Annotated in this window: 52 protein-coding genes and 1 pseudogene (1 of these 53 cut by a window edge); 32 read left to right on the top strand and 21 right to left on the bottom strand. The window is 69.0% G+C overall.

Annotated features, from left to right (window positions below):
- Positions 1–1,114, bottom strand: the 5' portion of a protein-coding gene (locus ACFQ9K_RS04290) for an esterase/lipase family protein (protein WP_378720841.1). The gene continues 20 nt to the left of window position 1, outside the view; the window shows 1,114 of its 1,134 coding nt (coding positions 1–1,114); its start codon is at positions 1,112–1,114; the stop codon falls past the left edge of the window.
- Between the two features lie 267 nt (positions 1,115–1,381).
- Here ACFQ9K_RS04290 and ACFQ9K_RS04285 point away from each other — a divergent pair, with 267 nt between their 5' ends.
- The 10 genes from ACFQ9K_RS04285 (at position 1,382) to ACFQ9K_RS04240 (ending at position 10,128) form a co-directional block, all read left to right on the top strand.
- Entirely contained in the window at positions 1,382–2,647 is a 1,266-nt protein-coding gene (locus ACFQ9K_RS04285; protein ID WP_378720840.1) for a PucR family transcriptional regulator, read from the top strand.
- 468 nt (positions 2,648–3,115) lie between these two features.
- Positions 3,116–3,514, top strand: a complete 399-nt coding sequence (locus ACFQ9K_RS04280; RefSeq protein WP_364719834.1) for a TOBE domain-containing protein — start codon at positions 3,116–3,118, stop codon at positions 3,512–3,514.
- An 11-nt stretch (positions 3,515–3,525) separates the two neighbouring features.
- Positions 3,526–4,305, top strand: coding sequence for a molybdate ABC transporter substrate-binding protein (gene modA, locus ACFQ9K_RS04275; protein ID WP_378720837.1), 780 nt, complete (start codon positions 3,526–3,528; stop codon positions 4,303–4,305).
- Entirely contained in the window at positions 4,302–5,114 is an 813-nt protein-coding gene (modB, locus tag ACFQ9K_RS04270) for a molybdate ABC transporter permease subunit (RefSeq protein WP_378720836.1), read from the top strand. Before modA ends, modB begins: the two co-directional genes overlap by 4 nt.
- On the top strand, positions 5,111–6,160 hold the full coding sequence (locus ACFQ9K_RS04265; RefSeq protein ID WP_378720835.1) for an ABC transporter ATP-binding protein: 1,050 nt from the start codon (positions 5,111–5,113) through the stop codon (positions 6,158–6,160). The genes modB and ACFQ9K_RS04265 overlap by 4 nt, the downstream gene beginning before the upstream one ends.
- Before the next feature lie 113 nt (positions 6,161–6,273).
- Positions 6,274–7,443: a thiolase family protein gene (locus ACFQ9K_RS04260; RefSeq protein WP_378720834.1), complete on the top strand. Its 1,170-nt coding sequence runs from the start codon at positions 6,274–6,276 to the stop codon at positions 7,441–7,443.
- Positions 7,440–8,459 carry a phosphotransferase family protein gene (locus tag ACFQ9K_RS04255; protein WP_378720832.1) on the top strand — a complete coding sequence of 340 codons (1,020 nt, stop codon included), beginning with the start codon at positions 7,440–7,442 and terminating at the stop codon, positions 8,457–8,459. The genes ACFQ9K_RS04260 and ACFQ9K_RS04255 overlap by 4 nt, the downstream gene beginning before the upstream one ends.
- Positions 8,456–9,196 (top strand): SDR family NAD(P)-dependent oxidoreductase, encoded by a 741-nt coding sequence (locus tag ACFQ9K_RS04250; protein ID WP_378720830.1) that lies wholly within the window; start codon positions 8,456–8,458, stop codon positions 9,194–9,196. The genes ACFQ9K_RS04255 and ACFQ9K_RS04250 overlap by 4 nt, the downstream gene beginning before the upstream one ends.
- A gap of 89 nt (positions 9,197–9,285) precedes the next feature.
- A complete protein-coding gene (locus tag ACFQ9K_RS04245) occupies positions 9,286–9,864 on the top strand; it encodes a pyridoxamine 5'-phosphate oxidase family protein (protein WP_378720829.1) in 579 nt (192 codons plus the stop codon).
- 54 nt (positions 9,865–9,918) lie between these two features.
- Positions 9,919–10,128 (top strand): molybdopterin-binding protein, encoded by a 210-nt coding sequence (locus ACFQ9K_RS04240; protein WP_378720828.1) that lies wholly within the window; start codon positions 9,919–9,921, stop codon positions 10,126–10,128.
- An 8-nt stretch (positions 10,129–10,136) separates the two neighbouring features.
- On the opposite strand, the gene ACFQ9K_RS04235 is transcribed toward ACFQ9K_RS04240, so the two are convergent.
- From ACFQ9K_RS04235 to ACFQ9K_RS04225, 3 genes and pseudogenes are all read right to left on the bottom strand, one after another.
- Entirely contained in the window at positions 10,137–12,083 is a 1,947-nt protein-coding gene (locus ACFQ9K_RS04235) for an MFS transporter (protein ID WP_378720826.1), read from the bottom strand.
- A gap of 317 nt (positions 12,084–12,400) precedes the next feature.
- Positions 12,401–12,727 (bottom strand): annotated as a pseudogene (locus ACFQ9K_RS04230) (transglycosylase family protein); the annotation flags it as partial.
- Positions 12,728–13,150: 423 nt separating this feature from the next.
- Positions 13,151–13,618, bottom strand: coding sequence for a YiiD C-terminal domain-containing protein (locus ACFQ9K_RS04225; protein ID WP_378720825.1), 468 nt, complete (start codon positions 13,616–13,618; stop codon positions 13,151–13,153).
- 230 nt (positions 13,619–13,848) lie between these two features.
- Here ACFQ9K_RS04225 and ACFQ9K_RS04220 point away from each other — a divergent pair, with 230 nt between their 5' ends.
- The 3 genes from ACFQ9K_RS04220 to ACFQ9K_RS04210 all read left to right on the top strand — a co-directional run bounded on the left by ACFQ9K_RS04220 (position 13,849) and on the right by ACFQ9K_RS04210 (position 18,597).
- Positions 13,849–14,796, top strand: coding sequence for an SMP-30/gluconolactonase/LRE family protein (locus tag ACFQ9K_RS04220; protein WP_378720823.1), 948 nt, complete (start codon positions 13,849–13,851; stop codon positions 14,794–14,796).
- Between the two features lie 153 nt (positions 14,797–14,949).
- Positions 14,950–17,640: a discoidin domain-containing protein gene (locus ACFQ9K_RS04215; RefSeq protein WP_378720822.1), complete on the top strand. Its 2,691-nt coding sequence runs from the start codon at positions 14,950–14,952 to the stop codon at positions 17,638–17,640.
- 72 nt (positions 17,641–17,712) lie between these two features.
- A complete protein-coding gene (locus ACFQ9K_RS04210; protein WP_378720821.1) occupies positions 17,713–18,597 on the top strand; it encodes a hypothetical protein in 885 nt (294 codons plus the stop codon).
- On the opposite strand, the gene ACFQ9K_RS04205 is transcribed toward ACFQ9K_RS04210, so the two are convergent.
- From ACFQ9K_RS04205 to ACFQ9K_RS04195, 3 genes are all read right to left on the bottom strand, one after another.
- Entirely contained in the window at positions 18,579–20,345 is a 1,767-nt protein-coding gene (locus ACFQ9K_RS04205) for a gamma-glutamyltransferase family protein (protein ID WP_378720820.1), read from the bottom strand. The two genes, ACFQ9K_RS04210 and ACFQ9K_RS04205, sit on opposite strands and share 19 nt — an antisense overlap.
- Before the next feature lie 377 nt (positions 20,346–20,722).
- Positions 20,723–21,358: a response regulator gene (locus ACFQ9K_RS04200; RefSeq protein WP_378720818.1), complete on the bottom strand. Its 636-nt coding sequence runs from the start codon at positions 21,356–21,358 to the stop codon at positions 20,723–20,725.
- Entirely contained in the window at positions 21,355–22,533 is a 1,179-nt protein-coding gene (locus ACFQ9K_RS04195) for a sensor histidine kinase (RefSeq protein ID WP_378720850.1), read from the bottom strand. Before ACFQ9K_RS04195 ends, ACFQ9K_RS04200 begins: the two co-directional genes overlap by 4 nt.
- A gap of 196 nt (positions 22,534–22,729) precedes the next feature.
- Between ACFQ9K_RS04195 and ACFQ9K_RS04190 the strand changes: the two genes are divergently transcribed.
- On the top strand, positions 22,730–24,259 hold the full coding sequence (locus ACFQ9K_RS04190; protein ID WP_378720817.1) for a multicopper oxidase family protein: 1,530 nt from the start codon (positions 22,730–22,732) through the stop codon (positions 24,257–24,259).
- 6 nt (positions 24,260–24,265) lie between these two features.
- Here ACFQ9K_RS04190 and ACFQ9K_RS04185 read toward each other — a convergent pair whose 3' ends face one another.
- The 5 genes from ACFQ9K_RS04185 to ACFQ9K_RS04165 all read right to left on the bottom strand — a co-directional run bounded on the left by ACFQ9K_RS04185 (position 24,266) and on the right by ACFQ9K_RS04165 (position 29,057).
- Positions 24,266–25,021 (bottom strand): NYN domain-containing protein, encoded by a 756-nt coding sequence (locus ACFQ9K_RS04185; RefSeq protein ID WP_378720816.1) that lies wholly within the window; start codon positions 25,019–25,021, stop codon positions 24,266–24,268.
- A 12-nt stretch (positions 25,022–25,033) separates the two neighbouring features.
- Complete coding sequence (locus ACFQ9K_RS04180; RefSeq protein WP_378720814.1) at positions 25,034–25,849, bottom strand: RNA polymerase sigma factor SigF; 816 nt, start codon at positions 25,847–25,849, stop codon at positions 25,034–25,036.
- On the bottom strand, positions 25,839–26,270 hold the full coding sequence (locus tag ACFQ9K_RS04175; protein ID WP_378720813.1) for an anti-sigma factor: 432 nt from the start codon (positions 26,268–26,270) through the stop codon (positions 25,839–25,841). The genes ACFQ9K_RS04180 and ACFQ9K_RS04175 overlap by 11 nt, the downstream gene beginning before the upstream one ends.
- 127 nt (positions 26,271–26,397) lie before the next feature.
- A complete protein-coding gene (locus ACFQ9K_RS04170; protein ID WP_378726807.1) occupies positions 26,398–28,005 on the bottom strand; it encodes an ABC transporter substrate-binding protein in 1,608 nt (535 codons plus the stop codon).
- Positions 28,006–28,121: 116 nt separating this feature from the next.
- Entirely contained in the window at positions 28,122–29,057 is a 936-nt protein-coding gene (locus tag ACFQ9K_RS04165) for a LysR family transcriptional regulator (protein WP_378726809.1), read from the bottom strand.
- 116 nt (positions 29,058–29,173) lie between these two features.
- On the opposite strand from ACFQ9K_RS04165, the gene ACFQ9K_RS04160 reads away from it, so the two are divergent.
- The 10 genes from ACFQ9K_RS04160 (at position 29,174) to ACFQ9K_RS04115 (ending at position 39,273) form a co-directional block, all read left to right on the top strand.
- Entirely contained in the window at positions 29,174–29,992 is an 819-nt protein-coding gene (locus ACFQ9K_RS04160) for an inositol monophosphatase family protein (RefSeq protein WP_378726811.1), read from the top strand.
- A gap of 40 nt (positions 29,993–30,032) precedes the next feature.
- Positions 30,033–30,638 carry an NADPH-dependent F420 reductase gene (locus tag ACFQ9K_RS04155; RefSeq protein ID WP_378726813.1) on the top strand — a complete coding sequence of 202 codons (606 nt, stop codon included), beginning with the start codon at positions 30,033–30,035 and terminating at the stop codon, positions 30,636–30,638.
- Positions 30,639–30,809: 171 nt separating this feature from the next.
- A complete protein-coding gene (locus tag ACFQ9K_RS04150; protein ID WP_378726815.1) occupies positions 30,810–31,364 on the top strand; it encodes a hypothetical protein in 555 nt (184 codons plus the stop codon).
- 162 nt (positions 31,365–31,526) lie between these two features.
- Entirely contained in the window at positions 31,527–32,453 is a 927-nt protein-coding gene (locus tag ACFQ9K_RS04145; protein ID WP_378721225.1) for a BadF/BadG/BcrA/BcrD ATPase family protein, read from the top strand.
- 73 nt (positions 32,454–32,526) lie between these two features.
- The gene (locus ACFQ9K_RS04140) at positions 32,527–34,056 is read left to right on the top strand and encodes a sodium:solute symporter (RefSeq protein ID WP_378721227.1); all 1,530 of its coding nucleotides are present in this window, start codon (positions 32,527–32,529) and stop codon (positions 34,054–34,056) included.
- A gap of 5 nt (positions 34,057–34,061) precedes the next feature.
- Positions 34,062–35,228, top strand: coding sequence for an anhydro-N-acetylmuramic acid kinase (locus ACFQ9K_RS04135; RefSeq protein WP_378721228.1), 1,167 nt, complete (start codon positions 34,062–34,064; stop codon positions 35,226–35,228).
- Positions 35,215–36,090 (top strand): MurR/RpiR family transcriptional regulator, encoded by an 876-nt coding sequence (locus ACFQ9K_RS04130; RefSeq protein WP_378721230.1) that lies wholly within the window; start codon positions 35,215–35,217, stop codon positions 36,088–36,090. Before ACFQ9K_RS04135 ends, ACFQ9K_RS04130 begins: the two co-directional genes overlap by 14 nt.
- A gap of 130 nt (positions 36,091–36,220) precedes the next feature.
- Positions 36,221–37,123, top strand: coding sequence for an N-acetylmuramic acid 6-phosphate etherase (gene murQ / locus ACFQ9K_RS04125; protein WP_378721231.1), 903 nt, complete (start codon positions 36,221–36,223; stop codon positions 37,121–37,123).
- Between the two features lie 65 nt (positions 37,124–37,188).
- Positions 37,189–37,752 (top strand): phospholipase D-like domain-containing protein, encoded by a 564-nt coding sequence (locus ACFQ9K_RS04120; RefSeq protein ID WP_378721232.1) that lies wholly within the window; start codon positions 37,189–37,191, stop codon positions 37,750–37,752.
- A 33-nt stretch (positions 37,753–37,785) separates the two neighbouring features.
- Positions 37,786–39,273, top strand: coding sequence for an alpha/beta hydrolase (locus tag ACFQ9K_RS04115; protein ID WP_378721233.1), 1,488 nt, complete (start codon positions 37,786–37,788; stop codon positions 39,271–39,273).
- Here ACFQ9K_RS04115 and ACFQ9K_RS04110 read toward each other — a convergent pair.
- The 5 genes from ACFQ9K_RS04110 to ACFQ9K_RS04090 form a co-directional block, all read right to left on the bottom strand.
- Positions 39,270–40,145, bottom strand: a complete 876-nt coding sequence (locus tag ACFQ9K_RS04110) for an alpha/beta fold hydrolase (protein ID WP_378721234.1) — start codon at positions 40,143–40,145, stop codon at positions 39,270–39,272. The two genes, ACFQ9K_RS04115 and ACFQ9K_RS04110, sit on opposite strands and share 4 nt — an antisense overlap.
- Before the next feature lie 159 nt (positions 40,146–40,304).
- The gene (locus ACFQ9K_RS04105; RefSeq protein WP_378721236.1) at positions 40,305–40,787 is read right to left on the bottom strand and encodes a hypothetical protein; all 483 of its coding nucleotides are present in this window, start codon (positions 40,785–40,787) and stop codon (positions 40,305–40,307) included.
- Positions 40,788–40,892: 105 nt separating this feature from the next.
- Complete coding sequence (locus ACFQ9K_RS04100) at positions 40,893–41,861, bottom strand: DNA polymerase domain-containing protein (RefSeq protein WP_378721237.1); 969 nt, start codon at positions 41,859–41,861, stop codon at positions 40,893–40,895.
- Positions 41,862–41,892: 31 nt separating this feature from the next.
- A complete protein-coding gene (locus ACFQ9K_RS04095; RefSeq protein WP_378721238.1) occupies positions 41,893–42,498 on the bottom strand; it encodes a M23 family metallopeptidase in 606 nt (201 codons plus the stop codon).
- A 63-nt stretch (positions 42,499–42,561) separates the two neighbouring features.
- A complete protein-coding gene (locus ACFQ9K_RS04090) occupies positions 42,562–43,743 on the bottom strand; it encodes a cytochrome P450 (RefSeq protein ID WP_378721240.1) in 1,182 nt (393 codons plus the stop codon).
- 127 nt (positions 43,744–43,870) lie between these two features.
- On the opposite strand from ACFQ9K_RS04090, the gene ACFQ9K_RS04085 reads away from it, so the two are divergent.
- Entirely contained in the window at positions 43,871–44,647 is a 777-nt protein-coding gene (locus ACFQ9K_RS04085) for an SAM-dependent methyltransferase (RefSeq protein WP_378721241.1), read from the top strand.
- On the opposite strand, the gene ACFQ9K_RS04080 is transcribed toward ACFQ9K_RS04085, so the two are convergent.
- Positions 44,622–45,881: a fatty acid desaturase family protein gene (locus ACFQ9K_RS04080; RefSeq protein ID WP_378721242.1), complete on the bottom strand. Its 1,260-nt coding sequence runs from the start codon at positions 45,879–45,881 to the stop codon at positions 44,622–44,624. The genes ACFQ9K_RS04085 and ACFQ9K_RS04080 overlap by 26 nt on opposite strands.
- Before the next feature lie 94 nt (positions 45,882–45,975).
- Between ACFQ9K_RS04080 and ACFQ9K_RS04075 the strand changes: the two genes are divergently transcribed.
- Positions 45,976–46,758, top strand: a complete 783-nt coding sequence (locus ACFQ9K_RS04075) for a TetR/AcrR family transcriptional regulator C-terminal domain-containing protein (protein ID WP_378721243.1) — start codon at positions 45,976–45,978, stop codon at positions 46,756–46,758.
- Here the strand turns inward: ACFQ9K_RS04075 and ACFQ9K_RS04070 are convergent.
- Positions 46,755–47,480 (bottom strand): TetR/AcrR family transcriptional regulator C-terminal domain-containing protein, encoded by a 726-nt coding sequence (locus tag ACFQ9K_RS04070; RefSeq protein WP_378721244.1) that lies wholly within the window; start codon positions 47,478–47,480, stop codon positions 46,755–46,757. The two genes, ACFQ9K_RS04075 and ACFQ9K_RS04070, sit on opposite strands and share 4 nt — an antisense overlap.
- A 197-nt stretch (positions 47,481–47,677) precedes the next feature.
- Here ACFQ9K_RS04070 and ACFQ9K_RS04065 point away from each other — a divergent pair, with 197 nt between their 5' ends.
- The 6 genes from ACFQ9K_RS04065 (at position 47,678) to ACFQ9K_RS04040 (ending at position 54,962) form a co-directional block, all read left to right on the top strand.
- A complete protein-coding gene (locus ACFQ9K_RS04065) occupies positions 47,678–48,604 on the top strand; it encodes an aldose 1-epimerase family protein (protein WP_378721245.1) in 927 nt (308 codons plus the stop codon).
- Positions 48,601–49,743, top strand: a complete 1,143-nt coding sequence (locus tag ACFQ9K_RS04060) for a metallophosphoesterase (RefSeq protein WP_378721246.1) — start codon at positions 48,601–48,603, stop codon at positions 49,741–49,743. The genes ACFQ9K_RS04065 and ACFQ9K_RS04060 overlap by 4 nt, the downstream gene beginning before the upstream one ends.
- A 133-nt stretch (positions 49,744–49,876) precedes the next feature.
- The gene (locus ACFQ9K_RS04055; protein WP_378721247.1) at positions 49,877–50,971 is read left to right on the top strand and encodes a BMP family protein; all 1,095 of its coding nucleotides are present in this window, start codon (positions 49,877–49,879) and stop codon (positions 50,969–50,971) included.
- 25 nt (positions 50,972–50,996) lie between these two features.
- On the top strand, positions 50,997–52,511 hold the full coding sequence (locus ACFQ9K_RS04050; protein WP_378721248.1) for an ABC transporter ATP-binding protein: 1,515 nt from the start codon (positions 50,997–50,999) through the stop codon (positions 52,509–52,511).
- Positions 52,504–53,685: an ABC transporter permease gene (locus tag ACFQ9K_RS04045; RefSeq protein WP_378721250.1), complete on the top strand. Its 1,182-nt coding sequence runs from the start codon at positions 52,504–52,506 to the stop codon at positions 53,683–53,685. The genes ACFQ9K_RS04050 and ACFQ9K_RS04045 overlap by 8 nt, the downstream gene beginning before the upstream one ends.
- Entirely contained in the window at positions 53,685–54,962 is a 1,278-nt protein-coding gene (locus tag ACFQ9K_RS04040; protein ID WP_378721251.1) for an ABC transporter permease, read from the top strand. The genes ACFQ9K_RS04045 and ACFQ9K_RS04040 overlap by 1 nt, the downstream gene beginning before the upstream one ends.
- Here the strand turns inward: ACFQ9K_RS04040 and ACFQ9K_RS04035 are convergent, their stop codons facing one another.
- Positions 54,963–56,300 (bottom strand): hypothetical protein, encoded by a 1,338-nt coding sequence (locus ACFQ9K_RS04035; RefSeq protein WP_378721252.1) that lies wholly within the window; start codon positions 56,298–56,300, stop codon positions 54,963–54,965.
- Positions 56,297–56,695 carry a hypothetical protein gene (locus tag ACFQ9K_RS04030; RefSeq protein WP_378721253.1) on the bottom strand — a complete coding sequence of 133 codons (399 nt, stop codon included), beginning with the start codon at positions 56,693–56,695 and terminating at the stop codon, positions 56,297–56,299. Before ACFQ9K_RS04030 ends, ACFQ9K_RS04035 begins: the two co-directional genes overlap by 4 nt.
- Positions 56,696–56,761: the final 66 nt, after the last annotated feature.

Below are 56,761 nucleotides of genomic sequence, written 5' to 3'. Positions count from 1 at the left end.
CGATCAGCCACGGGTTGAACGCGCACTCCAGGTCCGGATACGCGGCCGGGTCGAGCGCATGCAGCGCGATGGACGCCGCGCGCGGCGAATACATGATCGTCAGATGATCGGACAGATCCTGCTCGCAACCCGCCTGCAGGGTGATGTTGTCCACCGTGGCATCTGGCCCGGCCCGCAGGAACGACCAGTCGTACGGATTCATCACCTGGTCGAGCCGCGATCCGACGGACGTGTAGTCGATCCCGGAGACGGTGTCCCCCTTGGCATTCAACGTCGCGTAGAACGACGAGCCGACGGCCTGCTGGATATTGGCGATCCCGACGATCGGCTGATAGAAGCCGAGTATGTCGACGCCGAGGTTGTTGATCATGCGGCCCAGCGTCGCGATGCCCATCAGCGAGGTGCCGTGATAGGTGGCGCCGAAGGAGATCAGCTTGCGCACCTTGTCCGCGCCGCCGTCGAACTTCAGGTACTGGTCGGCCACGGTCCCGCCCTGCGAATGCGCGACGATGTCCACCGCCTCGGCGCCGGTCGCCGCGCGCACGCGGTCGACGAACTCGCTCAGCTGCCGAGCGGAGTCCTCGATCCGCCCGACGCCGTAGCGGCCGGGCAGGATCGGGCCGAGACCGCCGCCGTCGAGCAGCCCCGAGCGGCCGAAATTGAAGGCGAACACACAGAATCCGGCACGCGCCAGGCGCGGGGAGAGGTAGGCGAAGCTGTCGTAGGCGTTCAGCCAGGTGCCGTGCAGCAGCACCACCGGGCGCGGATGTTCCGCCGTCGGGGCGCAATTCCAGCGGTTGGCGCCGGGCGGCGCCGCGTCCGGGTGGGTGAGACCGTAGGCGAAGGCGGCCAGATACGCCGACATCTCCGGCCCTTCGCCGAGCGCATCGGAGGCGTGGCTCAGGCCGGAGCCGCTGCCGGAATCCGCCACCGCCCTTGGTTGTCTCCCGTCGGCGGCCGGCGTCAATCCGGCGCTGATGACCTCGGCGAGCGACTGCTCCGTCGGATCGACGCGCGGATCGCCGCTCGCCACACCGGAACCGAGGACCGCCGCCACGGTCAGCCCGGCGATCATCGCGGCACCGCAGACGGCGCGCTTGGCGGATTGCGTCATTGCAAGCATTCAGTTCACTTCCCATTCGAGCGATTTGCGCGTCCGGGACCCGAATTGCCGACCGCCGCACTGTGTTTCCCGTGTCACATCACGCCATGAATGTGATGCGCCCCATATCGGAATGCTTCGAATCTATGGCCGCCTCGATGCGCTTGTCACTGCACGCCGGCGAGAAGAATGCGCGTGGAAAGTTGTTGCCCGAGCCAAAGTTCCGGCCGATGCGCCGGTTACCTTGCCGCGAAACCTGTCGTTGGAAACAATCGGCTCATGTCCCTCGCCCTGTCCCCGCCGGCCGGCCACGCACCACTGGTCACCCGGCTGCTCACCCGCTGGCCGCAGATCTCCGAGCGCATGCTGGCCGCGGGGCTCGGCGCCACCCCACCCGCCGCGGATCTGCCGAAGGGACACTTCACCGCCGAGGTGCTGCCCGCGATCTACACGTGCGGGCGGGCGGTCCTGCAGGCCATCGGCGAGCAGCGCGAGTTCACCAGGGCGGAGGTCGCGGCCTTCGTCGTCCCGGTGGCGCAACGGCATGCGGAGGACCGGATTCCGTTGCCGCTGCTGATCGAGGCGATCCACGGCTCCGCGCAATCGGTGCTACAGGAGGCGGTGGCGCTGGCCACGACGGCGGAGATGCACGACCTGACCGTCATCGGCGGCCGGCTGCTCGATCTGCTGATGCACATCAACATCACCGTGGTGGAGACCTACACCGAGGTCGAGCAGTCGATCTACCACGCCGAACGCGAGGCCAGGCGCGCGCTGTGCGCCGCGCTGCTCGGCGGGTTACCCGCCGAAGAGCTGGCCGCGCGGGCCGATACGGCGCTGGCCGAGCGATACACCGTGCTGGCCATCCACATTCGCCACGATGAGCAGCCGAGTACCGTGGCAACCCTGATCAGCAGGCGGCGGATCCGAATCCTGCAACGCGCACTGGACGGCCTCACCGGGACCACCGCGCTGGCCACCTTCGACGGCTCGACCGGAATCGCGTTGCTACCCAACGTCGCCGACGCGGACGCGGACGGGCGGCGCTACGAGCAGCTGGCCGCGGAACTCGCCGAACAGTTCGGGGTCGCGGTGTTCGTGGCCGAATATGGTTCGGTCACTAGGGAATCCGTGCCACAGACCGCACGCGACGCGACCGATCTGGCCGAACTGGCCCGCCTGCTCGGCAAACCGCCGGGCGTCTATCGACTCGACGATCTCCTGCTCGAACATCAGCTCACCAGGCCGGGCCCCGCGCGCGAGCGGCTGGTCGAGCGGATCGCGCCGATCCTGCCGAGCCCCCATCTGATCGAAGCGCTCGACGCGCACCTGCGCCACGGTTCCGACCGCAAGGCGGCGGCCGCCGAGATCCACGTCCACCCGAATACGTTCAGCTATCGCCTGCGCCGCATCGCGGAGCTCACCGGCATCGATCCCACCGAGCCGCACGATTCCCGGCTGCTCGCGGCGGCGTTGACCATCCATCGCCTGTGCCCGGCGGCCGACGCGAAGTCCGCGCCGCCGCCGGGACACGGGGTCGATTAGATGACGTGCCAGGCCTGCAACAGGTAGGTGATGTTGGCGGCAATGGACGTCACGACGTTCGCGAGATTCAACGCTGACGAACCCAGATCGATAATCGGCACCGAAATTCCTCCATCAGATGGGACTGCGAAATCCCTTCCAATGTAATGATCACCGAGGGTGTTCACCTGTTCGAGCGGTGATATGCGGCACGCCCCGATTCGCCGAGCAGGTGCGAAACATTATGCCCAGCAAGTGTTTATCTGCTTCCTGATGGAACTTTGCGCACAGTTCCGCGCGAACTGATTGTGAGAGAGTTCACCGGAAATTCCGCCACAGCAATCACAGCAGGCACATACCGGAGGAATCGGTCGCGCCATCCGCCGCGCGCCGCGTCCGAGGCCGATCGCCCGGGCGATCGGCGGCCCCGGCGCACCCGCCCGACGATTGCCCCTTGCGTTCCGCAGATACGGCAATAAACTGCCAATCGTGTCGGATTTGCGGATCAGTGAGGTGGCGGTGCTGGCGGGAGTCAGCGACGACACCGTGCGGCGATGGATCGATCAGGGCAAGCTCACCGCGATCCAGCTCGGCAACGGGCGCAAGGGTGTGCGCGGCCGGGAACTGGCCGAATTCCTGCAGGCCACCGCGGAGACCCCGGAGCCGGGCGTCACCGTGGCCGCGTCCGCCCGCAACCGGATGCGCGGCATCGTCACGCGGGTACTCAAGGACACCGTGATGGCGCAGGTCGAGATGCAGGCCGGGCCGTTCCGGCTGGTCTCGCTGCTCAGCCGGGAGTCGGTCGACGAGCTCGGGCTCGAGGTCGGCAGCGTCGCGGTGGCGTCGGTCAAGTCGACACATGTCGTGGTGGAGATCCCGGAAAGTTGATGAGGTCGACAATGATTCGTTCGCTGAGTGCCGCCGCCATAGCCGGCGTGACCGCGCTGACCCTGGTCGGCTGCGGATCCGACAACCCGGCGGCGCCCGCGGGCGCGGACAAGATCGGCGGCACGGTCACGGTGTTCGCCGCGGCCTCGCTGACCGAGACCTTCACCGAGCTGGGCAAGCAGTTCGAGGCCGCGCACCCCGGCGTCAAGGTGGTCTACAGCTTCGGCGCCAGCTCGGCGCTGGCCGAGCAGATCAACCAGGGCGCCCCGGCCGACGTGTTCGCCTCGGCCGCGCCGAAGAACATGCGGCAGGTGCAGGACAAGGGCGAGGTGACCGGCGCGCCGTTCACCTTCGTGCGCAACCGGCTGGAGATCGCGGTGCCCAAGGGCAACCCCGCCCGGATCACCGGCCTGGCCGACTTCGGCAAGAGCGAGCCGAAGATCGCGCTGTGCGCCGAGCAGGTGCCGTGCGGCGCCGCCGCCAAAACGGTGTTCGAGGCCGCGGGCGTCACCCCGCGACCTGACACCAGGGAGGCCGACGTGAAGGCGGTGCTGACCAAGGTCAAACTCGGCGAGGTCGATGCCGCGCTGGTCTATCGGACCGACGTGCTGTCCGCGGGCGCCCAGGTGGCCGGCATCGATTTCCCCGAGGCGGCCAAGGCGATCAACGACTACCCGGTCGCGCCGCTGACGCACGCGCCGAACCCGGCCGCGGCCGCGGCGTTCGTCGACTTCATCAAGTCCGACCAGGCCAAGACCGTGTTCGCCGAGGCGGGATTCGACGCCCCGTGACCCGGGTGCCGCGGCGACGGGCAGCACAGGGACGGCGACCGCTCGTCCTGGTGCTGCCCGCGCTGTGTGCCCTGGCGTTTCTACTCGTCCCGCTGGCCGGACTGCTGTGGCGGACGCCGTGGCGGGGCCTGCCGGATCGGCTGTTGAACGCCGAAGTCGGCCGGGCGCTGAAACTTTCGCTGGAGTGCGCGAGCCTCGCGACGGTGCTGTGCCTGGTGTTCGGGGTGCCGCTGGCGTGGTTGCTCGCCCGCGGCGACGTGCCTGGGCGCGGGGTGCTGCGCGCGCTGGTCACCGTGCCGCTGGTGCTGCCGCCGGTGGTCGGCGGCGTCGCGCTGTTGCTGGTGCTCGGCCGGCGCGGGTTGATCGGGCGATATCTGTACGAATGGTTCGGTGTCTCACTGCCTTTCACCACCGCCGGCGTCGTGATCGCGGAAGCCTTTGTGGCGATGCCGTTTCTGGTGATCTCGGTGGAGGGCGCGCTGCGGGCGGCGGATCCGCGATTCGAGGAGGCGGCGGCGACGCTGGGGGCGTCGCGGTGGCTGACCTTCCGTCGAGTGACGCTGCCCTCCGTCCTGCCCGGGGTGGTGGCGGGCGGGGTGCTGTGCTGGGCGCGGGCGCTCGGCGAGTTCGGGGCCACGATCACGTTCGCGGGCAACTTTCCCGGCAAGACGACGACCATGCCGCTGGCGGTCTACTTGGCGCTGGAAACCGACCCGGACGATGCGATCGTGCTCAGCCTGGTGTTGCTCACGGTGTCGGTCGCGGTGCTGGTCGCGTTGCGCGAGCGCTGGATTCGAGGCGCGGTATGACCTTGACCGCCGAATTGCGGGTTACCCGAGGCCGATTCGAGCTCGACGTCCAACTGTCGGTGGCGACGGGTGAGGTCGTCGCGTTGCTCGGGCCGAACGGCGCGGGCAAGACCACGGCGCTGCGGACGCTTGCCGGGCTCACGCCGCTGACCGGCGGCAGCCTGCGGGTCGGCGACCAGATCTGGGACGCACCGCCGAAGGTGTTCGTGCCCGCCGAGCAGCGGGAAGTGGGCGTCGTCTTTCAGGACTACCTGCTGTTCGGCCATCTGAGCGCGCTGGACAATGTCGCCTTCGGGCTGCGCGCCCGCGGCCTGCGCCGCACCGCCGCGCGCGCCCGCGCTATGGAATGGCTGGACCGGGTCGGGCTCGCCGACCACGTGCACGCCAAACCGCGCGCCCTGTCCGGCGGTCAGGCCCAGCGCGTCGCCCTCGCCCGCGCGCTCGCCACCGACCCGGCGCTGCTGCTGCTGGACGAGCCGCTGGCCGCGCTCGACGCAGGCACCCGCCTGCGCGTGCGCTCGGATCTGGCCCACCATCTCGCCGACTACCCCGGCCACACCGTGCTGGTCACGCACGACCCCCTCGACGCGATGGTGCTGGCGGACCGACTGGTCATCCTCGAGAACGGCGTCGTCGTCCAGGAGGGTTCCCCGAGCGAGGTCGCCCGCCGCCCCCGCTCCGACTACGTGGCAAACCTGGTGGGCCTCAACCTCTATCGCGGCACCGCCCGCGGCGTCACCGTGGAACTCGACACCGGCGGCACCCTCACCGCCGCCGAACCCGGCGCAGGCCCCGTGCACATCGCCTTCTCCCCCACCGCCGTCAGCCTGCACCCGGACCACCCCGCGGGCAGCCCGCGCAACACCTGGCCGGTCACCATCGCAGGCATCGAACAGCACGCCCACACCATCCGCCTCCGCCTCGACGGCACCCCACCCGTCCTCGCCGACGTCACCCCCGCCACCGTCGCCGACCTACGCCTGCGTCCAGGCCTGCGACTATGGGCTGCGGTCAAGGCCACGGAAACCCACACCTATCCGGCCTGACCCGCCCGCGGATTCGCAGACGAACGGCGGACCTGGCATCCGGTGCCGTCAGGGCGCGAATCCGTGTTAACTTAGACGAGAATCGCAACTAACTTAGCTGATCGGAGAGGGCTATGAGGTCCGCCGTCATCGTCGATGTCGTTCGTACCCCGTCGGGCAAGGGGAAAGCCGGGGGTGGGTTGTCCGAGGTGCATCCGGCCACCCTGCTGGCCGGGGTCTTGTCGGAGTTGGTAGCGCGCAGCGAGCTGGATCCGGCGCTGATCGACGATGTGGTCGGCGGGTGCGTGACGCAGGCCGGGGAGCAGGCGTTCAACATCAGCCGGACGGCCGCGCTGGCGGCGGGGTTCCCGGAATCGGTGCCGGCGACGACGGTGGATCGGCAGTGCGGGTCGAGCCAGCAGGCGGCGCATTTCGCTGCGCAGGGCGTGCTGTCGGGCGCCTACGACATCGCGATCGCCTGCGGGGTGGAGTCGATGAGCCGGGCGCCGATGTTCTCCAACGCGCAGGGCAAGGATCCGAATCAGGGACCGCTGGCCCATCGGTATCCGGAAGGGCTTGTGCAGCAGGGGATCGCGGCCGAGGTGATCAGCGCGCGGTGGAAGTTCGACCGGGCCGCGCTCGACGAGTTCGCCGCGCGCTCGCATCGGCTGGCCGCGGAAACCGCTGCGGCAGGCGGGTTCTCGAACGAACTGGTCGCGGCGGGCAGCTTGACCGCGGACGAGACCATCCGCCCCACGACCACCGCCGAAGGCTTGGCCGGGCTCAGGCCCGCGTTCGTGGACGAGCGGTTCACCCAGCGGTTCCCGGAGATCGCATGGTCGATCACGCCCGGCAACTCCTCCCCGCTCACCGACGGCGCCTCGGCCGCCTTGATCATGAGCGAGGAAGCGGCGAACAAGCTGGGCTTGCGCCCCCGCGCCCGGTTCCACTCGTTCTCGGTGGTCGGCGACGATCCGCTGCTCATGCTCACCGCGGTCATCCCGGCGACCCGCAAGGTGCTGGACCGCGCGGGGCTGAGCATCGACGACATCGACGCCTACGAGGTGAACGAGGCGTTCGCCCCGGTGCCGCTGGTGTGGCAGCACGAGCTCGGGGCCGATCTCGCCAAGCTCAACCCGCGCGGCGGCGCGATCGCACTCGGTCACCCCCTCGGCGCCTCCGGCACCCGTATCCTGGCCACCATGGTCAATCATCTCGAGCAGACCGGCGGCCGCTACGGCCTGCAAACCATGTGTGAGGCAGGCGGATTGGCCAACGCGACCATCATCGAGCGCCTCGGATGACGGCAGTCCCGGCCGGCCTCGATCTCCCCGCGCTGCAGCGGTACTTCGAGGCGCACGTCCCGCAGACCGCGGGCCCGCTGACCGCCACCCTGCTGAAGGGCGGCAAATCCAACCTCACCTACCGGCTGAACGACGGGACGAACGACTGGGTGCTGCGCCGCCCACCGCTCGGCCCGCTCACCCCCACCGCACACGACATGGCCCGGGAATACCGCGTCGTCGCCGCGTTGCGGGACACGAATGTCCCGGTCGCGCAGGCGATCGCGTTGTGCGAGGACACCGAGGTGATCGGCGTGCCGTTCGCCGTCGTCGCCTTCGTCGACGGGCACGTGCTCCAGGACGGCGACCAGACCGCCGCCCTCACCGCCGATCAGGCCCGCGCCTGCTCGGCAGCGCTCATCGACACGCTGGCCGCACTGCACGCGGTGGATTACCCGCGCCTCGGCCTCGCCGAATTCGGCCGTCCCGCCGGGTATCTCGGCCGCCAGGTCAAACGCTGGCGCGGCCAGTGGGACCGCGTGGCCACCCGCGAACTCGCCGCCCTCGACCGGCTCACCGACGCCCTGCGCGCCGCGCTGCCGGACCAGGTGGCCGAGACCATCGTGCACGGCGACTATCGCCTGGACAATACGATCGTCGCCCGCGACGATTTCGGCAGCATCGCCGCCGTGGTCGACTGGGAGATGGCGACGCTGGGCGACCCGCTCGCCGATCTCGGCCTGCTCCAGGTCTATTGGGACGACCGCTGCGAGCCGGTGCTCGGCGTCCGGCACGCGCCGAGCGCCAACCCTGGCTTCCTGTCCGTCGACGAAATCGCCGAACGCTACGCCACCGCAACGGGTTACCCCCTCGATCAGCTGCCGTTCTACCGCGCGCTCGGCTACTTCAAACTGGCGGTCATCGCCGAGGGCATCCACCAGCGCTTCCGCGCCGGCAAGACGGTGGGCGACGGCTTCGCCACGATCGGCGCGGCCGTTCCGCTGCTGCTCGACGCCGGATTGGAAAGCCTCGCATGACGATCCGCAGCGCCCTGGTCACCGGCGGCTCCCGCGGCATCGGCGCCGAGGTGGCCCGGCGCCTGGCGGAGGAGGGCTTCCAGCTGACCATCGCCGCCCGCGACCGGGACGTGCTCGACGACACCGCGGCCCGCCTGCGCGCCGACACCGGCGTCGAGGTGAATCCCGTTGCCGCCCAGATGAACGACCTGGACCAGGTGCGCGCGCTGGTCCAGGCCCACGCCGACCGGTTCGACGGGCTGCACGCCCTGGTCCTCAGCGCGGGCACCGGCACCGCGGGCGCGGTCGCCGACCTGCCGGCGAAGACCTACGAGCGCATGCTGGACGTCAACTTCCGCGCACCCATCACCCTCATCCAGGCCGCGCTTCCCCTGCTGCGCAAGAGCGCCGAGGACGATCCGCGCCGCGGCGCGAAGATCATCGCCCTCGCCTCCATCACCGGTGTGGCCGGCGAGGCGGGTCTGGCCGCCTACGGCGCGACCAAGGCGGCCTTGATCTCGCTCTGCGAAACCGTCTCGCTGGAGGAGTCGGCCAACGGCGTCAGCGCGACCGCCATCTCCCCCGGCTACGTCGACACCGATATGACCGCGTGGAAGCGCGATGTGCTGGACCGGTCGGCCATGCTGAGCACCGGCGACATCGCCGAACTCGTCCTCGCCGTCACCCGGCTGTCGCGCAACGCGGTGGTGCCGAACATCGTGGTCGCCCGCGCGGGCGACCAGCTCTGGCGCGCGTGATCTGAGCCTCAGCCGCTCATCGCGGCCGTGCCCCGGAGTTACGCTCGCATAGGAAGTTCTGTCCTGGGACGACCGAGAAAGGGGCCCTGATGGCGAAGGTCTTCCCGCACCTCGATGACGCGCTGCGCAAGTTCATCGAGGAGCAGCCGATGTTCTTCGTGGCGACCGCACCCGCCGAAGGCGGACGAGTCAACCTGTCCCCCAAGGGGTATCGCGACACCTTCGCGATCATCGACGACCACACCGTCGCCTACCTCGACCTGCACGGCAGCGGCGCGGAAACCATCGCCCACCTGCGCGAGAACGGCCGCATCACGATCATGTTCTGCTCGTTCACCCGCGCCTCGAAGATCCTGCGCCTGTTCGGCACCGGGCGCGTGGTCCGCCCCGACTCCACCGAATTCGAGCCGCTGCGACCGCATTTCGGCCTGCAACACCCCGGCATCCGGGCTGCGATCGTGGTCGACATCGACCGCATCGCCGACTCCTGCGGCTACTCGGTCCCCTACCTCGAACTCGTCGACGAACGCCCCGTGCTCGACGCGCTGCACCGGCGCCGCACCGACGACGACTTCGCCCGCCGGATCGCCGGCGACAACTCGGCCAGCCTCGACGGCCTGCCCGCGCTCGAGCCGGACCACCCGCTGCCCTCCGCCATTCCCCGCTAGCCACCCGCGCGCCGAACCCGCCGCACCGGGTTTGCCCTGCGTATGCTCGCCCGCATGCGACTGAGCACCCGCAACCAAATGGACGGCACCGTCATCTCGGTCACCCGCGGCGAGGCCATGGCCGTGGTCCGCGTCCGCCTCGCGGGCGGCGACGAGATCACCTCGTCGATCACCCGCGACGCCGTCGATGACCTCGGACTCGCCGACGGCGTGCGGGTGAAGGTGCTGATCAAGTCGACCGAGGTCGCCCTCGGCGTCGAGTAGCCGGCCGGTTACCGCTCGACCGGCAGCGGCGTCAGCTCCGCCAGCTCCTGCTGCACCAGCCGGTCGTGCGCCGCGGCAGCGGCCGCCGCCTGCTTCGGGTTCCAGTGCCCGGCCATCAGGAAGACGAACGGCAGGAACGCGACCTGGCCGAGCAGGCAGATCCACCACCAGCGCTCCCACTGCCGCGGCGAGTCGGCCTTGGCCTGCTGCACTTGTTTCCCGTGTTCGGCGAGGTAGGCCTGGTCCTCGGCCGGGATGGTGCCGACCGCCTGGAGCTGCGCACCCGCCTGCGCGAGTTTCGGGCCGACGGTGCCGAGGATCGCGAGGTCGGCCGGCGGGATCTGCTGCACGGCGGTCAGCCGGGCGATCGCCTGATCCACCGGGATACCGAATTTCGTGGCGACCTGCCCCACGGCCGCCAGCCCGGCGTTCCCGTCGCCGGGGTTCGCGGCGAGCGCCGCCTGGGTGGCCGGTTCGATCGCCTGCAAGGTCGCGAGTTCCTCGCGGTAGCGGGTGGTGAGCCCGAACGCCGTCTGGATCTCGGCCGGTGACGCGCCGGTCAGCGTGCTCAGCGCGGTCGCCTGCGCGACCGGATCGTTCGGGTTCTTGCTCAGTGCCGCAAGGGTTTCCGGGCCGACCCGCTGAATCGTCGCCAGCTGCGGCCCGTACTTCGCCTGGATCTCCTGCAGTCGCGGTCCGAAGTTGACCAGCGGACCGGCCGCGTTCACCACCACCAGCAAGCCGAACAGCACCACGGTCACGACGCTGCGCAACGTGCCGCCCCACACGGCGAGTCCGACCGCGGTCGCCGCCGGATTGCGCTCCTCCACGGTCTCGGTGAAGCTCGCCATCCAGGTCGAGTACGCGATGCCCGTGCCGACCGCGATGATGACGAACACCCAGGCGAAGGTGTAGTAGTCCGTGCCCGGCTCATCGGTGTACCCGATGAACAGAAACATGCCGACGATGCTGATCAGCGCGCCGACGATCATGAACGGCTTGCGCACCTTCAGATAGTCCGAGGCGATCCCGGCCGCTACCAGCGCGATCGCGTTGGCGGTCCAGTACCAGTTGCCGAGCGCGTTGGCCTTGGCCGGGCTGAAGCCGAAGTTCGTCGCCATGTAGACCGGCAGGAAGGACACGATCGTGTAGAAGAACGCCAGGAACACGCTGATCGCCAGCGCCGAGCCGACGATGTTGAGCCGCAGCATCTGCCGCCACTGGCCCTTTTCCAGCTCGCCCACGTTCAGTCCGCGGGCCCGCGCCTCGATCAACGCCCGATCGCGCAGCGAGACCATGATCTGATCCCGCAGCCGCGGGCTCAGCTCGCGCAGGCCGATCACCGCGATCACCGCGATGACCAGGCAGATCACCCCGCACAGCCGGTAGTGGTACTGCCAGTCCGGGTGCGCGTCCAGCGTGCGGGTGGAGATCCCGGTGGTGACCAGCGCGCCGATCACCGGGCCGAGGGTCCAGAAGCCCATCGCGGAGGCCCGCCCGAGTTGCGGGGAGAAGTCACGGATCAGCGCGGGCGTGGCCACCAGCACCGCGCCCTCGACGATGCTCACCACGACGTAGACGAAGAGGTACTGCTCCTTCGTCGTGGTCGCCGGCACCGCGAACAAGGTCAGCAGCGAACAGATCACCACGCCGTAGGCGACGATGTTCGCCCGCCCCCACCGGTCCAGCACCCCGGCCAGCACCGAGGCGGCCGCGCCGAATGCGGCGCCGATGATGAAGATCCAGACGAAGTAGGCGAACGACAGGTGGAAATAGGCGATCAGCTCATTGCCCACCGCGCCGGTGACGAACAACTGGTAGTAGAGCGCGATCGAGGCGATGACGACGACGGTCAGATACCAGGATCGGGCGGGGGTATCGGGATAGTGCGGAAGCTTGCGCTGCCACAGCCCGGTGAGAATAGTCGGCGGGGCTGCGGTCGTGGTCGAACTCATGGTCGAGATGCCTTTCTAGCCACGGCATCTCGTCCGGCTCAACCGCGAGCCGGCACGAACGAGCCGGGTGGCAACAGGCTAGTGATCGGCATCACTACCCGCAGGCATTTCGCGACACGAGACCGAAACGTGTTCTAGTTCGGATTCGTGGGATGAAATTCCTGCACACTCGCTGGGCATACCCTAATTCGGCATCAAGAACGATTGTGCAACGGGGAGTTGGTCGTATCGAAATCGAGCCATTCACTCGGCCTATCGATCGCCACGAAATAGCCCGGCGCCTACCGTGATTCACGGTAGGCGCCGGTGACGCGTCAGAGGTACGCGCCGCAGACCGGCCAGGCGCCGGGACCCTGGGTGGCGAGCACGTTCTCCGCGACGCGGATCTGCTCGGCGCGGCTGGCGTTGCTCGGGCTGCCGGTGCCGCCGTTGGCGGCCCAGGTGCTCTGGGTGAACTGCAGACCGCCGGAGAAGCCGTTGCCGGTCTCGATGCCCCAGTTGCCACCGCTCTCGCACTGTGCGACGGCGTCCCAGTCATGGGCCGACGCGGTGGCGGTGGACAGGCCGAACGGGACGGCCACGAGGGCGCCCAGCGCGGCGGTGAAGCCGAGGGCACGGGTGCTGAACTTGCGGTTATGCGACATGTGTAATTCCTGCCTGCGCCTACCGGCACGGCACGTGCTCGCCGTGTCCCTGCCCCCAGGTGTGTCGGGGTTCCTCCAACCGCGGGACAGGGTCACCGGCATTCAGCGGTTCGAGTTCGAGCCCGCCATCAAACGGGCTCCGGCGACGGTAGCGAAGAAGTCGCTGCGAATCACGCCGCGATCACGGAACCATTGCTGAACCGATAGTCGAGGGTTATGTCGTTTATGCATCTCGAGCAGGCAAAAGGAATCGCATAGCCGAACGTTAATTGTTACGTTATGTGCCCGAGATCACTCTCCTATTGTGTCATCGGTCGCACACGCACACGCCGACGTCCCACTGAGCGGGACGCGAATGAGAACTTCGCTGTGCCCGCCTCGATACCGGCGTCGATCATTCGTGATCAACGCGGGCGCACACCGCTACTTACCGAGCGCCCGCAGTTGATAAAGCCCCTCGGTCTCCGCGACAACTACGCCGTCGGTATCGGTGACAACGGCACGCACGGTGAAGTTCGATTTTCCGTTGCTCGCCGCTTCTTCGGCGATTCGGGCGATCTCCTCCGCCGACAGACTCGCCGCCGCGCGCACATCGGTCTTCGCGGGCTTGCGGAAGAACACGTGCAGATCCTTGACCAGCGGATAGAACTCGGAGTTGTCGAACGTGGCGATCGCGATGGCCCCGCCCAGGATCTCCGCCACGGTGAACAGCACCCCCGCGTACATCGCGCCGAAGTGGTTCCCGTTGCCCTCGATCGGCACGGTCGTCGCGGCGAACCCCGGCCGCACGTCGACCGCGGTCACCCCCATCCGGTGCGCGACCGGGATGGTGAATTCCAGTGCCCCGTTGACGATCTCCGCGAACGGCGGCGGCTCCAGCTCGTCGGTCATCCCACAGCATCCCTTCGCCCCGGAGGCGTCGTCGCCTCCCGCGAAGCGTACGCCCGGCCGAGCGCAAACCCGGTGCGGCGCTGATCGTCTCGCCCGCAGGTGCCACGCCAGCACCACCGATGTTGCGTCGTTCTCCCCCGTGGCGAGCGCATACTGCACAGGTTCAGCCCTATTCGGCGATTCGCGCCACGCAGCGGCGAATCGCCTCGAGCAGACAGCCGAGGTATGCAATGACCAGCATGGACAAGGCAACGGTGGCCGTGGCGGCGCTGACCTTCGCCGCACTGTCGGCGGTTGCCGCGCCCGCGGCCAGCGCCGCGCCGGTGTGCGGCGGCGCGGGCCAGCCCACGCTGGTGGCCGCGACGCTGCCCGGCGCGCTGGAGGGACTGACCGTCGACGCCCGCGGCCGGGCCTATACCACCGACCTGGCGACCGGCCGGGTGTATCGGATCGACGCACCGGGTGCGGCGCCGGTTCCCGTCGCGACCGTGCCGAGCGGCGGTGGCGGTGCGCTCGCCTGGACACCCGACGACAAACTGCTGGTCGGCTACGGCGCGGACGCGCGGTCGTTCGTCGGCGACTCGCTGCGCCACGCGGGCATCATCGAGCTCGACCCGGACACCGGCGCGGTCCGGCCGGTCGCCGCCGGACTCAGCGCCGCGAACGGCATGGACGTCGCGCAGGACGGAACCATCTACGCCACCAACGACTTCGGCGGTCTGGTCGGCCGCGTCTACCCGAACGGCGTGGTCCAGGCGGACTGGACCTCGTTCCCCAGCGCTAACGGCGCGGTCCTCGGCAGGGACGACGAATACCTGTACGTCAGCAGGACATTCGCCAATCCCGGGGTGAGCCGCATCCCCACCGCCAACCCGGGCGCGCCACAGTCGCTGCTCGACCTCGGCGGCGCGGACGCACTCGCCGCGCCCGACGGCCTGACCCTCGACTCGCTGGACCGCCCGGTGGTGCCGCTCAATACGGCCGGCCAGGTCATCCGGATCGACGCGCCGAACCAGTACTGCGTTCTCGGCGGCGGCAATCCGCTGACCAGCGTGCTCACCTACGGCCGCGGCAGCACCGGCTTCTCGGCGGGCCGCCTCTTCGGCGCCACCTTCACCGGGGTGGTCTACGAGATCCCCGGCGGCTTCGACCCGAACGCCCGCACCGCCACGCCGTGACGCTGCCGCGCGCCCGGACGACGCCGTAGCCGCGGTTATCGAAGTCGATCTTAGGATGGCTGGTGGTGGACCGTCCCGGGTCGTGGTCGCATGGAAGTCGGGCCGGGTAGCCGGGCACGACACGATCGTCCATGCGTCACATGGAGGTACGGTTTGCGTTCTCGCACCGAAGTCCTGATCGGCATCGCGCTCGTGGTGGCCGTCGCCCTGGTGGCGGGCGGTGTCGTCTACGCCGTCCGGCAGGGCGCGCGGGACGAGGCCGCGCCGGTGTGCCCGGGTGACGACATCGCGTCCGCGCCGGGATGGTCGGCGTCGAGCACCGAGGTGGATGCCGGCTTCGAGCAGCACCCGTTCGTCGGCAACGGCTATCTCGGGCTGCGGGTGCCGCCACGCGGCATGGGCTACGCGCTGACCGGAGAGCCGAGCGGCTGGCCGCTGTACACACCGCGCTACGACGGCGCGTTCGTCGCCGGGCTGTACGGGCACACGCCGGGACTGGCCGACGATCGTGAGGTCGCCGCGGCGATCCCGAACTGGTCCGGACTCACCGTCGGCGTCGGTGACGACACGTATTCCGCGAGCACACCGGCGGATCGGATCACCGGCTTCCAGCAGACGCGGTACCTGCGCTGCGGTCTGGTGCGCACCGAACTCACCTGGACCAGCCGCGACGGCAAGGCCACCGACCTGGTGTACGACGTCGTCACCGATCGCGTCGATCAGCACGTGGGCGCGGTCCACCTGACCCTCGTCCCGCACTGGTCCGGCGAACTGACCGTGACCGATCTGCTCGACGGCGCGGGCGCGCGCCGGATGACGCAGACCGAGGGCGGCGCGCGCGACGGCGACATCCAGGTCGGGTTCCGGACCGAGGGCACCGGCGTCGTCGGCTCGGTCGCGTCGGTGCTGAGCACGGGAAACGCGCAGCAGCCCGCCCGGGCCCGCGATCTCACCGTCAGCCAGCAGAACCACCTCAGCGTGCGGGACGGAAGGTCGTACGAGATAACCAAGTTCGTCGGCGTCGACACCGCGCTCACCGCCCGCGATCCGGTGGCCGCGGCGCACGACGCGGCGCAGCGGGCGGCGAGCAGGGGCTGGCCGGAGTTGCTGGCGGGCACCGCGGCGGCCTGGCGCGCGCTGTGGCGCGGCGACATCGAGGCGCCCGGCGCCGCCGACCTGCAGACCTGGGCGCGCGGCGCGCTCTACTCGCTGTACTCGAGCACGAATGCCCAACAGGACAACAGCATTTCGCCGGTCGGGCTGAGCAGCGACAACTACGCGGGCGCGGTGTTCTGGGACGCGGACATCTGGATGTTCCCCGGCCTGCTCCTCCTGGCGCCCGAACTCGCCAAATCTGTGGTGGAGTACCGGTTCAAGACCCTGCCCGCGGCACAGGCGAACGCCCGGCAGCTCGGCTTCCGGGGCGCGTTCTATCCATGGACCAGCGAAAGCCGCGGCGCGCTCGCGGAGTGCCACAGCTGGGATCCGCCGCACTGCCTCACCCAGATCCATCTGCAAGGCGATATCGCCCTCGCGGCCTGGCAGTACTACCTGGCGACCGGCGACACCGGGTACCTGCGCGGCCGTAGCTGGCCGATCATGCGGAATCTGGCCGAGTTCTGGGCGTCCCGGGTGACACCGAATCCGGACGGCAGCTACTCGATCGACAATGTCGCGGGCCCGGACGAATACAGCAACGGGGTCAACGACGGGGTCTACACCAACGCGGTAGCCGCACTGGCACTGCGCAATGCCGCGCAGGCCGCGGCGATCCTCGGCGAGCCCGCCGCGCCCGAGTGGACCACCATCGCCGATCACCTGCGCATGCCCTTCGATCCGGCGCGGCAGGTCTTCGCCCAGTACGACGGCTACCCGGGGACACCGATCAAGCAGGCCGACACCGCGCTGCTGATCTACCCGCTGGAATGGCCTATGTCGCAAGCGGTTGCGAGCAACACGCTCGGCTATTACGCCGAGCGCACCGATCCGGACGGTCCCGCGATGACCGACTCGGTGCACGCCATCGACGCCGCGGCGATCGGCGCGCCCGGCTGCGCGACGGACACCTACCTCGAACGAGCGGTCCGTCCGTTCGAGCGAGCGCCGTTCGGGCAGTTCACGGAGGCGCGCGGCGGCAAAGCGGGCGGCGCGGACGCGCTGGCCGGCGCACCCGCCTTCACCTTCGTCACCGCGGCGGGGGGATTCCTGCAAACGTTCACCCACGGGCTGCTCGGACTGCGGTCGCGGGCCGACGAGGTGCGCATCGATCCGATCCTGCCGCCGGAACTCGGCTCCGGCTTGAACATTCGCGGCATGCATTGGCAGGGAAGGACTTTCGATGCCGAGCTCGGACCCGACAACACCACGATCACGCTGAAAGACGGTGCGGCGATGCGGGTCCGGACCCCGGCAGGCACCCAGCTGGTCGGCCGCGATCAGCCACTGATCGTCAAGACGCGACGACCGGATCTGGCGCCCACCGACAACCTCGCCCGGTGCAAGTCCGTCATCGCGAGTTCCGCCGAGCCCGGTCGCTACGCCGAGGCCGCCGTCGACGGCAGCACCGCGACCGGCTGGGCGCCCGACGCGGACCGGGGCAGCTTCACCGTCGACCTTGGCGCGGAAACCACAGTGGGCCGGATACTTCCGCTCTGGTCGGATGCCGCGCCGGCGGTCACCGTCTCGGTGTCCCGCGACAACCAGACCTGGACGACCGTCGCCGTCGATCCGGCGACCGGCGCGACCGCGAGTCCGATTGCCGCCCGCTACGTTCGGCTGGACATCACCGCCCCGGCCGCGCGTCCGGGCCTGCGCGAACTGGAGATCTCGGCCCCGCCGAAGTAGGTCCGCGCGGCGGCCACGGACCGCATCCGCGCGCCGAGCCGTCCGCGCGCCGCGTCGGTACAGTGAGCGACGATGAACCCCGATCGTGCCAGCGAGCTTGCCGCGCTCCAGGTCGGCGCCGCGCACGCGGACCCCGATCAGCGGTTGACGCTGACCGCGAGCTGTTACCCGCCGCGGCTCAGCGCCTATGCCCGCGCCGAATTGACCTTTCTGCGCTGGGAACTGGCCCGCGGCGTCCTGCACCCCGCCTCGGGCAGCCCGTGGTGGCGCGCGATCAACGATCGCCTTCTGCACGACCAACTCGAAGCCACGCTGCTCGGCGCGACCGGTCACGCGTCGACCCCGGGGGCGCGACTATGGCAGCGGTTTCTCGCCGCGCCGTCGCCGATCACCTGGTATCGCGCGCACAACCTCAGCATCGTCTCCGGCTACCTGGAGCACCGACCGCTGGCCGAGGCCGAGCTGGACGTCGAACGGCTCATGATCAACGTGACGCTGGCCCGGGTGCTGTTCACCCACGCCCTGATCGAATGCCCCGGTCTGGCGCTGGGCCGCTTCGCCCGGCTCGGTCCGCGGGTCGCCGATCCGCGCGGCAGTTCGGTCGGGCTGTTCCTGGACCTGCGCAATGTCTTCCCGCGGCGATATCCGTTGCACGGCTACTCGATTCAGCAGCTGCTCGCCGACGAGGGACGCGCGGCGCGGGCCATCGACTTCGGACTGATCCTGCCGAAACGGGTGCCGGTCTACGCGTTCGCCGCGGCCAGTCTCGGCGAACCGCGCATCGAGGCCCTGGTCGACGGTGATCTGTTCCGCTACGGTGCGCCGCCCGTGGATCCGACGTTACTCGCGGCCGACGCACTGACCCGGGTGCTGGCGGCCGCTACCCGCGCTCGCGGGGATCGCCGGATTCGAACCGCCCGCACCGTCGGGTCGAGAGATCAGCGACCGACCGCATAACCCTGCATGCCACGGGGATTCGCCGCCGCGGACAGCACGCCCGACGCCGGATCGCGGGTCACCGCGCACAGGCGGCCCTCCGACCAGGCACCGCCGACGGTCACCTCGTGGCCGCGAGCACGCAGGTCTTCGATGATCGACGCGTCCATCCTGGACTCCACGACGACGTGACCCGGTTCCATGTCCCGCGGATAGAACGAGCCGGGGAACGACGAGTTGTGCCAGTTCGGGGCGTCGATCGCGGCTTGCAGATCCAGGCCGCCGTAGGCGACGGACAGGAAGAAGTGCAACTGCCACTGGTCCTGCTGATCGCCGCCGGGGGTGCCGAAGGCCATGACCGGAACGCCGTCGCGCAGCGCCAGGGCCGGGGTCAGGGTGGTGCGCGGGCGACGGCCCGGCACAAGGGTATTCGGCAAGCCGTCGTCCAACCAGGCCATCTGCAAGCGGGTGCCGAGCGGGAAACCGAGCTCGGGTATGACCGGGTTCGATTGCAGCCAACCGCCGCTCGGGGTCGCCGAGATCATGTTGCCCCACTGGTCGACGATGTCGAAATGGCAGGTGTCGCCGCGTGTTTCACCGGCACTCGCGAGCGTGGGCTCGCCGGCGCCCGCCGCCGCGGCGGCCGGGGCCGAACCGGCGATGTGGAAGCTGAGTCGTGGCGTGCGCCCATCCGGGCTGCCGGGGCGCAGTACGTGGGACGCCTTCGCGTCGATCAGCGCTCGGCGTTGCTCGTTGTACGACGGCGAAAGCAGCGCGGACACCGGCACCTCGGGCACGTCGCCGTACCAGGCCTCGCGGTCGGCCATGGCCAGCTTGCAGCCCTCGATGAGCAGATGGACGTACTCGGCGGAGTCGTAGGCGGGCAGGTCCTCGGGCAGCAGCGCGAGCTGCTGGAGGAAGACCGGTCCCTGGCTCCACGGGCCCATCTTGCAGATCGTCCAGCCGCGCCAGTCGTAGGTGGCCGGCTCCTCGTAGGTCGCCGACCAGCCGGCCAGATCCGCGGCCGTCAACGTGCCGACCTGATGCCTGCCGCTGGTGTCGAGCGTGGGCCGGGCCGACTGCCGCAGCATCGCCTCGGCGATGAACCCCGAGCGCCAAATGCGGCGGGCCGCTTCGATTTCGGCGACGCGGTCGCCACCGCCCTCGGCGACCGCCTCCTGGATAAGTCGCCGCCAGGTCCGGCCCAGCGCCGGATTGCGAAACAGCACACCGGGCGCCGGCGCCACGCCGTCGCGCAGATAGACCTCCGCGGAGGAGGTCCACTCGGTGGTGAACAGCTCCCGAACGTCCTCCACCTGCTGCCGAACGCGCGGCACCGGCGGATGTCCGTCCTCGGCGTATCCGATGGCGAACCGCAGCAACTCCCCCAGAGACCTTGTCCCGTAATCCCGCAGCAACACCATCCAGGCGTCGAACGCGCCGGGCACGGCCGCCGCCAACGGCCCGGTGCCAGGGACGAATTCGAGCCCGAGCCCGCGATAGTGCGCCGCACTGGCGCCCGCGGGCGCGGGCCCCTGCCCGCACAACACCCGCACCGCCGCACCCGCGGGCGCGAGGATCATCGGCGCCTCTCCCGCGGGCCCATTCAAATGCGGCTCCACCACATGCAACACGAACCCGGCCGCCACCGCCCCGTCATACGCATTCCCACCCCCCTCCAACACCGCCATCGCCGCCTGCGACGCCAGCCAATGGGTAGACGACACCATCCCGAACGTCCCCCGCAATGTCGGCCTGGTGGTGAACATGTCAACCCCTCCGCTCCCGAAGTCCTCCGCACCAGGACTAGCGCGGATCCCTTGAAAGTACAGATCACGACGCACCCTCGCGCACCTCGCCACTCATCGGTGCGCCGTACACACAGAGAGAGTCGACGGTTGGCAACACGAGCAATTTCAGCCCCGCGGCGTCGCCTCAGCACCTAGCCGGACCGAGATGTCGAGCGAATTCAAAACCCTGTATCCGAAACATCTTTGCTGAGCAGTGCTGGTGTGCGATCTGACCGTTTGGGCGGACATCGTGCCGCTTTGACGAGTTCCATCAGGTTGGGGCGGGCAATGCCGAGGATCTTGGCGGCGGTAGTCGTGGTCGGTTCGTTGGGCACGATCGAGCTGACGAGGGTGGGCTAGGTGAGTTTGTGGGCGTAGAGGGCTAGGCGGACTCGGTTGTCGCAGGCGGTTTTGTCCATCAGGTTGGCTACGTGGGTTTTGATGGTGGTTACGCCTAGGTGGAGGCGGGTGGCGATTTCCTGGTTGGTGAGGCCTTCGCCGATGAGGGTGAGGACCTCGTGTTCGCGGGGGGTGAGGGTGGGTTGGGGGGCCGGAGGTTTCGGGGCGGGGCGGGTTTCGATGGCGCGGGAGACCAAGCGGCGCATCAGGGTTGGGGAGAAGAGGAGGTCGCCGTCGGCGGTGCGGCGGATGGCGGAGAGCAGGTCGGTGGGGGCGGTGTCTTTGACCAGATAGCCGGTGGCCCCCGCGGCCAGGGCGGGGAAGAGGTGATCATCGTCGTCGAAGGTGGTGAGCACCAATACTTTTGCGTTCGGCCGGGCGGCGACGATCTGTTCGGTGGCGGCGACGCCGTCGAGGCCGGGCATGCGCAGGTCCATCAGGATCAGGTCGGGCGTCAGTTCGGCGTTCAGGCGGATGGCCTCGATGCCGTTGGCCGCCTCGCCGACGACCGCGAAATCGGGAGTGGACTCGATGAGCATGCGCAGGCCGGCCCGGACCAGGCGTTGGTCGTCGACCAGCAAGACGGTGATCACCGCGCGGCCTCCGCTCGGGTCGGGGTTTCCACACCCGGCAGCCAGGCGTCGACGTCCCATCCGCGCGCGGTGGCGCCGACCGCGAAGGTCCCGCCCGCGAGTTCGACCCGTTCCCGCATGCCGATGATGCCGTGCCCGGCCGGATTCGGCCCCGTGTGGCCGACGCCGCTGCGGACCGTGACCGCGATCCCCGCGGCGCGCCGAACCACGCCCACCTGAACCGGCGTCGCGCGGTCGGCGTGCTTCATCACGTTGGTGAGCGATTCCTGCACCAGCCGCAGCAGCGTGAGCCTGCCGATCGCGTCGAGTCCGGCCAGATCGGGCGCGAGGTCGGCCTCGACGGTGAACCCGGCCACCTCGACGCGGCGCACCGCCGCCGAGATCTCGGTGCGCACGGCGTCCGCGTCCACCAGCGCGACCTCGCCCAGCGCGGGATCGCGCAGTGCGGCGAGCAGCCTGCGGATGTCGGCGAGCGCGTCGGCGGCGGTGTCGCGCACGTCGTCGAGCACCGCGTTCACCCGCGGATCCTGATCGGCCACCACGTGGCGGGCGACGCCGACGCGCAGCACGATCGAGGCCATGTGGTGCGCGATCAGATCGTGCAACTCCCGCGCCATGGCGCTGCGCTCGGCCGCCCTCGTCCGCGATTCGGCTTCGGCCCTTCGGGTTTCGGCGTCGGCCGCGCGCAGATACAGGCTCGCCGCCAGATCGCGCTGACCGCGCAGGTACAGCCCGAGCAACAGCGGCACCCCGACGTAGGTGCCCGCCTCGACCACGGTCGCCGCACCCCACAGCGAGGCGTCGTGGATACCCCAGCGCCCGAGCACGACGGCCAGCGCCCAGCACCCCGCCGCCAACGCCACCCGACCGTTCTGCCGCGTCCGCATCGCCACATCGACCAGGGCGACGGCGCCGAGAAACGGCACCAGCCCGGACAACCCCCACGCGGGCGTGCGGAACATCGGCACGGCGAGCGCCGACAGCGCGATCGAGACCGCCAGCGGCCACCGATCCCCCACCACGAACAGCCCACTCGCGACCATGGCAAGCACCCAGTAACTCCACGGCACCCGGTACTGCCCGGGAAACGTGCTCGCCACCAGCAGCACCGGGACCAGCACCAGCGGCAGGCAGCGCGCGAGCACCCGCACATCGCGCCGCAACCGGATCTCCATCACACGTCAACGGTAGGGGACGACCGATCCGCCCGCACCGGACACTCCCGATGCCCGAAGCCCTGATAGCACCTGGAGCCGTCGTCCACAAGGGCCCGCGGGCGGAGTCACAGCCGGCAAAAGGCGACCGCGCGGACGATCTCCGCAACCCATCGGCAATCGAAGCTGGAGGGGACGCCGATCGAAGGAGTAAAACGTGGTCTCGAGACGAGGCTTCCTCGCCGGACTGGCCATAGCGCCGCTGGCCGCGGGATGCGCGGCGCGGCCGGGCGCGCCGATCCCCGGTTCCACGACGACCAGACCGCTCCCGATACCACCGCTCGCCGCCTCGACGGTCGGAGCCGACGGCGTGCGCCGGTTCACCCTGGACGTCCAGCCGGGCGTCTCCGAAATCCTCCCCGGCCAGCGCACCCCCACCTGGGGTTACAACGGCTCGATCCTCGGGCCGACCGTGCGCGCCGCGCGCCACGAATCGGTGGCCTTCACCATCCGGAACTCCCTGCCGGAGCCGACCACGGTGCACTGGCACGGCATGCACCTGCCCGCCCGGTTCGACGGCGGCCCGCACCAGACCATCGAGGCGGGCGGCACCTGGGAACCGGCGTGGACCGTCGATCAGCAGGCCGCCATGCTCTGGTATCACCCGCATCCGCACGGCGCCACCGAAAAGCATGTGTACCGCGGGCTTTCGGGGCTGTTCATCGTCGACGACGAGACGACGAACACCCTCGATCTGCCGAAAGAGTATGGGGTAGACGACATTCCGCTGGTCATCCAGGACCGGCGCTTCACGGCCGAGGGCGCACTGGACGAATCCGACCCGACCGATGTCGGCCTGCTCGGCGACACCATCGTCGTGAACGGCATCGCGGGCGCGCACCTGGATGTGCGCACCGACCGGGTCCGCCTGCGCATTCTCAACGGATCGTCCGGCCGGATCTACAACCTGGCCTTCGACGACCAGCGCGCCTTCCAGCTCATCGCCACCGACGGCGGCCTGCTCACCGCGCCCGCCACACTGCGCACCGTCCAGGTCAGTCCGGGTGAACGCGTCGAGCTGGTGGTCGAGTTGCGCGCCGACGAACGGATCAGGTTGCGCTCATTGCCGATCGAGCAGCGCAGGGACATCGATCGCGCCGCGGCCTTCGGATTCGACGACACCTTCGACATCCTCCAGCTCCGTGCCGCGCAGACCCTGAAAACGTCCGCGCCCGTGCCGGATTCGCTCACCACGATCCCCGCCCTCGCCGCGGCGGGCGCCCCTGCCGACTACACCTTCGAGCTGAAGTGGTTCATGATCAACGGCAAGCGCATGGACATGAACCGCATCGACATGACCATCCCGGTCGACTCCACCCAGGTGTGGTCGGTCCGCAACAACGACAACTGGCCGCACAACTTCCACGTGCACGACGTCCAGTTCCAGGTGGTCGACATCGACGGCCAAGCCCCACCGCCCGCCCTGGCCGGCTGGAAGGACACCCTCTACACCGAGCCGCAGTACACCTACCGGCTGGCCATGCGGTTCGCCCAGCACAGCGACCCGACCTACCCCTACATGTTCCACTGCCATCTCTTGCTGCACGAAGATCACGGCATGATGGGCCAATTCCTGGTGCTCGCCCCCGGCGAGCAGCCCGCACCGATGCGCATGGACATGCCGGGCATGGAGTCCGAGGGCCCGGCCCCCGCGGGCAAGCATCCCGGTTCGGGGCACCACGGCTGAGCCGCCCTACTTGGCGTTCGGCCGGTTCCGCACGTCGCGGACGTAGGTGACCGCCTGCTTGCCCTCGCCGGGACTGCGCGTGTCCAAGTCGAAAAGCGTGGTGGCCGCGAAGAGTTCACCGAGCTTGCTGTATCCGTAGGTGCGCGGATCGAAGTCGGGACGCTGCTTGTTGATGATCGAGCCGACGCTGGACAGCGTCGCCCAGCCCGAGTCGTCGGAGGCCGCGTCGACCGCGTTCCGGAGCAGGTTCATCAGCTTGGCGTCGCCCTTGAGCTGATTGGCGGCAGGCCGCCGGGTCGGCGTCGGCGACTCCTCCGCTGTGCCGGTGAGGTTTTCGGTATAGATGAACTTGTCGCAGGCCGCGACGAACGGCTTCGGCGTCTTGTGCTGACCGAACCCGTAGACGGTCAAACCGGATTCGCGGATACGGCTGGCCAACCGGGTGAAATCGCTGTCGCTGGAGACGATCACGAACCCGTCGAGGTTGCCGGTGTACAGCAGGTCCATCGCGTCGATGATCATCGCCGAGTCGGTGGCGTTCTTCCCGGTGGTGTAGCCGAACTGCTGGATCGGCTGGATCGACTGCGCGAGCAGCTGATCCTTCCACCCCTTCAGATTCGTACTGGTCCAGTCACCGTAGGCCCGCTTGACGTGCGCCGTCCCATACTTGGCCACCTCGGCCAGCAACCCGTCCGCGATCCCGGGCTGAGCGTTGTCGGCGTCGATCAGCACCGCGAGCCGCGTTGCGTTGTCGCTGCTCAAGCCATTCCCCGTTCAGTCGCGCAGAGCCTGTTCCCGCAGCGTACTCAATGTTTTGGCGAGGATCCGGGAGACTTGCATCTGCGACACGCCCAGCTGTGCGGCGATCTGGTCCTGGGTCTTCGACTCGAAGAACCGCATGACCAGCACCTGACGTTCGCGTTCGGGCAGCGCGGCGATGAGCGGTTTGACCGCGAGGTAGTCCTCGACGGTCTGGTATTCCGGCTCTTCCGCACCGAGGGTGTCCAGGGGCGAGCGCGGCGCGTTGTCGTCGTCGCTGTCCAGGCCCACGTCGATCGAGGAGGTCTGGTAGGCGTTGCGAGCGATCAGCGCCTGGGTGACCTCGACCAGGTCGGCGCCGAGTTCCTCGGCGATCTCCCGCGCCTTGGGCATCCGGCCCAGCCGCTGCGCGAGCGTCTCGATGGCCGGCGCGATGGTCTGCTGAATCTCCTTGAGCCGCCGCGGAACTCGCACCGACCAGGTGTAGTCGCGGAAGTGCCTGCGCACCTCGCCCATGATGGTCGGCACCGCGAAGGCCAGGAACGGCGAACCGTGCGAGGCGTCGAACCGGTCCACCGCGGCCACCATGCCGACGCGCGCGATCTGGAGCAGGTCGTCGAAGTTCTCGCCGCGCCCGGTGAACTTGCGGGCGATGTGCTCGGCCAGCGGCAGGCAGCGGCTGATCAGCTCCTCGCGCACGACGGCACGCCGCGGATCGTCGGCGTCGAGCTCGCTGAGCTCGAGGAACAGCGGCTCGATATTGTCGTAGCTGTCCCCACCACGGCGGCGCGGCTCATGCTCTACGCCGGACGTCGTCGCCTCATTGTTCATCGAGGTCGCCCCGGGCCCACACGAAGTCGACGACAGTCGGGTAGCCGGACACGGCGTCATCGAACGCCCCCTTGGTCGCTGTCACCGAGTCGGTCAGGGTCTGCACGATGTGCCAGCCGAAACTGCCCGAGCCGACCTCGGTATCGGAGGTGACCACGGCACGGATATTCGCGTTCAGCACGCCTTCGCGATAGGAGAACGCGCAATCGATCGTCGATCCGGGCACCGCGTCCTGCAACAGCACGGTCGCGATCTCGTCGAGCGCGAGCCGGATATCGGTCACCTCGTCGAGCCCGAAATCGGCGATCAGCAGCACGGTCTCGGCGAGCGCGCGCAGCATCGTCAACTGCTCCGGTGACGCGGGCACGGTGACGGCGACCGTGGTTGTCCCCGTCACGGATTCGGATACCCGTTCACTCATTCCGCCACCACCTCATTTACGCGCGCGTGTCCGATCGACGGGTCAGCCTACCCGGACCGGCCCGGACCGGCAGCGGGCACCCGTACCCGCCGCGCCGCCGGTGCTGGGCGGCGCGGCGGGGCCTCGATCACTTCTCGATATTCTCGAAATCGAACTGGCCGTTCCAGGTCAGTTCGCCCTTCTTCACCTTCTCGCCCAGACCCGCGGTGGCGATGAAATCGATCACCGGAATGTCGGCCATGTCCCGGAACAGCAGGCCCTGCGCCTGCGCGACGAGCTTGTAGGACTCCTCCAGCGACGGCGCGGCCAGCGCGGCGTCGATGAGCTTGTCGAACTCGGGATTCGCGTAGTCGACGTTGTTGGTCCCCGCGCCGGTGTAGTACAGCGCGGTGAGGAACTGGAGCATCGTCGGGTAGTCGCCCTGCCAGCCGTAGCGGAACGCCTTGCCGATGGTCCGCGCGGTGATCGCGGTCCGGATGTCCTTGAACGTCGGGTACGGGGCGCCGATGGCCTCGATGCCCAGGGTGTTCTTGATGCTGTTGGCCACCGCCTCGATCCAGGCCTGGTGGCCGCCGTCGGAGTTGTAGGCGATCTCGTAGCGACCCGACCACGGCGAGATCGCATCGGCCTGGGCCCACACCTTCTTGGCCTCTTCCGGGTTGAACTTCAGCACCTCCGAGCCCGGCAGATCGGCGCGGAAGCCGGGCAGCGTGATCGCGGTGAAGTCCTTCGACGGCACCCGGGTGCCGTGGAAGATGTTCTCGCAGATCTGCTCACGGTTGATCGCCATGGACAGCGCCTTGCGCCGCAGCACCCCCTCCGCGCCGGCGAAGTGCGGGATGTTGGTCTGGCTGCTGATGTGCTGGTTCTGCGCGGTCGGCTTGGTGATCGCCCGGTCGCCGAGGTCCTTCTTGTACGAGGACACCGCGCTGTCCGGGATCGTGTCGAGCGCGTCCAGGTTGCCGGCCAGCAGATCCGCGTAGGCCGTGTCGAACGACTGGTACATGGTGAACCGCAGGCCCTTGTTCTTGGCCGGGCGCGCGCCCTTGTAGTCCGGGTTCGGCACCAGATCGACCTTGACGTTGTGCTCCCACGCACCGGTCCGCGCCATCTTGTACGGTCCGTTGCCGATCGGGTTCTCGCCGAACGCCTTGATGTCCTTGAACGCCACCTCGGGCAGCGGATAGAACGGGGTGAAGCCGAGCGCGAGTTCGAAATCGATCGACGGGCTCTTCAGCGCGATGGTGAAGGTGCGGTCGTCGACCACCTTCAGGCCCGACATCGTCTGTGCCGTCGGCTTTTCCGCCGCCACCTCGTCGTAGCCGACGATGCCGGAGAAGACGTAGCCCTGCAACTGCGCGTTGGTGCCGAGTGCGGCGTAGTTCCACGCGTCGACGTAGGACTTCGCGGTCACCGCGGTGCCGTCGGAGAACTTCCAGTCCGGCTTGATGGTGATCTTGTAGTTCTTCCGGTCCGACGACTCGATCGACTGCGCCATGTCGTCGTGGGCGACGCCGTCTGCGTCGTAGTACTTCAGCCCGGCGAAGAGCCGGTCGACGATGCGGCTGCCGTTGTTGTCGTTGCTGTTGGCCGGCAGCAGCGGGTTCTGCGGCTCGGTGATATTGGTCGTAACGATGCTCGCGTCGGTGCTGTCATCGGACGAACACCCGGCCAGGCCAAGGCTCGTGGCCAGTAACACCGCCGCCGTCAACGCACCAGCTCTTGTGAATCTCACTGCGTTCTCCCCAGATAGAGAAGGGGCAGAACCCGCGACACGCGTGAGGTCACCAGCGCGGGCCGACAAGATCTGCCTTGAATTTCCTCGGACAGTAGCGATTCCGCGGACCGCTGTCAGGAGATCGGCGGCTCCGGGCCGGTGTCGGCTTTGTCCGGACCGGTGACGGCCGCGTGCACGGCCGTGCGGATCTGTTCGCGCAGCCAGGCATGCGCCCGGTCGCCGTCGTAGCGCTGATGCCAGGCCGCGATCAGCGGAATCGAGATCGGGTCGAGCGGGAGTGGCACCAGGCGCAGGCCGAGTTCGGTGGCCAGCGCGCCGGTCATCCGCTCCGGGATGGTCGCGATCAGGTCGCCGCGCGTGACGAACCGCAGGGCCGCGGCGACGGTCGGCACGGTGGCGACGACCCGCCGGGTCCGGCCGAGCGCGTGCAGGAGGTCGTCGATCGGGTCGTGCAGGCGGCCGCGCCGGGACACCGTGATGTGTTCGGCCGCAAGGTAATCCTCCAGGGTGAAGGGCCGCGCCGGATGGTCGGCGCCCACCGTGACCACGAGCCGGTCGTTCGCCATGATCTCGTGCCGGATATCGGCCGACGCGGGCGGATTCGCACCGATCTCGAGATCGACGTGGCCGTGCCGCAGTTCGTCGGTGTCGGCGTCCGCCTCGGCCAGCAGGCGCAACCGGACGCCGGGCGCCTGCGCGCGGACCACCGCGAGCAGCTCGGGTCCGATCGTCGTGACCACGGCGTCATGCCACTTCAGCGTGAACGTCCGCTCCAGCGTGCGCAGGTCCAGATCCTGGTCGGAGGACAGCACCAGCTGTGCCTGCTGCACCAGCGCGTGCACCTGTTCGCGGACCGCCAGCGCGCGCGGCGTCGGCGTCATCGTCCGCCCGGTGCGAACCAGGATCTCATCGCCCATCACCCGCCGGATCCGGCCGAGCGCCCGGCTCACCGCGGGCGCGGTCAGGTGCAGCCGATCCGCCGCGCCGGCCACGCTGCCCTCCTCCAGCAGGGCGTCCAACGCGGTCAGCAGATTCAAATCCAATTGCATGTAGGTAATTCTATTCCTTACTGGAATGCATTTGACGACAACGGTCGAGTTTTCTAGCGTTGAGGCAGCAACTCACGAAAACACTTATCCCGAAATCTCTTTCGAACAGGATCAGCATGTCGAACTTGCCGAACGCCGCCACCGAAGCCGACCAGGAACTCCTGCCCGCGGTCGTGTCCACGGTGCACTCCGCCGGGGCACACCTGCGTGCCCGTTTTGTGCCACAGACCGAGCTGGACAGCCTCGACGCCGTGGTCACCGCGATCCACGCCGCCGACGCGGAGTCGCTCCGGTTCCTGCGCGAGCCGCTGCTGGCGGCCCGGCCGGGCTCCGGCTGGATCGACGACGAACAGTCGGCGGGCGACCTGCCGGCCGGCGAATGGTGGGTCGCCGACGCCGTGGAGGGCAACATCAATTACATCCACGGCATGGCCGACTGGGCGGTCACCGCGACGCTCGTCCGCGACAATCAACCGGTCCTGACCGCCGTGTATCTCCCGCTGCTGGAGGAGACCTTCACCGCGGTGCGCGGCGGCGGCGCCTTCCGCAACGGCGTCGCACTGCACGCCTCGGCCAAGACCGATCTCGATGCCGCCCTGGTCGGCACCGGTCAGGCGAAGCCGGGCGAGGACCGGAATACGTTCCGCCGCATCGGCGAATCGGTCGCCGCCATGCTCGACGCCGCACTCGTCACCAAGGTCTCGGTGCCGTCGACCCTGCAGCTGATCCAGATCGCCGCCGGCCGCTCGGATGTGTTCTGGCAGTTCAGCGATGTCCGCTCGGGCCTACTGTCCGGCGCGCTGCTGATCGCTGAGGCGGGCGGCATCGTCACCGATATCCACGGCGCCCCATGGCAACTGGGCAGCCAGGACTTCCTCGCGGCCGCTCCCAGCGTGCACGCGGCGGCGCAGCGCGTGCTCGCCGCGATCGGCTGATCACCGAAACCTTCGGTCCCACAACCACTGAGGAAACATCATGAGCACCATCGCAATCCTGGGTTCCGGACGCGTCGCGACCGCACTGGCGAACAAGTTCGCCGATGCGGGACACGAAGTCATTATCGGAACCAGAAACGCCGAAGCGCTGAATTGGACCGGCGCACCCGTCACCATCGCCGATTACGCGTCGGCGGCGCGAAACGGGCAGATCATCCTCAATGCCACGCCCGGCGACGGCGCGATCGAACGCCTCGGCGCGCTCGCCGCGGCCCTGGACGACAAAATTCTCATCGATGTCTCGAACCCGCACAGCCCCAGCGGATCCGAACCCAGCCTCGCCGAACAACTCCAGACCGCCCTGCCGGGAACCCGCGTGGTGAAGACGCTCAACACCATGTTCGTCACCGTCATGACCGACCCGCACAGCCTCCGCGTCCCACCCACCGCGTTCCTGTCCGGCAACGACGATTCGGCGAAAGCGGTGGTCACGGCGCTACTCACCGATCTTGGTTGGCCCGCCGACTGGATCGAGGACCTCGGCGACATCACCACCGCCCGCGGCCCGGAAGCCCTGATGCTGCTTGTTCCCTCGCTCATTCGCAACCGGGGATTCGTCCCGTTCGCCCTGACCATCGCGGCCTGAATCCCCTGTGCCGTGGTGAATTACGCCAGACAATTTCGCCGGATTTCGTTGCGCGGAATTCGCGGAATCGATCACTCGATGCGATGCGCGGAGTGAGAATGGTAGTGGCCTGATCCGGCTTCACGGGGACGCATCGGCTGTCGTGGCCGACCGAACATGTGGGGAAACACGATGAAAGTCAAAGGATTTGCCACTGCCCTACTCGCAGTAGGGGCCACCGGAATCACCGCGGGCATGGTCAACGCCCAACCAGTAATCGAGCCATCGGCCGGGGTCAGCGTGTCCAGCGTCGATCACGGAGTCGGGTACACCACGGCAACGGACGGCCGCGGGGTGATCACCACCGTCGACGCCGGTGCCTTCGCGCTGACCAGCGACGCCGCCGCGGTCACGCTCACCGACCGCGCGGGCACGGTCATCGCGACCTTGCCCACGTCCGTCACCGCCGACGGCCGGACCTTCGGTCTGCGGCCACAGATCAGCGACACCGGGCGCACGCTGACCATGACCCCCGTCAGCGCCCCGGAAATCAGTTCCCACCTGGCCCAACTCGTCGATCAGCAAGACGACACCGTGGCCCGCAAGCAGTACAACGCGGGCATCGGCGCGCTGATCGGGGCCGGCATCGGCGCGGTGATCGGCTTCTTCCTCGGCGGCGTCGGCGCGCTGGTCACCATTCCGATCGGCGCGGGCATCGGCGCCCTGATCGGTTACTCCACACCGTGATTCGCTGAACCTCGGCTGACGCGGGCACCCGCAGACTGCCCGCGTCAGCCGAGCTGTGCGCCCGGCGGGCCGCCGAAGTCGGCGAACTCCCCAGTTCCCGTCCTGACCGAATGTTCCCGGCCAAGGACGCCGGAATGCGGGCAATCGCGCGAGGATGGTCGGATGACCGACCACGTTCTCGCGATCGACCTCGGCAAAACCGGCTGCCGCGGCTCCCTTCGGCTCGGCGGACGCGAGACGCGATCCGCCGACGGACCGGGTGCCGCGGGGCTGGCCAACGCGGGCGGCGTCGCGGCGGCCGACCGGGCCATCCGGGTGGTCGTCGATCGACTCGCGCTGTCCGGCACCGCGTTCACGCTGTTCGTCGGCGCCGCGGGTGCCGCCGCCGCGCCGGACGCGGCCGAGCGACTCGCTCGGCAACTGGCCGATATCCCCGGCGCACGATCGGTCGCCGTCACCTCCGACGCGGTCACCGCGCACGCCGGAGCGCTCGGCGGCGCACCGGGTGTGGTCCTGGCCGCCGGGACCGGCGCCGTCGCCACCGCGGTCGACCAGGCGGGACGTTTCACCAGAACCGACGGCTGGGGTCCGCTGCTCGGCGACGAGGGCGGCGGCGCGTGGATCGGCACCGAGGGCCTGCGCGCCGCGCTGCGCGCCTTCGACGGGCGCGGCGACCGCACCGGACTCGCCGAGCAGGCCGCCGAACAGTACCGGGTGCGGCTCGACGAACTGCCCAAACACCTTGGCCAACACGAGAATCCGGCCCTGCTCGCCGCACGTTTCGCCCCCGTGGTCGCCGCGGCCGCCGCGACCGACGACATCGCGGCCGCCATCATGACCGCCGCGGGCCGCGCCCTCGCGCGCACCGTCCTGGCCACCATCGACCGCTCCGGCATCACCCCGCCGGTCCCCTACGCGATCACCGGCGGGCTGGTCCACCTCGGCCCGGCGCTGCTCGATCCGCTCGATGCGGCGATAGCGCAGGTCATCGACCGCCGAACCGCGCGCGGCGGCCCGATCGACGGCGCCGCGTTGCTCGCCGCCGACCCCACCACGGTGCTGGAAAAGTTAGTGGTGCGAATCACGTGACACTCATTGACAGAACTTGCATCGCCCCTGACACTTACTTTCAATCCGCCAGTCGCGTTACCGAGGAGCTGCGATGAACGCACTCAACGTCGCCGTCATCGTCGTCTACCTCGTCGTTGTCGCATGGATCGGCCTGCGCCTTTCCGGCAAGCAGAAGTCGAGCAACGACTACTTCGTCGGCGAGGGCAAGATGCCGTGGTGGACGGTGTGCTTCTCCGTCGTGGCCACCGAGACCAGCGTGCTCACGGTCATCTCGGTGCCCGGCGGCGCGTACACCGACCAGGCGTTCGGCAATGTCGAGCTGGCCATCGGCTACATCATCGGCCGCACCATCGTGGCCACCGCGCTGATCCCGCTCTATAAGCGCGGCGGGTTCGTCAGCGCCTACCAGTATCTGGAGCTGCGCTTCGGCCGCTACCTCCAGGGCGTCGCGTCGGTGACATTCGTGTTCACCCGGCTGCTGGCCGAGGGCGTGCGGCTGTTCGCCTCCGCCATCCCGATCAAGCTGCTGCTCGCCGAGTTCGGTCTCGACCTCGGCTACGACATCATCATCATCGCGCTGACGCTGCTGACCGTCGTCTACACCTACCTCGGCGGGATCAAGGCGGTCATCTGGACCGACGCGCTGCAGATGGGCCTGTACCTGTCCGGCGCGATCATCGCGATCGGCGTGCTCACCGGGCACGTCGGGGCCAAGGGCTGGTCGGACGCGCTGCACAACGGCAAGTTCCATATCTTCGACACCGACTTCGGCCTGGCCCACGTGCTCACCAGCACGTTCGCCCTGCCGACCGCGATCATCGGCGGCGCGATCTTCGCGATGGCCTCGCACGGCTCGGATCAGCTGATCGTGCAGCGCATCCTGTCCACCCGATCGTTGCGCGACAGCCAGAAGGCGATGATCGGCTCCGGCATCTTCGTCGCCATCCAGTTCGCCGCGTTCTCGCTGGTCGGCGCGCTGCTGTGGTCGTACAACGGCGGCAAGTCGCCGAAGGAGCTCGGCCTGGCCACCTCGGACAACCTGTACCCGAACTTCATCCTGCACGGGTTGCCGGTGGTGATCTCCGGGCTGCTGGTCGCCGGCATCCTCGGCGCCGCCATGGGATCGCTGTCCTCGGCGCTGAACTCGATGGCCAACTCGACCGTCGCCGACATCATCCGCAGCTTCTCCCGCCGCGAGATCTCCGACGACGCGCTGCTGAAGCTGGCCCGCTACATGACCCTGGTCTGGGCGGTGCTGATGGCGCTGTTCGCCATGGGCTTCAGCGCGACGACCGGCAATGTCTACCTGACCGCGCTGACCATCGCCGGGTACACCTACGGCGCGCTGCTCGGCGCCTTCCTGCTCGGACGACTCGTCAAGCGCGCCAACCAGTTCGACGCGGTGCTCGCGTTCGTGGTCACGGTCATCGTGATGACGGTGATCGTCCGGGTGATCAAGATCGACGTAACCGTCGCCGGGAAGATGACCCAGAAGGGCATCGCCGCGCAGTGGCTGGTCCCGATCGGCGTGCTGGTCACGCTGGTCGTCGGCGGGGTGTCCAGCCGCTTCCATCCGGCGCCCGAGCCGATACCGGCCGAGCCGGTCGAGGCGGTGGCCTAGTGCGCGTGATCGGATTGATGTCGGGCACGTCGCACGACGCGATCGATGCGGTGGGCGCGGATATCCGGCTGCGGGACAGCACCGTTCACGTCGAGGTGGTCGGTCAGCTGAGCCGGGCCTACCCCGATTCGCTGCGCGCCGAACTCATCGCCGCGCTGCCGCCGGGCACGGTCGACATGGCGACGGTGTGCCGGCTCGATACCGCGATCGGGCAGGAGTTCGCCGCGGCCGCCGATGCCGCGACGCGCGAGTTGTTCGACGGCACAGCCGATCTCGTCGCCTCGCACGGTCAGACCGTCTACCACTGGGTGGCCGACGGAAAGACTTACGGCACACTGCAACTCGGCCAGCCGGCCTGGATCGCGGAACGGACCGGCCTGCCGGTGGTCAGTGACTTCCGCGCGCGCGACATCGCCGCGGGCGGGCAGGGCGCCCCGCTGGTCGCGCTGTTCGACCTGCTGTGGCTCGCCGGACGCCCGGGGCGTTCGGCCGCGCTGAACATCGGCGGCATCGCCAACGCGACCGTCACCGGCGACTCCCCGGTCGCCTTCGACACCGGACCGGGCAACACGCTCATCGACGCGGCCGTGGAACTGGCGACCGACGGCGCGGAGCATTTCGACCGGGACGGCAGGCGCGCGGCCCGCGGGACGGTGCACGAGCCGCTGTTGAAGGCGCTTCTCGGCGATAGCTATTACCCCGCGCCACCGCCCAAAACGACCGGTAAAGAGCTGTTCAACCGCGCTTATATCGAACGGGTGTTGCCGGACTACCGGTTGCCCGCTGACGATATCGTCGCCACCATGACCGCGCTGACCGCTCATACGATCGCCGACGCACTGGCACCCTTCGAGCCGGACGAAGTCATCGCCTCCGGCGGCGGGACCCGAAATCCGACGCTGATGGGCATGCTCGGCGCGCGACTGGGTACCGCGACGCTATGCACCTCCGACGCGCTCGGGTTGCCCTCGGCCGCCAAGGAAGCCGCGGCGTTCGCCGTGCTCGGCTTCCTCACCGTGCACGGGCTCACGGGTAGCGACGCGGCGTGCACCGGCGCGACGCGGGCGTCGGTCCTCGGCTCGATCACGCCGGGCGCCGGACCGCTGCGACTGCCCGAATCCCCCACCGCCGCACCGCGAGAGCTGAAGCTGGTGAGCCATGTCCGAGGCTGACGACGTACGCACGCGCCTGCTCGGGGCGATTCCGCGGCTCACGCCGACCGGGCTGCGGGTGGCCCAGGTCATCCGCGACGATCCCGCCGCCGCGGCGCAATTGACCGTCAGCGAGCTCGCCGAGCGCGCCTCGACCAGCACCTCCGCGGTGGTGCGCCTGTCCAAAGCCCTTGGCTACGAAGGCTATCCGCAGTTGCGGTTGGCCCTGGCGGCGACCAGCAAGGACGATGGCTCGCCGGTGTTCGCCACCGACATCGATGCCGACGACCCGCTGGCGAAGGTGTTGCACAAGCTCACGGCCTTCGAGACCGAGGGCATGGTGGCCACCGCGGATCTGGCCGATCCGGCCACCATGGCCGCGGTGGTCGACGCCCTGGTCCGCGCCCGGCGGGTGGAACTCATCGGCATCGGCGCCTCCGGCCTGGTCGCGATGGACATGGCGCAGAAGCTGACCCGGATCGGAATGTGGTGCAACGCTTGCACATCCGAGGACGACGCGCTGGTCCAGGCCAGCCTGCTCGAGGCCGAGGACGTGATCATCGCGTTCTCCCACTCGGGCGAGACCGCCGCGATCGTCGACGCCGTCGACCGCGCCGTCGGCAGGCAGACGACGACGGTCGCCGTCACCGCGGGCGCGCAGTCCAGGCTGGCCCGGGCGGCCACCCACACGGTGCTGGTCGCCGGGCGCGAGGACGGATTCCGTTCGGCCGCACTGGCCAGCCGGATGAGCCAGCTCCTCATCGTCGACGCGCTCTACATCGGCGTCCTGCAACGCACCCCCTCGGCCGCCGTCGCGCTGCGCCGAACCTACGACGCTGTCGCGGATCGACGGATCTCCCGCGGCGCACGAAAGGCACCGTGACCAAGGCATTCTCGTTCGACCGGCGTTCCCGTACGGCTACAGGAGGCGAAGTGAATGAGCGTCAGCCAATGAACACAGGGCACAGCGCGCCGTCGGCTATGACGGGACCGAGCACAGGCGAGGTGAAGTCATGAGCGACCTCAGCACGTTGACGACCGAGGAGGCCAATCCGCGGACCGCCGCGCTCGACTCCATGTCGGTCGACGAGTTGTTGCGCACCATGAACTCCGAGGACGCCGGGGTGGCTTCGGCGGTGGCGCAGGCGCTTCCGGAGATCGCCAGGGCGGTCGAGCTGATCGTCGCCGCGCGCAGGCACGGCGGCCGGTTGATCTATGTCGGCGCGGGCACCAGCGGGCGGCTCGGCGTGCTGGACGCGGTCGAGTGCCCACCGACCTTCGGCACCGCGCCGGACGAGGTGATCGGGCTCATCGCGGGCGGCTCGGTCGCGTTCGCGCACGCCGTCGAGGGCGCCGAGGACGACCCCGCGCGCGCCGTCGACGACCTGACCGGCATCGACCTGACCGCCGACGACGTGATCGTGGCGCTGGCCGCGAGCGGACGCACCCCCTATGCGATCGGGGCGTTGCGGCACGGCCGGTCCCTCGGCGCCGCCACCGTCGGCGTCTCCTGCAATCGCGATGCCGAGTTGAGCCGCTACGCCGACGTCGGCATCGAAATCGAAACCGGCCCCGAGATATTGACCGGGTCCACCCGGTTGAAGGCGGGCACCGCGCAGAAGATGGTGTGCAACATGCTCTCGACCGCGACCATGGTGCAGTCCGGCAAGGTCTACGGCAACCGCATGGTGGACGTGAAGGTGACCAACGCCAAGCTCGTCGACCGGGCCCGCCGGATCATCGCCGACGCCACCGGCGTGGACCTGGTCATCGCGGCCGCCCTGCTGGACGCCGCCGACGGGCATCCGAAGACCGCCATCGTCATGCAACTGGCCGGCGTCGACGTGGCGGCGGCCAGAAGGCTGCTCGCCGGGGCCGACGGTTTCGTCCGCGCCGCCGTCCGGGGCGAGGGCTAGCGCCGGCGCGACGTGCGCGCCGTCGCCTCCGGCTCCCGGCCCGGCCGCGCCGGTACGGTGCAGCCATGCCCTTCGTGATCGATGGTCCGATGACGTGCTACCTGATGCCCGACGACCACGCGGAAGCCGAGCGACGGTTCCTGGAGCTGGTCGCGGCGCCCGGCGAAACCTGGCTCATCGCCTACGGTTTCACCCTCACCGATGCCGCCGACAATCTGATCGCCGCGCACCGGCGCGGCATCCCGCTGCACCTGTACCTGGATCACACCCAGTCCTCCGGCAAGACGCAGCGGCCGATCGTGCAGCGACTCGTCGACGCCGGGGTCGAGGTCACCATCGGCACCAGCACCAGCGGCCGAAAGTACATCTGCCACACCAAAGGCCTGGTCGTGGACACCCCGAGCGGCCCGCAATGCTGGGAAGGCTCGGTCAATTTCAGCACCACCGGCTGGCTACAGGTCAACACCGCGATGAACTTCGGCGCCCAGCCCTGGCGCGACCACTTCGTCGCCCAATTCAACACCCTCCGCCACTACGCCTGGACCGAAGAACGCGACCTACAACTCATGCCCGCACCCCCGGTCGACTTCGGCGACCAGTCCATCCCCATGCTTCCCCTCTCCGTCTGAGCCCGGCACACTGATCTCGGAGGGGGTTCTGGGATGAGATTCACCACCACGGCACGCCTGGCTTTGTGCACACTCGCGGCCGTCGCCTACAGCACGAGCTGTAGTTCCGCCGAGCGATCGAATGACCTCACGCGACCGATCGACTGGGGAGCGTGCCCAGCGGGTTACCCCACCGAGGTGCAGTGCGCGACCGTCGACGTGCCGCTCGACTGGAACGACCCGGACGGCAAGAAGATTCAACTCGGCGTCAACCGGCTGCCGGCGACCGACCCGGCGCAGAAGATCGGCGACCTGGTCTTCAACCCCGGCGGGCCCGGCGGTGCGGGCACCGAGTTCGTGGCGGCCGAAAGCGCCCGGCCCGGCCTGTTCCCGGCGGGCATTCGGCAGCGCTTCGATCTGATCGGCTACGACCCACGCGGGGTCGGGGCCGGCCGGCCGGGCATCCGATGCGACTCGACCCGCCCGCACCACCCGAACCAATTCCCGAGCAGTCAAACGGAATTCGACGATCTGGTGGCGGCGAACAGGGCATACGGCACATCGTGTCAGCAGATGACCGGTGACCTGCTCGACCATGTCGACACCGTGCAGGTCGCCCGCGATCTCGAGGCACTCCGCCGGCGACTCGGCGGGGCGCCGCTGAACTATCTCGGCCTGTCCTACGGCACCGAGATCGGGGCGGAGTACGCCCGCCTGTTCCCCGACAAGAGCCGCACCCTGGCCCTGGACGGCGCGCTCGTGCACTCACAACCCGTCGCCACCATGAGTTACTACGAGTCGATCGCCTTCGAGGACAGCTGGAACCGGTTCGCGCAGTGGTGCCGATCCACTGCCGAATGTGTACTGCGCGATCAAGATCCGTCGAAGATCCTGGACGATCTGGTCACCCGGGCGCGACAGCAGCCGATTCCCGCACCGCGCTGCCTGCCCGCTGACGCGTGCCACCCCGCGGCCGACGCCGTCGACCTGCTGACCAACCTCCAGGCCCAGCTGATGTTCCCGGACCCCCTGCCGGGCGCAGGTTTCGACGGCTGGACCGGCCTGGCCACCAAGCTCGACCAGGCCCGCAACGGTGACGCGAGCGGTCTGGCCACGGACGTGCACAACGATGCGGACCTGGCCGTCGGCTGCGCGGACTCACGGGCGGACTTCGACACCTATCCGGCCTTGAAGGCGCAACAGACCCTGCTCGCCACCATCGCACCGCACACCCGAGGCGTCAGCCAGTCCTACGGCTACCTCACCCGCTGCCAGGGCTGGCCCGCCGAATTCACCAATCCCCCAAGGGAAACCACCGCCGAGCCGACCATCACACCGCTGATCGTCAACGCGACCCACGACCCGTCGACGCCCTACGGCTGGGCGCAACTCCTGTCGACCCGGATCCGCGGCGCCGTCCTGCTGACCAGGGACGGTGACGGGCACACGTCCTTTTTCCGCCAGGGACGCACGCGAGATGCCATCGTCCGGTATCTCGTCGACGGCGTCGCGCCGGGTGCCGGAGTGGTGCTGGCGGATTAGTCCTTGGGCCAGTGGCGGTCGAGGAAGTCGGCGATCAGGGGGGCGATGTCGGGGAGGTTTTCCTCTAGGGCGAAGTGGCCGGTGTCGAAGAGGTGGAGTTCGGCGTCGGGGAGGTCGTAGCGGTAGGCGTGGGCGCCGGGCTCGGGGAAGAAGGGGTCGTTGCGGCCCCAGATGATCAGGGTCGGCGGGGTGGCGGTGCGCAGCCAGTCCTGCCACCGCGGGTACTGGGCGACGTTGGCGTGGTAGTCGAAGGCGAGGGCCACCTGGGCTTGCTTGCGTCCGGGGAGATCGAGGAAGTGCTGGTCGAGCGTCCAGCCGTCCGGTGCGAGCAGGGCCGGATCGAAGACGCCGTGTTCGTACTGACCACGGGTGCCGGGGAGGGTGAGCAGGTCGCGGATCGCGGGCTCGGCCTCCGGCTGGTCCGGGCGCAGGGCGATGAACGCGCGGGCTCCGTCGGAAAGCCCTTCCTCGTACGCGTTTCCGTTCTGGATCACCAGACCGGCGACCCATTCGGGGTGCCGGGTCGCGATGCGGAAGCCGACCGGCGCGCCGAAATCGAAGGCGTACAGGAAGAATCGCGTCAGTTCGAGCCGCTCCAGGAAACCCTCGACAATGTCGGCCAGCCGCTCGAAGGTGTAGGTGAAGGACTCGGGCGCCTCGGTGTGGCCGAAGCCAGGGTAGTCCGGCGCGATGAGGCGGTAACTGCCGCCGAGCGCGTCGATCAGGCGGCGGAACTGGTGGGAGGCCGACGGAAATCCGTGCAGCAGCAACAGCACCGGCGCATCGTCGGGCCCGGCCTGCCGGTAGAACACCCGGACACCGTCGACCTCGACGAACTTGTGCTCGACCCGAGGTAAGTCGTTAACCGGCATCGCTGCCCCTTCTTCCGATGGCTCACCGCCGGCACCGCAGCGCCGGTGCCTGTGCAACCTCCGGAGATACGCGGGCATTCCCCGAGGCCCCAGCCACCTCGACACCGCACACCGGCTGGGGCCGAACCGCACACCGGCCGGGGCCGGCCGCCGGAGCGTTTACCGCGCCGACGAACCCATCGCGACCCGATTCAGGGTGAAGGTGCCCAGGTCGATCTGCCGGTGGTCGGTGGTCGTGTTGACCACGCTCGCGGTAAAGCTGGTCGGCACCTTGTTCGCGTCGCAGGTCACCGCCGAGACGATGGCGTCCACGGTGCTGCCGTCGCCGAGGTACTGCGTTCCGCTCCATTTCGTCAGCACATTCTTCGGGTCCACGGTGAATTGGCCGAGCCAGACCACCGGCTCCGTTCCCGCTTTGGTGTACTTCGTCTCCCCGAAACCGATATGGCCGTTGAATCCGGCCACCAGCGTATTGCCCTCGCCCCCTTTCCAACCCCCGTCGTAGGCATTGCGATCCGACACCGCGGTGCAGGTTGTCGCATTCGCCGCGGGGGCGCCCCCGACCAGCATTCCCACGCCGAACACACCGGCGAACACCAGCACCGAGCCCTTGCCGGACCTCAGGATATTTCCAGATAGCACTGTTTCGAATCCCTTCCATTTCCGGTAGTCGATATAGGCGACCAGCCAGTATGGCAAGCGGATTCGCATTCATCCGCGCGGGCACGCGGAAGAAATAACCGCCGATTACGATTCCGGCCCTTGATTTTCGCGCCGGGCGCGGGCGCGGCGTTTACCCTCGTGCATTGCCTGCACGCGGGCGATCGGAATGGTGTGGCCCTCGGCAATGAGATCCGCGGGCAGGTCCTGCGGTTCGGGCATTTCCTCGGTCCACGGATCGCGATCGCCCAGTAGCTCGGCGGCGGTGTGCACGGTGAAATCCTTGGGCGTGATGTCGTGCAGGTCGCGCCAGGCGACCGGGAACGACACCGGGGTGCCCGGCCGGATCCGCGGACTGTAGACGGCGGCGACGGTCGCCCCGCCCGCCCGGGTGGAATCGAGGAAGACACGCCCGCCCCGGTCCTCGACGATGAAGGCGGTGGTGGCGAGGTCCGGGTCGAGCCGTTCGGCACGGGCGGCGATCGCGCGGGTCGCCGCCGCCACGTCGTCGATCGCGAGGCCGGGCCGCAGCGGCACGAAGACGTGCACGCCCTTCGCCCCACTGGTTTTCACCGCACCGGCGAGCCCGTCGTCGGCCAGCGCCGCGCGAACCAGCTCGGCGGCCAGCACCGCCTGCCGGAACGGCTGCTCCGGCGCCGGATCGAGGTCGAGGATCAGATGCGTCGGCCCCTGGCCGCGATCGGCGAGCAGCAGCGTCGGGTGGTATTCGATCGCCCGCTGATTACCGAACCACAGCAGCGTGCGCACGTCGTCACACAGCGCGTAAGTCACCTCGCGGTGCGAACTCTCGGCCCACACCGTCACCCGGTGCATCCAGTCCGGCGCGAACTTGGGCAGGTTCTTCTGCATGAACGGCTGCTGCCCCGGCCGGACCCGGAGCACCGAGAGCGGCCGGTCGCGCAGCTGCCGCACCATCCGATCGCCGACGGCCTCGAGATAGTCGATCAGATCGCGCTTGGTCGCCTCGGCGCCGTCGAACAACGGCTTGTCGAGATTGGTCAGCGGCACCCCGGCGCGGACCTCGTCACTGCCCATCGGCTCACCTTGCCCGCCGCGGACCACGTGGTCAACCCGGCTGTTTCACCGGCGGCAGGGTCGCAAGCGCATCGACGACGGTGCGGTATTCGCCGTCGGCGTTGCGGCCGAGCTGGGGCCAGCCCCGGCCGTCCGGGCCGCACAGCTGGGTCCAGATCGCGCGGGTCCGGTCGAGCAGTTCGCGCTGTTCGGCGTCGTCGAGTGCGCCCAGGAAATCGCCGGGAAAGCCGGCATCGTGCAGCCAGGCCATCGGGTCGATCTTGGCGCCCGGGTCGTAACCGTGCGGCATGACGCTCAGATGCAGGTGCGGTCCGGTGGATCCGCCGTTGTTGCCGACGTAGGCGATCAGCTGTCCCGCCTCGACGCGGTCACCGACACAGAGCCCGGTGGCGCTCGCGTCCCACATGTGCCCGTATTCGCTCACCCCGCCGCCGTCCGCGGCCGGGTGGTCGATGACGATCCATTCGCCGTACCCCGCGGCGGCGCCGAGGAACAGCACGGTGCCGCCGGCGCAGGCGTAGATCGGGGTCCCGTCGGGCGCCGGGAAATCCTGCCCGGCATGGAATCCGCCCGCGCGCGGGCCGAACGGCGAACCGATCGTGAGTGCTTCTCGGGCTATGGGCCAGTATCGGGTCATGGGTGCCCTCCTCTCCGCCGGGTATATCGGGAGGAGGGCGCCGGGCGCGCGGTCGCGGTCCGCTCAGCGGGCCGTGACGGTCGTGGGCAGGGCGGCGAAGCCGCGGTTGTTGGACGCGTGGATGCGGCGCACGCCGTCGGCGTCGAGGTCGTAATCGGAGATCCTGGCGACGATCTCCTCCAGCGCGACGCGCATCTCCAGCTGGCCGAGGTTGGCACCGAGGCAGTGGTGGCGACCGCTGCCGAAGACCAGCGACGCGCTGGTGTCCCGGTCCAGGTCGAAGGTGTCCGGGTCGGTGAAGACCTCGGGGTCGCGGTTGGCCGAGCCGAGCAGCAGCAGCATCCGCGCGCCGGCCGGAACGGTCACCCCGTGCAGCTCGAACTCCTCGGTTGCCGTGCGCAGCGAGGTCTGCGAGGACGGTTCGTAGCGCATCGACTCGGCGATCCAGTCGTCGATCCGCCCGTCGAACGCCTTACGCCGCTGCTCGGGGTGCAGCCACGCGGTGTGCCAGAGGTTGCCCAGGGTCAGCATGACGGTCTCGATGCCCGCGCCGATCAGCAGGATGAGCACGCTGACGATCTCCTCGGGGGTGAGCCGATCGTCGCCGTCCGCCGCGTCGAGCAGGCCGGAGAGCAGGTCGTCGCGCCGGTCATTGGCCCGCTCGATGGTCAGTTCGGTGTAGTAGCCGATGATCGCGCCGATCGCCTGGATCGCCTCGGGACGCAGGTCGGTGGACTGCTCGTCGTTGTACATGATCTCCATGCCGAGTTTGCGCAGCATGTCGCGGTCGCGCTCGGGCACGCCGACCAGTTCCGCGATCACCTCGGTCGGGTACGGCCCGGCGAAATCGGCCATGAAATCGAAGCTGCCGCGCTCGAGCAGGGGATCCAGCAGCCGGCGAGCGATCTCCCGCAACCGCGGTTCCAGACCCTGCACCCGGTGCTGGGTGAAGGCCCGCGCCACCAGCCCACGCAGCCGGGTGTGTCGCGGTGGGTCCATCGCGACGAAGGAGAACATCTGCTCGGCCTGCGGTCCCCAGAACGCCGGTTCCATCCGGATGGCCCCGTTGGCGCTGGAGAACCGATCCGAATCACGGAGCGCGGCAAGGACATCCGCGTAACGGGAGAGCGCCCAGAAATCGTCGGCATCGTTGCGATACACCGGCGACTCGCTACGCAGCCGGGCGTAGTACGGGTATGGGTCGCGGTGTACGTCAAAATCGTATGGGCTGTACTGCAGTGACATGGCGGAGCCTTCCGGGCGGTGCGACATCACCATCGCTACCGGTTCGCAACTCGAACTGACATGATGACAATAGACGAGATGAATTGAGGGCGTAGTGAACTCGGAACCGCCGGTCGGGAAGATAGATGTGTCGAAGCCACATCCGGCGCGCCGCTACGATTACTGGCTGGGCGGCAAGGACAATTTCCCGTCGGACCGGGAATCGGCCGACATGGTCGCCGAGGCCTTTCCGACCGTTCGCCTGGCCGCGCTGGAGAACCGCAGCTTCCTGCGCCGGGCCGTGGCCTACCTGGCCGACGAGGGCGTCCGGCAATTCCTCGACATCGGCGCAGGCCTGCCCACCGCGGGCAATGTGCACGAGATCGCGCAGAACATCGCCCCCGAGTCGCGCGTGGTCTATGTGGACAACGACCCGATCGTGCTGGCCCACGCCAGGGAACTGCTCAACAGCTCCCCCGAGGGCGCGACCGCCTATCTGGACGCCGACATCCGCGAACCCGACCGCATCCTCGGCCACCCCGACCTGGCCCGGGTGCTGGACATGCACCAGCCGGTGGCGCTGATGCTGGTCGCGATCATGCACTTCATGACCGACGACGATCACCCGTACGAGCTGGTCCGCACGCTGTGCGACGCGCTGCCCTCGGGCAGCTACCTGGTGATGACCCACGCCACCAGCGACCACCTCTCCGCCGAGGAACTCGCCGAGAACAACGCGGCCAACCAGCGCAGCGGCGTGCCGTTCCGATTACGCACCACCGAGGAATTCACCCGCTTCTTCACCGGCCTCGAACTGATCCCGCCGGGTATCGGTTCGGTGATGACCTGGCGGCCGGGCGAATGGCGCCCGCACCCGCGTCCGGAAGCGGTCTCCATGCTCAGCGGCGTGGCCCGTATCCCCTGATCGACGGAAACGGCCGAACGGGCACGTGCGACGTCCCGGCGCGGCGCAGCGCGGTGCGCAACCCGGCGCGGACCGGCGAGCCGCCGCCTGATGCGTCGAAGGCGTTGTCACCGTGGAACTTTCGTTCCGAGGCGGTTTCCGGTGCGTCGTCGGAGGTGGCGGTGAGCAGGCTGTCCGGCAGCGCCAGTTTGTGGATGGTGCGCAGGGTCAGCAGGTACTGATGCGGCAATGACCCACTGGTATACGGCAGGTCGTACTTGTCCGACAGCGCGCGCACCCGCAGCGCGATCTCGGCGTACCGATTGCTCGGCAGGTCGGGGAACAGATGATGTTCGATCTGGTAGCAGAGGTTCCCGCTGAGGAAGGCCAGCGCCGGGCCCGCGTCGAAGTTGGCGGTGCCGAGCATCTGCCGCAGATACCACTCCCCCTTGGTCTCGTTCGCGACCGCGGCGGGCTCGAATTTCTCTGCGCCGTCGGGGAAGTGGCCGCAGAAGATCACCACGTAGGCCCAGAGGTTGCGCAGCACGTTCGCGCTCGCGTCCGCGGCGAGCGTGCGCCGCCAGCGGCGTCCGCTCATCGCGGGGAACAGCAGGTAGTCCTTGCCCGCCTGCCGGGCGATCTTGCCGAGGAACAGCCTGGTCTGCGCCGCCTTCTCCGCCGCGCCCCGCGCCCGATCGCGTTCGGAGTACAGGCCGTGCAACGCGATGCCCCATTCGAAAGTGGCTGCCAGCAACAGATTTCGCAGCGGTTGCAGCACATGCCCCGGCTGCCACCGTTCGTCGCGGGTCACCCGCATGACACCGAACCCGATGTCGTCGTCCATGCCGAGCACATTGGTGTAGACGTGGTGGCGATAGTTGTGCGAATAGCGCCACTGCGCCGACACTCCGGCCATGTCCCACTCCCAGGTGCTGGAGTGGATCTCCGGATCGTTCATCCAATCCCATTGGCCGTGGCAGACATTGTGACCGATCTCCATGTTCTCGATACTCTTCGCCAGGGCCAGCGCGACGGTCCCGGCGAGCCAGCCGATCCGGCTCCGGCTGCGCCCGATGGTCAGCCGGGCGGCGGCGTCGAGCGCGCGCTGGAACGCGATGGTGCGCCGGATGTAACCGGCGTCGCGGGCGCCGCGCCGCTCCTGGATGTCCCGGCGGATCAGGTCGAGTTCGAGTCCGAGCGCCTCGATGTCCGCAGCGCTCAAATGCGCGTATGCCGCGACATCGGTGATGGCCATGCTTGCTGTCCTCGGGTTCCGTTACAGCGTCTGTCTACAGCGTAGGCTTACATCGTTGACAACGCACTCTTCGGACGGCGAAGGGCTGGATCCCATGAACCGGAGCAGAGCCGGTCCCGGCGACGACCCGGAGGCAGACCAACCCGCGCGCCGGCACAGCGGCGACGCCCCCCTGACCCGAGCCGCGATGCTGGCCGCCGCGCTGGAGATCATCGACGCCGACAGCGTCGACCAGTTCTCCATGCGCCGCCTCGGTGCGGCGCTCGGCCGGGATCCGATGGCGCTGTACCGGCACGCCGCGAACAAGGCCGCGGTGCTCGACGGTGTCGCCGAGCTCGTGTTCGCCCAGCTGTCCGTCGACGCCACCGACCCGGACTGGCAACACCAATTGCGTTTGGTGGCAAGGGATTTCCGACGACTGGCGGTCGCTCATCCGAACGTCGTCCCGCTGCTGGTCGCCCAGCCGCTCGCGACGCCGATCGGGTTGCGTCCGATGGGCACGCTGCTACCGCTGGAACGCCTGCTCACGCTGCTCGCCCACGCCGATTTCAGCGGCGCCGACGCGCTGCACATCTACCGCGCGCTGTTCGGCTTTCTCTACGGTCACGTGCTCAGCGAGCTACAGGAAGTCGTCGAACGACCGGACGAGACCACCGACCTGCTGCGCATGGGCCTGCACCGGCTGCCCGTCGCCGAATTCCCGCTGCTGCGCGGCCTCGCCTCGGATCTCGCCGCCTACGACGGCGCGGCCGAACTCGAGCTCGGCCTCGATATCCTGCTCAGCGGCCTCGCCCGCACCATGACTCCGATCGGCGGCGGCACGGCCGAATCCATTGCCGCACAGGAGCGCCGGGATTCGGCAGGCGGGGCAGGCTAGCCGGCCCCCGGCAACGTCTCGGCCAGACCGGACAGCAGGATGTCCAGCCCCCGCTCGAGTTCGGCCGCACCGTCGTAGGCGGCCAGCACCGGCGCGAGTTCGCGCAGCAGCGGGAATTCGGCGATCGGCAGCCGATGCAGCCCGAGCCGCAGCACCTCGTCGGTCTCGTCCGGTCGTTCGACGATCTCCTGCAACTCGTTGAAGACGTGCCCGTACAGGAACCCGAACAGCGCGCGGTAGATGTGCAGCGCGTCCGGCCCCGTGAAACCGGCCCGGGTGAGCAGGGCCAGCATGTCCTCCAGCGGCCGGACCACCGAAATCGGCCGCTGGCCCAGCGGAGTCGCCAACGGCCGGGTCACCAACAGCGGCACAACCTTCGGATGCGCCAGCGCCAATCCGCGGAAGCCCCGCGCCACCGTGCGCAGTTGATGCTGCCAGTCCGGGTCGGTGGCGTCGACCGACAACTGCGCGAACACGATCTCGGCGACGCCGTCCAGCACCGCGGCCTTGTTCGGCACATGCCGGTAGATCACCATCGGATCCCTCCCGACCGCCTCGGCCAGCCGCCGCATGGACAAGCCATCGACCCCGTCGCTGTCGATGATCGCCAACGCGGCGTCCAGCACGGCCGCCCTGGTGATCGCGCCCCGGCCCGGGACCGCGTTGCCGTCGCGCGAATTTCCCGGTCGAGAGTTACCGCGTTTCGCGGGCGGCTCGGACATACCAGCAGGCCTCGTTCCGTCGGCAGCTCCGGCAGGTCAGACGCGTAGACCTACGCTGTTGACACTATGCCACACGCGATGACCAGGGCCTGGCGTAAACACTGCGGAACCCCGCGGCACACCGCGGATCCGGCGGCGCCCGTCGAACGGCACGGTGGCCGAGGGCGCCCGAGCGGCCGACGGTAGCGTCGTCGGTTATGACCTTGCCACCGTCCGGACAGCAGTTCTCGATCGGCCACGGCGACCAACGGGCTGTGATCGTCGAGGTCGGCGGCGGCATCCGGGAGTTCCGGGTGGGCGGCCGAGACGTGCTGGAACCGTACGACGTGCAGATGATGGCCGACAGCGGACGCGGCGCGGCGCTGATTCCCTGGCCGAATCGCCTGGCGGACGGCAAGTATCGCTTCGACGGCGTCGAGCATCAGCTCGCGCTGACCGAGCCGGCCAAGCACACGGCTATTCATGGGCTGCTGCGCTGGCGGCCATGGCGGGCGACCGACGCGCAACCGGACGAGATCACCATGCGGACCACGCTGCATCCGCGCAAGGGCTACCCGTTCTATCTCGATGTCGCCATCCGTTACGCGCTGTCCGACGACGGGCTGACCGTCACCACCACCGCGACCAACCTCGGCGACACCACGGCCCCGTACGGCTGCGGCCATCATCCCTATCTGTCCCCTGGCGCGGGCCGCATCGATGACGCGATCCTGTCCTTCGACGCCGGGACGCGGATCGTCACCGATCCGGAGCGGCAACTTCCGATCGGCACCGACCCCGTGCGCGGCACACCGTTCGACTTCGCCACGCCGAAGCCGTTGGGCGAGTTGATCATGGACCATCCGTTCACCGATCTCGCCAGGGACGACGACGGCCGGGCCTGGGTCCGGCTGCGGGGCACCGACGACGCGGTGGCCGAGCTGTGGGTCGACGACTCCTATCCGGTGCTCCAGCTGTTCACCGCGGACACCCTGGCCCCGGCGCGGCGGCGAACGAGTCTCGCCGCCGAGCCGATGACCTGCCCGCCCAACGCGTTCCAGAGCGGCGACCGGCTGATCCGGCTGGCCCCTGGCGCGACCGCGCAGACCACGTGGGGCGCCCGACTGACCAGGATGGTGTCGTGAAATACGTGCCGCGCGTTGCCCTGTTCCTGGCGATTCCCGCCATCCTGTTCCTGGTCCCGTGGTGGACCCTGGTCGACGCGCCCACCGTGGGCGCCGGCCCGCTGTTCTGGCTCGGCACCGCGGTATTCGCGCTGGCCTTCGTCGCGCTGCCCGCGTCGATGTTCCTCGGACACGGTCCCGCGCAGTCGGATGTCGCGTCCATCGTCGGCGACACCCTGCTCGGCATCGCGTGGGTGGTGTTCAGCTGGTCGGTGATCGGCAACGTCGTCGGGCTGGGCCTGGCGGTCGGCGGGGTGTCCGACCCGGACCGCTCGCGCCTCGTCGCGGTGGGTGTGTTCGTGGTGTCGATCGCCCTGGTGGTCTGGGGCATCGCCGAGGCGCGGCGGGTGCCCCGGGTGCGCACGGTCGAGGTGCCCATCCCCGGACTCGGCCGCGGCCTCGACGGACTGCGCCTGGTGATCGTCACCGACACCCACTTCGCCGCGCTGGACCGACTACGGTGGTCGGAGCGGGTCGTCGCGGTGGTCAACCAGCAGCGCCCGGACATCGCCTGTCACGCAGGCGATCTGGCGGACGGCTCGGTCGCGAAGCGGCACCCGCAGGTCGACCCGCTCGGAAAGGTCGAGGCCGCGCTGGGCCGGTTCTACATCACCGGCAACCACGAATACTTCGGCGACGCCCAGGGCTGGATCGACCACATGACCTCGATCGGCTGGCAGCCGCTGCACAACGCACACCGGACGGTGACCCGCGGCGGCGACCGGCTCGTCATCGCCGGCATCGACGACCCCACCGGCGTCGGCCTGCCCGGCCACGGACCCGACCTGCCCACCGCCCTCGCCGGCGCCGACCCGGCGCTGCCGGTCGTGCTGCTGGCCCACCAGCCCAAGCAGGTCACCGCCGCCGCGGCCGCCGGCGTCGCGCTGCAGATCTCCGGCCACACCCACGGCGGCCAGATCTGGCCGTTCCACTACCTGGTCCGGCTCGACCAGCCGGTCGTCGCCGGGCTCAGCCGCCACGGCGAGCACACCCAGCTCTACACCAGCCGGGGCACCGGCTTCTGGGGCCCTCAACTGCGCGTCTTCGCGCCCAGCGAGATCACCGTCCTGATCCTGCGCGCAGCCCCCGCGAGCGCCTAGTCCTGTCCCGATTGTCCCGATGACGCGGAAACCGAGCCAAGATCGGTTCCGCGTCCTAAACTCCCACCACCACTGCACTCTCTCGGCAGTTCGGTGAGTTGGGTTGCGGGGTATCGCGTTTCAGGAGGCAAAAATGGGCAGGTTGTCGCAGACCCTCACCGCTGCCGGTGTGCTCGTGCTGACCGTCGCGGCGTGCGGTAGTCCGCCGTCCGAGCAGGGCAAGAACGGCGACGCGGGCGCCAAGGACTTCAAGGCCTGCATGGTGTCGGACTCCGGCCGGTTCGACGACAAGTCGTTCAACCAGACCTCCTTCAAGGGGGTCACCGACGCGGTCGCCGCACTCGGCATCTCGAAGGCCCAGCTGGAGTCGAAGTCGGACAACGACTATCCGACCAACATCAACACGATGGTCCGGCAGAAGTGCGACATCATCGTCACCATCGGGTTCAAGCAGGGCGACGCCACCTACGCCGCGGCGAAGGCCAACCCGGACATCAACTTCGCCATCGTCGACTACGCCTACACCGACACCGCGAAGAACCCACCGCTGCCGAATTTGCAGGGCCTGACCTTCAACTCGGCCCAGCCGTCGTTCCTGGCCGGCTATCTGGCCGCGGCGCAGACGAAGACCGGCAAGGTCGGCACGTTCGGCGGGATCAACATCCCCACCGTCGCCATCTTCATGGACGGCTTCGCCGAGGGCATCGCGTACTACAACAAGGCCAAGGGCAAGCAGGTCCAGCTGCTCGGCTGGGACGAGGCCACCCAGCAGGGCGTCATCACCAATGACTTCCAGGACAAGAACATCGGCAAGACCAAGGCCAACGATCTGATCAGCCAGGGCGCCGACATCATTCTGCCGGTGGCCGGTCCGGCGGGCCTCGGCGCGCTGGAGGCGGCGCATTCCTCCGGCGGCAAGGTCACCGCGATCTGGGTGGACACCGACGGCTGCGTGAGCGCCGCCGAATACTGCTCGTCGCTGCTGAGCAGCGTGGAGAAACTGATGGATGTCGCGGTGACGAAGACGATCACCGACGCCTACCACAAGCAGTTCAGCAACCAGGCCTACGTCGGCACGCTGGCGAACAAGGGCGTCAGCCTCGCGCCGTACCACGAGTTCGACGACAAGATCCCGGCCGAGCTGAAGGCCGAGATCAGCGCGCTCGCCGCGGATATCGCGAGCGGAAAGATCACCCTCACGTCGAAGGCCCAGCCCGCAGCCAAGTGAGCCGCGGCCGTCACACGGGAGCGATATGCGGCTCGAACTACGCGGTCTGACCAAACGATTCGGCACCCTGCTGGCCAACGACCACATCGACCTGGTGGTCGAGCCCGGCGAAATCCATTGCCTGCTCGGCGAGAACGGCGCGGGCAAGAGCACGCTGATGAACATGCTCTACGGGCTGCTCCAGCCCGACGAGGGCGAGATCCTGCTGGACGGCAAGGCGGTCACCTGCCTGTCGCCCAGCGATGCCATCGCCGCCGGAATCGGCATGGTGCATCAGCATTTCATGCTGGTGCCGGTGTTCAGTGTCGCCGAGAACATCATCCTCGGCCGGGAACCCACCAGGGGGTTCGCCGTGCTGGATCGCGCCGCGGCGCGCAAGCGGGTGCGCGAACTGTCGCAGCGCTATGGATTTCCGGTGGATCCGGACGCGCTGGTGGCCGACCTCTCGGTGGGCGAGCAGCAGCGGGTCGAGATCCTGAAGGCGCTGGCCAACAACGTCGAGGTGCTGATCCTGGACGAGCCGACCGCCGTGCTCACCCCGCAGGAGATCGACGAACTGATCGAGGTGCTGCGCTCCATCGCCGCGAACGGCACCTCGATCATCTTCATCACGCACAAACTGAAGGAAGTCACCAGGATCGCCGACCGGATCACCGTCATCCGCCGCGGCGCGGTGGTCGGCACGGTCGAACCCGCCACTCCCGAGGCGGAACTCGCGGAACTGATGGTCGGTCGGTCGGTCGAGCTCGTGGTCGCCAAGACACCGGCCGCGCCGACCGGGCCCACGCTGGTCGTCACCGATCTGACCGTGGTGGACGCGGCCGGATCGGTGGTGGTCGACAAGGTGTCCTTCCGCGTCGACGGCGGCGAAATCGTCGGCATCGCGGGCGTGGTCGGCAACGGGCAGTCCGAACTGGTCAGCGCGCTGCTCGGGCTGCGGACGCCGGTGGCGGGCGCCATCACGGTGGGCGGCTGGGAGGTGGTCGGCCGGTCGCCGCGCCAGCACCTGGACGCCGGCATCGGCTATGTGCCCGAGGATCGTTCGCACGACGGCTGCATCGGCACGTTCAGCGTCGCCGAGAACCTGGTGCTGGATCTGATCGATCGACCCGAGTTCTCCCGCCACGGCGTGCTGTCCCCGTCCGCGGTGAAACGCAATGCCGCACAACGGATCGAGGAGTTCGACATCCGCACCCGCTCGATCGCGGATCCGGTCAGCACCCTGTCCGGCGGCAATCAGCAGAAGGTGGTCCTGGCCCGGGAGCTGTCGCGTCCGCTGGAGGTGCTGATCGCCGGTCAACCGACCCGCGGCCTGGACGTCGGATCGATCGAGTTCGTGCACAAACGCATTGTCCGCGAACGGGATCAGGGCACCGCGGTGCTGATCGTCTCGACCGAGCTGGACGAGATCTACGCGCTCTCGGACCGCATCATCGTCATGTACCGCGGCCGGGTGGTCGGCATCGTCGGCCCGGACACCCCGCGTGACCAGCTCGGCCTGATGATGGCGGGCGCACATCCGGGAGGGGACCGTGACTGAGGCAGCGCGCGGCGATGCGCCGCGAGGTGGTGGCCGGGCGGCCGGGTTCGATCGTCCATGGGTGCGCGAGCTCATCGTCAGCGCGCTGGCCGTGGTGCTCGCGCTCGTGGTCGGCGCGCTGCTCATCATCGTCAGCGACCCGCAGGTGACCGGCGCGTTCGGCTACTTCTTCGCGCGGCCGATGGATACGGTGTCGGCGGCGAGCAGCGCGGTGGGCGAGACGTATAAGGCGCTGTTTCTCGGCGCGTTCGGCGGCAAGCATCAGATCGCCGAAACCTTGGTCGCGGCAACGCCATTGATCTGCACCGGCCTGGCGGTCACGCTCGCGTTCCGCACCGGCCTGTTCAATATCGGCGCGCAGGGTCAGCTCATCGCCGGGGCGCTGTTCGCCGGCTGGGTCGGCTTCGCGGTGCATCTGCCGCCGGTGCTGCACGTGGTGGTCGCGCTGGCGGCCGGGGTCGCCGGCGGCGCGCTGTGGGGCGGAATCGTCGGACTGCTGAAGGCGCGCACCGGTGCGCACGAGGTCATCTCGACCATCATGGGCAACTATGTCGCGCTGTACGCGCTCACCTGGCTGCTCACCACCTCGTGGTTGCAGCGGCCGGGCCGCAACGAACCGATCAGCCCGGTGGTCGACGAGACCGCGCAGTTCCCCCGGTTCGGCGACACCCGGCTGCATCTCGGCCTGCTGGTCGCGCTCGCCGCGGCCGGTTTCGTCTGGTGGCTGCTGTCCCGATCGACGCTGGGTTTCCAGTTGCGCGCGGTCGGCGCCAATCACGACGCCGCGCGCACGGCGGGCATGAACGTCGGCCGGGCATACGTGCTGGCCATGCTCATCGCGGGCGGGCTGGCCGGGCTCGCGGGCGCGCAGCAGGTGCTCGGCACCGACCTCCCGCTGACCAACGGCATCGCCGGATCGTTCGGCTTCGACGGCATCACCGTCGCGCTGCTCGGCCGGGGCAGCCCGATCGGCACGGTGTACGCGGCGCTGCTGTTCGGCGCGCTGAACGCGGGCGGCAACGAGATGCAGGCGGCGACCGGTACCCCGCTCACCCTGGTGACCGTGTTGCAGGCGGTGATCGTCGTGCTGGTCGCGGCGCCGGCCCTGGTGCGCACCGTCTTCCGGATCCGGGCCGAGCGGGCGGACGCGGTTCTCGCGAAGGGGTGGAACTGATGGTGACGACCACGACCGGCACCGCCCGCGGGCTCGAGTCGCCGGAGAAGCATCGGCAACGGCTGCGGCTGGGGATCCTGCTGCTGATCCTCGCGGTCATCGCGGTCGCCCTCGCCGTGTTCACCGAGCCGGGCACCGTCGACTTCCGGTTGGGCGCACCGGATGCCGCGGGTCCGTCCGATCTCGACGTGCCCGCCAAGCCGGCGGCGCTGCTGCTCTCGGCGATCGCCCTGGCGATCGCGATCGCCCACCTGTGGCGCGGCCTCACCGGACGATGGGCGGCGGTGCTGTTCACCGTGTTCGGCATCGCGTTCGTGGTGACGTTCGTGTGCTGGGCCGCCTCGGGCAAGATCTTCCCGCTCACCAATCAGATCCAGGGCACCCTCGCCCTGTCGACGCCGCTGATCCTCGGCGCGCTCGCGGGCGTGCTGTGTGAACGGGCGGGCGTCATCAATATCGCCATCGAGGGTCAGTTGCTGGCCGGCGCGTTCGCGGCGGCGATCATCGCGACGGTCAGCGGCAGCTTCTTCGTCGGCGCCGTGGCCGCGGTGGTGGCCGGTGTGTTCGTCGCCTGGCTGCTCGCGGTGTTCTCCATCCGCTACCTGGTGAACCAGATCGTGCTCGGCGTGGTGCTGGTGGTGTTCGCCACCGGCATCACCGGTTTCCTGTTCGATCAGTTCACCAATCTGACCGACGGACCGGCCCGGTTCAACAATCCCGGAACCATGCAGCCGCTGGCGATTCCGGTGCTGTCGTCCATCCCGATCATCGGGCCGACGGTGTTCGATCAGACCGCGCTGGTGTACGCGATGGTCGTCGCGGTCGTCGCGCTCGCGTTCGCGCTGTACCGGACGCGGTGGGGGTTGCGGGTGCGGGCGGTCGGCGAGCATCCGCGCGCCGCCGCGACCGTGGGAATCAAGGTGCTGCGCGTCCGGTATCAGGCCGTGCTGCTCGCGGGGGCGATCGCCGGGCTCGGAGGCGCGTACTTCACCATCGGCTCGACCGGCGGTTTCACCAAGGAGATGACGGCGGGCAACGGGTTCATCGCGCTGGCCGCGGTGATCATGGGCCGCTGGCATCCGCTCGGCGCCACCTGTGCCGCACTGTTTTTCGGTTTCACCAAGGCCCTGCAGGGCCAATTGCAGGTGCTGGCGACGCCGATTCCGACCGAGGTGTTGCAGATGACGCCGTATCTGCTGACGGTGATCGCCGTGGCGGGCGCGGTCGGGCAGGTGCGACCGCCGAAGGCGGACGGTGAGCCCTACGTTCCCGGGTGATCAGCCGCCGAACAGCAGGTAGAGGCCGGTGAAGGTGTAGCCGACCATGACCAGCACGAGCGCCAGCTGACCGGTGGCGCGATGGGCAGGCGGCAGCAGCCGTAAACACGTGTCGTGCGCGGCGGTCACGCCGAGGACGTGGCCGGTGAGCACGGCGAGCACCTTCGTGGTGGCCAGCACCGTCGGATGCTCGGACAGCACGTAACGCACCCGGTAGTGCGCCAATCCGCCGATGTCCGCACCGCGTTGGAGCGGGTCGGCGAACAGCACCAGCGTCGACTGCCCCTTCTCCACCAAGAACGTCAGATAATGCGCGACCAGGTACCCGGCGATGATCGGCGTGACGCTGTGCGCGAGCAGCCCTGGCAGCGCGGCCCGTTCGGCGCGGTCCAGACCGCCGGTCGCCCGCGCGGCGACCGTGAAGACCGTGCCGACGATCAGGACGACGGCGAACAGGCCGGCGCTGCGCACCAGCGTCGCGCCGAAAACCGAACCGCCGCCGAGCGAATCGACCAGATTCCGCCAACCGGGTAGCGCGGAGAGACTGTCGAAGGCGGTGCAACCGAGCAGGGTCGCCGCGAGCGCCACCGATCCGGGCAGCACCGGCGTCCCCGCCAGATTGCTCAGCGGGGTGCGCAGCACCAGCTCACCCGAGGGACGGCGGCCGAGCGGACCGAGCCGCGCCAGCAGACTGCTGTACACCTCGAAGGGATCGCCGCGCTCGGCCCACGTCGTTCCGAACACGACCAGGCCGATCAGCGTCACCACCAGATACCCGAGCAGCCAATAGCCGATCGCCGCAACGGAACCCGGGTCGGGTGACGCGAGTTCGAGCCAGCCGAAGGCGAACAGACCCAGCACCGCGGGCCGGTATCCCCAGCCGGACGGATACGCCCGTACGCCGGCTTCGGGATCCCGGCGCAGCGCGAAACAGCAGGCCCGATGCAGCGCACGCATCGGCGAGACGACCTTCCAGACCGGCCCGACCACCAGCGACGCGAGCATCACCCCGACCCAGAGGTAGACATAGAACACCCCGGGAACCGGATTGCGCTGCGGCGAGCCAGATCCGAACACCAGGATCAGACCCACCAGCACCGCGGCCCCGAGGCCTGCCGACGCGAGCGCGATCCGGACCGCACGGCAATCGACAACCGCGCGCACCCAGTAGGGCAGCAGCAAACCGGGCGCGTCCGGATCCAGCCGCGGCCGCCGCCACGCCACCAGCAGAATCACGAACGAGAACGTCAGCGCCCACGCCGCGCCGATCAGCGCGTAGGTCAACGGAATCGGCAGATCCGCGGACCCGTTGAGCCCGTGCGCGAGCGACCTGGTCACTGCCGGATCAGCAGGGTGGTCACCGTCTTACCGGCGTGATGGAGTTCGACATCGACCCGCCCGGGCACGGTGACGGCGAACCGGAACTGCTGCCCCACACCGGGTTCGATCGCGAAGGTCTGGCTCGGCTCCGAATGCACATGCAACTCGTCGGCCGCATCGCTGTCGACCGTGATGACGATCGGCTGGAACTGCCTGGCCTCGGTCCTGGTGTTGGTCGGCGTGACCGACCCGCCCGCGATCCGCACCGAGATGGTCACCGCGGCCGGGACATCGACCGACGCGCTGGCCGACGTGCGCGCGGCAGGCGAGTCCACCGACGAGCCACACGCGGTCACCGTCCCCGGCACGACGAGCAGCGCGGCAACGGCGCAGGTTCGCACCGTACGAATCATCCGTTCTCCTCCCGATCGAGCGGGTCGGCCACCGCGGCTTCGCTGCCCGGCCGCTCGGCCTGGCGC

It is taken from the genome of Nocardia sp. NPDC056564, assembly GCF_042793755.1.
GTDB lineage: Bacteria > Actinomycetota > Actinomycetes > Mycobacteriales > Mycobacteriaceae > Nocardia.
Note: the sequence above shows the minus strand (reverse complement) of the source record. Positions and strands in the feature narration are given on the sequence as shown.

Excerpts from the sequence above, each read along its gene's own strand:
- ACFQ9K_RS04115 (WP_378721233.1), top strand. The coding sequence starts at position 37,786 with ATGAGATTCACCACCACGGCACGCCTGGCTTTGTGCACACTCGCGGCC.
- ACFQ9K_RS04255 (WP_378720832.1), top strand. The coding sequence starts at position 7,440 with ATGACGGCAGTCCCGGCCGGCCTCGATCTCCCCGCGCTGCAGCGGTAC.
- ACFQ9K_RS04030 (WP_378721253.1), bottom strand. The coding sequence starts at position 56,695 with ATGATTCGTACGGTGCGAACCTGCGCCGTTGCCGCGCTGCTCGTCGTG.
- ACFQ9K_RS04090 (WP_378721240.1), bottom strand. The coding sequence starts at position 43,743 with ATGTCACTGCAGTACAGCCCATACGATTTTGACGTACACCGCGACCCA.
- ACFQ9K_RS04265 (WP_378720835.1), top strand. The coding sequence starts at position 5,111 with ATGACCTTGACCGCCGAATTGCGGGTTACCCGAGGCCGATTCGAGCTC.
- ACFQ9K_RS04110 (WP_378721234.1), bottom strand. The coding sequence starts at position 40,145 with ATGCCGGTTAACGACTTACCTCGGGTCGAGCACAAGTTCGTCGAGGTC.
- ACFQ9K_RS04240 (WP_378720828.1), top strand. The coding sequence starts at position 9,919 with ATGCGACTGAGCACCCGCAACCAAATGGACGGCACCGTCATCTCGGTC.
- ACFQ9K_RS04250 (WP_378720830.1), top strand. The coding sequence starts at position 8,456 with ATGACGATCCGCAGCGCCCTGGTCACCGGCGGCTCCCGCGGCATCGGC.
- ACFQ9K_RS04145 (WP_378721225.1), top strand. The coding sequence starts at position 31,527 with ATGACCGACCACGTTCTCGCGATCGACCTCGGCAAAACCGGCTGCCGC.
- ACFQ9K_RS04180 (WP_378720814.1), bottom strand. The coding sequence starts at position 25,849 with ATGAACAATGAGGCGACGACGTCCGGCGTAGAGCATGAGCCGCGCCGC.
- ACFQ9K_RS04235 (WP_378720826.1), bottom strand. The coding sequence starts at position 12,083 with ATGAGTTCGACCACGACCGCAGCCCCGCCGACTATTCTCACCGGGCTG.
- ACFQ9K_RS04070 (WP_378721244.1), bottom strand. The coding sequence starts at position 47,480 with ATGTCCGAGCCGCCCGCGAAACGCGGTAACTCTCGACCGGGAAATTCG.
- ACFQ9K_RS04055 (WP_378721247.1), top strand. The coding sequence starts at position 49,877 with ATGGGCAGGTTGTCGCAGACCCTCACCGCTGCCGGTGTGCTCGTGCTG.
- ACFQ9K_RS04140 (WP_378721227.1), top strand. The coding sequence starts at position 32,527 with ATGAACGCACTCAACGTCGCCGTCATCGTCGTCTACCTCGTCGTTGTC.
- ACFQ9K_RS04040 (WP_378721251.1), top strand. The coding sequence starts at position 53,685 with ATGGTGACGACCACGACCGGCACCGCCCGCGGGCTCGAGTCGCCGGAG.
- ACFQ9K_RS04225 (WP_378720825.1), bottom strand. The coding sequence starts at position 13,618 with ATGACCGACGAGCTGGAGCCGCCGCCGTTCGCGGAGATCGTCAACGGG.
- ACFQ9K_RS04155 (WP_378726813.1), top strand. The coding sequence starts at position 30,033 with ATGAGCACCATCGCAATCCTGGGTTCCGGACGCGTCGCGACCGCACTG.
- ACFQ9K_RS04095 (WP_378721238.1), bottom strand. The coding sequence starts at position 42,498 with ATGACCCGATACTGGCCCATAGCCCGAGAAGCACTCACGATCGGTTCG.
- ACFQ9K_RS04220 (WP_378720823.1), top strand. The coding sequence starts at position 13,849 with ATGACCAGCATGGACAAGGCAACGGTGGCCGTGGCGGCGCTGACCTTC.
- ACFQ9K_RS04050 (WP_378721248.1), top strand. The coding sequence starts at position 50,997 with ATGCGGCTCGAACTACGCGGTCTGACCAAACGATTCGGCACCCTGCTG.
- ACFQ9K_RS04065 (WP_378721245.1), top strand. The coding sequence starts at position 47,678 with ATGACCTTGCCACCGTCCGGACAGCAGTTCTCGATCGGCCACGGCGAC.
- ACFQ9K_RS04165 (WP_378726809.1), bottom strand. The coding sequence starts at position 29,057 with ATGCAATTGGATTTGAATCTGCTGACCGCGTTGGACGCCCTGCTGGAG.
- ACFQ9K_RS04210 (WP_378720821.1), top strand. The coding sequence starts at position 17,713 with ATGAACCCCGATCGTGCCAGCGAGCTTGCCGCGCTCCAGGTCGGCGCC.
- ACFQ9K_RS04205 (WP_378720820.1), bottom strand. The coding sequence starts at position 20,345 with ATGTTCACCACCAGGCCGACATTGCGGGGGACGTTCGGGATGGTGTCG.
- ACFQ9K_RS04285 (WP_378720840.1), top strand. The coding sequence starts at position 1,382 with ATGTCCCTCGCCCTGTCCCCGCCGGCCGGCCACGCACCACTGGTCACC.
- ACFQ9K_RS04195 (WP_378720850.1), bottom strand. The coding sequence starts at position 22,533 with ATGGAGATCCGGTTGCGGCGCGATGTGCGGGTGCTCGCGCGCTGCCTG.
- ACFQ9K_RS04160 (WP_378726811.1), top strand. The coding sequence starts at position 29,174 with ATGTCGAACTTGCCGAACGCCGCCACCGAAGCCGACCAGGAACTCCTG.
- ACFQ9K_RS04130 (WP_378721230.1), top strand. The coding sequence starts at position 35,215 with ATGTCCGAGGCTGACGACGTACGCACGCGCCTGCTCGGGGCGATTCCG.
- murQ (WP_378721231.1), top strand. The coding sequence starts at position 36,221 with ATGAGCGACCTCAGCACGTTGACGACCGAGGAGGCCAATCCGCGGACC.
- ACFQ9K_RS04150 (WP_378726815.1), top strand. The coding sequence starts at position 30,810 with ATGAAAGTCAAAGGATTTGCCACTGCCCTACTCGCAGTAGGGGCCACC.
- ACFQ9K_RS04175 (WP_378720813.1), bottom strand. The coding sequence starts at position 26,270 with ATGAGTGAACGGGTATCCGAATCCGTGACGGGGACAACCACGGTCGCC.
- modA (WP_378720837.1), top strand. The coding sequence starts at position 3,526 with ATGATTCGTTCGCTGAGTGCCGCCGCCATAGCCGGCGTGACCGCGCTG.
- ACFQ9K_RS04080 (WP_378721242.1), bottom strand. The coding sequence starts at position 45,881 with ATGGCCATCACCGATGTCGCGGCATACGCGCATTTGAGCGCTGCGGAC.
- ACFQ9K_RS04100 (WP_378721237.1), bottom strand. The coding sequence starts at position 41,861 with ATGGGCAGTGACGAGGTCCGCGCCGGGGTGCCGCTGACCAATCTCGAC.
- ACFQ9K_RS04075 (WP_378721243.1), top strand. The coding sequence starts at position 45,976 with ATGAACCGGAGCAGAGCCGGTCCCGGCGACGACCCGGAGGCAGACCAA.
- ACFQ9K_RS04245 (WP_378720829.1), top strand. The coding sequence starts at position 9,286 with ATGGCGAAGGTCTTCCCGCACCTCGATGACGCGCTGCGCAAGTTCATC.
- ACFQ9K_RS04120 (WP_378721232.1), top strand. The coding sequence starts at position 37,189 with ATGCCCTTCGTGATCGATGGTCCGATGACGTGCTACCTGATGCCCGAC.
- ACFQ9K_RS04260 (WP_378720834.1), top strand. The coding sequence starts at position 6,274 with ATGAGGTCCGCCGTCATCGTCGATGTCGTTCGTACCCCGTCGGGCAAG.